The organism is Campylobacter sp. IFREMER_LSEM_CL908 (assembly GCF_025771545.1).
In the GTDB taxonomy this organism is placed as follows: Bacteria; Campylobacterota; Campylobacteria; order Campylobacterales; family Campylobacteraceae; genus Campylobacter_D; species Campylobacter_D lari_D.
In genome coordinates, this window is the sequence record NZ_JAKMQK010000004.1 from 1 (window position 1) to 57,671 (window position 57,671).

53 protein-coding genes and 1 tRNA gene are annotated in these 57,671 nt (G+C 30.0%); 41 read left to right on the forward strand and 13 right to left on the reverse strand.

Translation table 11 applies throughout. The annotated features are described in order from the left end of the window. Nucleotides 1-45: 45 nt before the first annotated feature. The gene (locus tag L8U04_RS02050; RefSeq protein ID WP_263709296.1) at nucleotides 46-2,073 is read left to right on the forward strand and encodes a capsular polysaccharide biosynthesis protein; all 2,028 of its coding nucleotides are present in this window, start codon (nucleotides 46-48) and stop codon (nucleotides 2,071-2,073) included. Further along, nucleotides 2,070-3,248, forward strand: a complete 1,179-nt coding sequence (locus tag L8U04_RS02055) for a capsule biosynthesis protein (protein ID WP_263709297.1) — start codon at nucleotides 2,070-2,072, stop codon at nucleotides 3,246-3,248. The genes L8U04_RS02050 and L8U04_RS02055 overlap by 4 nt, the downstream gene beginning before the upstream one ends. Here L8U04_RS02055 and L8U04_RS02060 read toward each other — a convergent pair. After that, nucleotides 3,245-4,753, reverse strand: coding sequence for an SGNH/GDSL hydrolase family protein (locus tag L8U04_RS02060; RefSeq protein WP_263709298.1), 1,509 nt, complete (start codon nucleotides 4,751-4,753; stop codon nucleotides 3,245-3,247). The two genes, L8U04_RS02055 and L8U04_RS02060, sit on opposite strands and share 4 nt — an antisense overlap. A gap of 164 nt (nucleotides 4,754-4,917) precedes the next feature. Between L8U04_RS02060 and L8U04_RS02065 the strand changes: the two genes are divergently transcribed. Genes L8U04_RS02065 through L8U04_RS02075 form a run of 3 tightly spaced genes read left to right on the forward strand, consistent with a single transcriptional unit; the run spans nucleotide 4,918 to nucleotide 7,781 of the window. After that, entirely contained in the window at nucleotides 4,918-6,048 is a 1,131-nt protein-coding gene (locus L8U04_RS02065; RefSeq protein ID WP_263709299.1) for a DUF829 domain-containing protein, read from the forward strand. A gap of 9 nt (nucleotides 6,049-6,057) precedes the next feature. Beyond that, the gene (locus tag L8U04_RS02070) at nucleotides 6,058-7,431 is read left to right on the forward strand and encodes a cytochrome P450 (RefSeq protein WP_263659465.1); all 1,374 of its coding nucleotides are present in this window, start codon (nucleotides 6,058-6,060) and stop codon (nucleotides 7,429-7,431) included. After that, entirely contained in the window at nucleotides 7,428-7,781 is a 354-nt protein-coding gene (locus L8U04_RS02075) for a membrane protein (protein ID WP_039627957.1), read from the forward strand. Before L8U04_RS02070 ends, L8U04_RS02075 begins: the two co-directional genes overlap by 4 nt. Here L8U04_RS02075 and nusA read toward each other — a convergent pair. Continuing rightward, on the reverse strand, nucleotides 7,778-8,869 hold the full coding sequence (gene nusA / locus L8U04_RS02080) for a transcription termination factor NusA (RefSeq protein WP_220566265.1): 1,092 nt from the start codon (nucleotides 8,867-8,869) through the stop codon (nucleotides 7,778-7,780). The genes L8U04_RS02075 and nusA overlap by 4 nt on opposite strands. 123 nt (nucleotides 8,870-8,992) lie before the next feature. Between nusA and L8U04_RS02085 the strand changes: the two genes are divergently transcribed. The 6 genes from L8U04_RS02085 to L8U04_RS02110 are packed head-to-tail and all read left to right on the forward strand — an operon-like array spanning nucleotide 8,993 to nucleotide 13,182. Continuing rightward, on the forward strand, nucleotides 8,993-9,235 hold the full coding sequence (locus tag L8U04_RS02085) for an HP0268 family nuclease (RefSeq protein ID WP_070255886.1): 243 nt from the start codon (nucleotides 8,993-8,995) through the stop codon (nucleotides 9,233-9,235). After that, on the forward strand, nucleotides 9,232-10,530 hold the full coding sequence (miaB, locus tag L8U04_RS02090; RefSeq protein WP_220566266.1) for a tRNA (N6-isopentenyl adenosine(37)-C2)-methylthiotransferase MiaB: 1,299 nt from the start codon (nucleotides 9,232-9,234) through the stop codon (nucleotides 10,528-10,530). The genes L8U04_RS02085 and miaB overlap by 4 nt, the downstream gene beginning before the upstream one ends. Further along, nucleotides 10,514-11,137 (forward strand): lysophospholipid acyltransferase family protein, encoded by a 624-nt coding sequence (locus tag L8U04_RS02095; protein ID WP_220566267.1) that lies wholly within the window; start codon nucleotides 10,514-10,516, stop codon nucleotides 11,135-11,137. Before miaB ends, L8U04_RS02095 begins: the two co-directional genes overlap by 17 nt. A gap of 5 nt (nucleotides 11,138-11,142) precedes the next feature. After that, on the forward strand, nucleotides 11,143-12,108 hold the full coding sequence (locus L8U04_RS02100) for a hypothetical protein (RefSeq protein WP_133319440.1): 966 nt from the start codon (nucleotides 11,143-11,145) through the stop codon (nucleotides 12,106-12,108). Beyond that, the gene (locus tag L8U04_RS02105) at nucleotides 12,105-12,659 is read left to right on the forward strand and encodes a hypothetical protein (RefSeq protein WP_220566268.1); all 555 of its coding nucleotides are present in this window, start codon (nucleotides 12,105-12,107) and stop codon (nucleotides 12,657-12,659) included. Before L8U04_RS02100 ends, L8U04_RS02105 begins: the two co-directional genes overlap by 4 nt. Continuing rightward, complete coding sequence (locus L8U04_RS02110) at nucleotides 12,643-13,182, forward strand: hypothetical protein (RefSeq protein WP_070255897.1); 540 nt, start codon at nucleotides 12,643-12,645, stop codon at nucleotides 13,180-13,182. Before L8U04_RS02105 ends, L8U04_RS02110 begins: the two co-directional genes overlap by 17 nt. Here L8U04_RS02110 and L8U04_RS02115 read toward each other — a convergent pair. Beyond that, complete coding sequence (locus tag L8U04_RS02115; RefSeq protein WP_263659466.1) at nucleotides 13,169-13,966, reverse strand: membrane lipoprotein lipid attachment site-containing protein; 798 nt, start codon at nucleotides 13,964-13,966, stop codon at nucleotides 13,169-13,171. The two genes, L8U04_RS02110 and L8U04_RS02115, sit on opposite strands and share 14 nt — an antisense overlap. Before the next feature lie 72 nt (nucleotides 13,967-14,038). Here L8U04_RS02115 and lgt point away from each other — a divergent pair, with 72 nt between their 5' ends. From lgt to L8U04_RS02145, 6 genes are all read left to right on the forward strand, one after another. Further along, on the forward strand, nucleotides 14,039-14,854 hold the full coding sequence (gene lgt, locus L8U04_RS02120) for a prolipoprotein diacylglyceryl transferase (RefSeq protein WP_263659467.1): 816 nt from the start codon (nucleotides 14,039-14,041) through the stop codon (nucleotides 14,852-14,854). A 77-nt stretch (nucleotides 14,855-14,931) separates the two neighbouring features. After that, nucleotides 14,932-15,711 carry a fumarate reductase cytochrome b subunit gene (locus L8U04_RS02125; protein ID WP_070255907.1) on the forward strand — a complete coding sequence of 260 codons (780 nt, stop codon included), beginning with the start codon at nucleotides 14,932-14,934 and terminating at the stop codon, nucleotides 15,709-15,711. Then, the gene (locus tag L8U04_RS02130) at nucleotides 15,695-17,686 is read left to right on the forward strand and encodes a fumarate reductase flavoprotein subunit (RefSeq protein WP_220566271.1); all 1,992 of its coding nucleotides are present in this window, start codon (nucleotides 15,695-15,697) and stop codon (nucleotides 17,684-17,686) included. Before L8U04_RS02125 ends, L8U04_RS02130 begins: the two co-directional genes overlap by 17 nt. Next, nucleotides 17,679-18,404, forward strand: coding sequence for a fumarate reductase iron-sulfur subunit (locus tag L8U04_RS02135; RefSeq protein WP_012661078.1), 726 nt, complete (start codon nucleotides 17,679-17,681; stop codon nucleotides 18,402-18,404). Before L8U04_RS02130 ends, L8U04_RS02135 begins: the two co-directional genes overlap by 8 nt. After that, nucleotides 18,382-20,607, forward strand: coding sequence for a dynamin family protein (locus tag L8U04_RS02140; RefSeq protein ID WP_263709300.1), 2,226 nt, complete (start codon nucleotides 18,382-18,384; stop codon nucleotides 20,605-20,607). The genes L8U04_RS02135 and L8U04_RS02140 overlap by 23 nt, the downstream gene beginning before the upstream one ends. Next, entirely contained in the window at nucleotides 20,597-22,414 is a 1,818-nt protein-coding gene (locus L8U04_RS02145; protein WP_263709301.1) for a dynamin family protein, read from the forward strand. Before L8U04_RS02140 ends, L8U04_RS02145 begins: the two co-directional genes overlap by 11 nt. On the opposite strand, the gene L8U04_RS02150 is transcribed toward L8U04_RS02145, so the two are convergent. Continuing rightward, nucleotides 22,404-22,988: an NAD(P)H-dependent oxidoreductase gene (locus tag L8U04_RS02150; RefSeq protein ID WP_220566274.1), complete on the reverse strand. Its 585-nt coding sequence runs from the start codon at nucleotides 22,986-22,988 to the stop codon at nucleotides 22,404-22,406. The genes L8U04_RS02145 and L8U04_RS02150 overlap by 11 nt on opposite strands. A gap of 93 nt (nucleotides 22,989-23,081) precedes the next feature. On the opposite strand from L8U04_RS02150, the gene rrpA reads away from it, so the two are divergent. Together rrpA and L8U04_RS02160 are read left to right on the forward strand one after the other, a co-directional pair. Next, the gene (rrpA, locus tag L8U04_RS02155) at nucleotides 23,082-23,411 is read left to right on the forward strand and encodes a MarR family transcription factor RrpA (RefSeq protein WP_263662095.1); all 330 of its coding nucleotides are present in this window, start codon (nucleotides 23,082-23,084) and stop codon (nucleotides 23,409-23,411) included. After that, nucleotides 23,408-23,860: a lipocalin family protein gene (locus tag L8U04_RS02160; protein WP_220566275.1), complete on the forward strand. Its 453-nt coding sequence runs from the start codon at nucleotides 23,408-23,410 to the stop codon at nucleotides 23,858-23,860. Before rrpA ends, L8U04_RS02160 begins: the two co-directional genes overlap by 4 nt. Here the strand turns inward: L8U04_RS02160 and L8U04_RS02165 are convergent. Continuing rightward, a complete protein-coding gene (locus L8U04_RS02165; protein ID WP_263664650.1) occupies nucleotides 23,857-24,939 on the reverse strand; it encodes an NAD(P)-dependent alcohol dehydrogenase in 1,083 nt (360 codons plus the stop codon). The genes L8U04_RS02160 and L8U04_RS02165 overlap by 4 nt on opposite strands. A gap of 254 nt (nucleotides 24,940-25,193) precedes the next feature. Here L8U04_RS02165 and L8U04_RS02170 point away from each other — a divergent pair, with 254 nt between their 5' ends. Beyond that, nucleotides 25,194-27,263 carry a class I SAM-dependent DNA methyltransferase gene (locus tag L8U04_RS02170; RefSeq protein WP_263709302.1) on the forward strand — a complete coding sequence of 690 codons (2,070 nt, stop codon included), beginning with the start codon at nucleotides 25,194-25,196 and terminating at the stop codon, nucleotides 27,261-27,263. Then, nucleotides 27,260-28,438 (forward strand): restriction endonuclease subunit S, encoded by a 1,179-nt coding sequence (locus L8U04_RS02175; RefSeq protein WP_263709341.1) that lies wholly within the window; start codon nucleotides 27,260-27,262, stop codon nucleotides 28,436-28,438. The genes L8U04_RS02170 and L8U04_RS02175 overlap by 4 nt, the downstream gene beginning before the upstream one ends. Before the next feature lie 62 nt (nucleotides 28,439-28,500). Here the strand turns inward: L8U04_RS02175 and L8U04_RS02180 are convergent, their stop codons facing one another. Genes L8U04_RS02180 through L8U04_RS02195 form a run of 4 tightly spaced genes read right to left on the reverse strand, consistent with a single transcriptional unit; the run spans nucleotide 28,501 to nucleotide 31,911 of the window. Beyond that, a complete protein-coding gene (locus tag L8U04_RS02180) occupies nucleotides 28,501-29,682 on the reverse strand; it encodes a molybdopterin molybdotransferase MoeA (RefSeq protein WP_263709303.1) in 1,182 nt (393 codons plus the stop codon). A gap of 1 nt (nucleotide 29,683) precedes the next feature. After that, on the reverse strand, nucleotides 29,684-30,130 hold the full coding sequence (locus L8U04_RS02185; protein WP_263660539.1) for a molybdopterin synthase catalytic subunit: 447 nt from the start codon (nucleotides 30,128-30,130) through the stop codon (nucleotides 29,684-29,686). Between the two features lie 3 nt (nucleotides 30,131-30,133). Further along, a complete protein-coding gene (locus L8U04_RS02190; RefSeq protein WP_039617593.1) occupies nucleotides 30,134-30,355 on the reverse strand; it encodes a molybdopterin synthase, small subunit in 222 nt (73 codons plus the stop codon). 11 nt (nucleotides 30,356-30,366) lie between these two features. After that, complete coding sequence (locus L8U04_RS02195; RefSeq protein ID WP_263709304.1) at nucleotides 30,367-31,911, reverse strand: multicopper oxidase family protein; 1,545 nt, start codon at nucleotides 31,909-31,911, stop codon at nucleotides 30,367-30,369. Nucleotides 31,912-32,056: 145 nt separating this feature from the next. Between L8U04_RS02195 and nspC the strand changes: the two genes are divergently transcribed. The 11 genes from nspC to putP all read left to right on the forward strand — a co-directional run bounded on the left by nspC (nucleotide 32,057) and on the right by putP (nucleotide 46,397). Further along, on the forward strand, nucleotides 32,057-33,220 hold the full coding sequence (nspC, locus tag L8U04_RS02200; protein ID WP_263709305.1) for a carboxynorspermidine decarboxylase: 1,164 nt from the start codon (nucleotides 32,057-32,059) through the stop codon (nucleotides 33,218-33,220). 136 nt (nucleotides 33,221-33,356) lie between these two features. Then, on the forward strand, nucleotides 33,357-34,286 hold the full coding sequence (locus L8U04_RS02205) for a formate dehydrogenase subunit gamma (RefSeq protein ID WP_263709306.1): 930 nt from the start codon (nucleotides 33,357-33,359) through the stop codon (nucleotides 34,284-34,286). A 63-nt stretch (nucleotides 34,287-34,349) separates the two neighbouring features. Beyond that, nucleotides 34,350-35,030, forward strand: coding sequence for a molecular chaperone (locus tag L8U04_RS02210; protein ID WP_263709307.1), 681 nt, complete (start codon nucleotides 34,350-34,352; stop codon nucleotides 35,028-35,030). A gap of 175 nt (nucleotides 35,031-35,205) precedes the next feature. Continuing rightward, nucleotides 35,206-35,409 (forward strand): twin-arginine translocation signal domain-containing protein, encoded by a 204-nt coding sequence (locus L8U04_RS02215; protein WP_012661099.1) that lies wholly within the window; start codon nucleotides 35,206-35,208, stop codon nucleotides 35,407-35,409. 16 nt (nucleotides 35,410-35,425) lie between these two features. Beyond that, entirely contained in the window at nucleotides 35,426-38,248 is a 2,823-nt protein-coding gene (locus L8U04_RS02220) for a formate dehydrogenase subunit alpha (RefSeq protein WP_263709308.1), read from the forward strand. A 10-nt stretch (nucleotides 38,249-38,258) separates the two neighbouring features. Then, nucleotides 38,259-38,828 carry a formate dehydrogenase FDH3 subunit beta gene (gene fdh3B, locus L8U04_RS02225; RefSeq protein WP_263709309.1) on the forward strand — a complete coding sequence of 190 codons (570 nt, stop codon included), beginning with the start codon at nucleotides 38,259-38,261 and terminating at the stop codon, nucleotides 38,826-38,828. Between the two features lie 55 nt (nucleotides 38,829-38,883). Beyond that, a complete protein-coding gene (locus L8U04_RS02230) occupies nucleotides 38,884-39,612 on the forward strand; it encodes a winged helix-turn-helix domain-containing protein (protein WP_263709310.1) in 729 nt (242 codons plus the stop codon). A 48-nt stretch (nucleotides 39,613-39,660) separates the two neighbouring features. Then, the gene (gene yedF, locus L8U04_RS02235; protein WP_263709311.1) at nucleotides 39,661-40,239 is read left to right on the forward strand and encodes a sulfurtransferase-like selenium metabolism protein YedF; all 579 of its coding nucleotides are present in this window, start codon (nucleotides 39,661-39,663) and stop codon (nucleotides 40,237-40,239) included. Continuing rightward, a complete protein-coding gene (selD, locus tag L8U04_RS02240) occupies nucleotides 40,236-41,267 on the forward strand; it encodes a selenide, water dikinase SelD (protein ID WP_263709313.1) in 1,032 nt (343 codons plus the stop codon). The genes yedF (L8U04_RS02235) and selD overlap by 4 nt, the downstream gene beginning before the upstream one ends. Before the next feature lie 138 nt (nucleotides 41,268-41,405). Continuing rightward, nucleotides 41,406-44,903, forward strand: a complete 3,498-nt coding sequence (locus L8U04_RS02245) for a bifunctional proline dehydrogenase/L-glutamate gamma-semialdehyde dehydrogenase (protein ID WP_263709314.1) — start codon at nucleotides 41,406-41,408, stop codon at nucleotides 44,901-44,903. Nucleotides 44,904-44,915: 12 nt separating this feature from the next. Further along, entirely contained in the window at nucleotides 44,916-46,397 is a 1,482-nt protein-coding gene (gene putP / locus L8U04_RS02250; RefSeq protein WP_220566430.1) for a sodium/proline symporter PutP, read from the forward strand. Between the two features lie 24 nt (nucleotides 46,398-46,421). On the opposite strand, the gene gltS is transcribed toward putP, so the two are convergent. Next, nucleotides 46,422-47,612, reverse strand: a complete 1,191-nt coding sequence (gene gltS, locus L8U04_RS02255) for a sodium/glutamate symporter (RefSeq protein ID WP_133319408.1) — start codon at nucleotides 47,610-47,612, stop codon at nucleotides 46,422-46,424. Beyond that, entirely contained in the window at nucleotides 47,609-48,481 is an 873-nt protein-coding gene (locus L8U04_RS02260; RefSeq protein ID WP_263661071.1) for a formimidoylglutamase, read from the reverse strand. Before L8U04_RS02260 ends, gltS begins: the two co-directional genes overlap by 4 nt. Before the next feature lie 255 nt (nucleotides 48,482-48,736). Here L8U04_RS02260 and L8U04_RS02265 point away from each other — a divergent pair, with 255 nt between their 5' ends. Next, nucleotides 48,737-50,248 carry a BCCT family transporter gene (locus tag L8U04_RS02265; RefSeq protein WP_263709315.1) on the forward strand — a complete coding sequence of 504 codons (1,512 nt, stop codon included), beginning with the start codon at nucleotides 48,737-48,739 and terminating at the stop codon, nucleotides 50,246-50,248. Next, entirely contained in the window at nucleotides 50,235-51,362 is a 1,128-nt protein-coding gene (locus L8U04_RS02270) for a mandelate racemase/muconate lactonizing enzyme family protein (RefSeq protein ID WP_133319405.1), read from the forward strand. Before L8U04_RS02265 ends, L8U04_RS02270 begins: the two co-directional genes overlap by 14 nt. 21 nt (nucleotides 51,363-51,383) lie before the next feature. Here L8U04_RS02270 and yedF (L8U04_RS02275) read toward each other — a convergent pair whose 3' ends face one another. After that, nucleotides 51,384-51,611 (reverse strand): sulfurtransferase-like selenium metabolism protein YedF, encoded by a 228-nt coding sequence (yedF, locus tag L8U04_RS02275; protein ID WP_133319404.1) that lies wholly within the window; start codon nucleotides 51,609-51,611, stop codon nucleotides 51,384-51,386. Next, nucleotides 51,608-52,816, reverse strand: coding sequence for a selenium metabolism membrane protein YedE/FdhT (yedE, locus tag L8U04_RS02280; RefSeq protein ID WP_263709316.1), 1,209 nt, complete (start codon nucleotides 52,814-52,816; stop codon nucleotides 51,608-51,610). Before yedE ends, yedF (L8U04_RS02275) begins: the two co-directional genes overlap by 4 nt. A gap of 155 nt (nucleotides 52,817-52,971) precedes the next feature. Here yedE and L8U04_RS02285 point away from each other — a divergent pair. The 7 genes from L8U04_RS02285 to L8U04_RS02315 all read left to right on the forward strand — a co-directional run bounded on the left by L8U04_RS02285 (nucleotide 52,972) and on the right by L8U04_RS02315 (nucleotide 57,666). Next, a tRNA-Sec gene (locus L8U04_RS02285) sits at nucleotides 52,972-53,069 on the forward strand. 26 nt (nucleotides 53,070-53,095) lie between these two features. After that, nucleotides 53,096-54,346: an adenylosuccinate synthase gene (locus L8U04_RS02290; RefSeq protein WP_133319402.1), complete on the forward strand. Its 1,251-nt coding sequence runs from the start codon at nucleotides 53,096-53,098 to the stop codon at nucleotides 54,344-54,346. Further along, nucleotides 54,343-54,762, forward strand: a complete 420-nt coding sequence (locus L8U04_RS02295; RefSeq protein ID WP_133319401.1) for a flagellar FliJ family protein — start codon at nucleotides 54,343-54,345, stop codon at nucleotides 54,760-54,762. The genes L8U04_RS02290 and L8U04_RS02295 overlap by 4 nt, the downstream gene beginning before the upstream one ends. After that, nucleotides 54,759-55,277, forward strand: a complete 519-nt coding sequence (locus L8U04_RS02300; RefSeq protein WP_165955271.1) for a MotE family protein — start codon at nucleotides 54,759-54,761, stop codon at nucleotides 55,275-55,277. Before L8U04_RS02295 ends, L8U04_RS02300 begins: the two co-directional genes overlap by 4 nt. Before the next feature lie 63 nt (nucleotides 55,278-55,340). Further along, nucleotides 55,341-55,892 carry a DUF507 family protein gene (locus L8U04_RS02305; protein WP_133319399.1) on the forward strand — a complete coding sequence of 184 codons (552 nt, stop codon included), beginning with the start codon at nucleotides 55,341-55,343 and terminating at the stop codon, nucleotides 55,890-55,892. Then, nucleotides 55,889-57,007 carry a glutamine-hydrolyzing carbamoyl-phosphate synthase small subunit gene (gene carA / locus L8U04_RS02310; RefSeq protein ID WP_263709317.1) on the forward strand — a complete coding sequence of 373 codons (1,119 nt, stop codon included), beginning with the start codon at nucleotides 55,889-55,891 and terminating at the stop codon, nucleotides 57,005-57,007. The genes L8U04_RS02305 and carA overlap by 4 nt, the downstream gene beginning before the upstream one ends. After that, on the forward strand, nucleotides 57,004-57,666 hold the full coding sequence (locus L8U04_RS02315) for a sulfite exporter TauE/SafE family protein (protein WP_133319397.1): 663 nt from the start codon (nucleotides 57,004-57,006) through the stop codon (nucleotides 57,664-57,666). Before carA ends, L8U04_RS02315 begins: the two co-directional genes overlap by 4 nt. The last annotated feature ends 5 nt before the right edge of the window (nucleotides 57,667-57,671 follow it).

Below are 57,671 nucleotides of genomic sequence, written 5' to 3' on the forward strand. Positions count from 1 at the left end.
AGGAAATTTAAATGAAAAAGTTAATATGATTGTAAAACAGTTATTATGAGATTCTATACCACATCTAAAAGATTAAAAGAAAATGTAAAAAATTTTTGCAAAATAACTTTATATAGTGCCTATAAAAACATCACAAAGGAAGATGTTTTTGTAGGTTGGGGTAGAAAAAAATCCGGTTTAAAAGCTATAGAACTAGCTAAAAAACATAATGCAAAATTTCTACTTTTAGAAGATGGTTTTTTGCGCTCATTGAATTTGGGTGTAGAAAATAGTCCAAGTTTTTCTATCGTCAAAGATGATATGGGAATTTACTATGATGCAACTGCACCATCTAAACTTGAAAATATTTTAAACACTTATGAGTTTAGCACCGAAGAACTAGAGCAAGCAAAAAAAGTTATAGAGCTTATAAAAAAAGAAAAACTTAGCAAGTATAATAATAATCTTTGCGTACCAAAAGAGCTTTTCGGTGGTAGCGAGGAACGTGTACTAATCATCACACAAGTAGCAAATGATACTTCTCTTAAATTTGGTTTAGCTGATAGTTTTTTAACTCAAGATATCATAAATGAAGCCATCATAGAAAATCCAAATGCTAAAATATACATTAAAATTCATCCCGATGTATTAAGTGGTAAAAAACAAAGTGATTTTAACGCACAAGATTTACTAAGTAAATGTGTAGTTATAAAAGAAAATTATAACCCTATGGAGTTATTAAGTTATTTTAAAAAAGTTTATACGAAAACTTCTGGAATGGGCTTTGAAGCTTTGATGTTGGGATGTGAATGTGTGTGTTATGGCGTGCCATTTTATGCAGGTTGGGGTTTAACTCAAGATAAGCAAGCGTGTAAAAGAAGGCTTAAAAAAAGAACTTTAGAAGAGGTTTTTTATGCTACTTATATTTTATATAGTGAGTATTTTAATCCTTACTTAAATCAAAAAAGTGATATTTTTGACACTATTCATACTTTAGCAAAGTACAAAAAGATAGAACAAGCTAATTCAAATACTTTGTATTTTTTGGGTTTTACTTTGTGGAAGCGTTGGTTTATGAAGCCATTTTTTAAAGCTAAGAATAATAAAATCATTTTTTTAAACTCATTAGATGAACTTTACAAAGCGAATTTAAATCTTGAAGATAAAATTTTCATTTGGGGTAAAAAATATGATAAATTTTTATTAGATAAAGATTTTAATAATGAAATTTTCTTAGTAGAAGATGGCTTTTTACGCTCAGTTTTTTTAGGTTCAGATCTCACACGTCCTTTTTCTTTGATAATAGATAGCAAAGGCCTATATGTTGATCCAAGTAAGTCAAGTGATTTAGAAGATATTTTGCAAAATCACATTTTTGATGAGAGTTTAAAACAAAGAGCTAAAAAGCTCATCATTACCATTACGCAAAATAAATTTTCAAAGTATAATGGCTTAAAACATGAAAAGCTAAATTTTAACACCAATAAAAAAATCATCTTAATCCCTGCTCAAGTAGAAGATGATGCTTCTATGATCTTAGGTGGTGCAGGTTATGATACCTTAAAACTTTTACAAAGTGTAAGAAAGGCCAATGAAAATGCCTTTATAATTTTTAAACCTCACCCTGATGTTTTAAGCGGTAACCGCAAAGGTTTAAAAGATAAAAGCATTATTTTAAAATACTGTGATGAGATTATAGAAAATATCAGCATAGATAGTGCTATAAATGCTTGTGATGAAGTGCATACTATAACCTCTACAAGTGGTTTTGACGCTCTTTTGCGTGGCAAAAAAGTAGTGGTGTATGGTAAGCCTTTTTATGCAGGTTGGGGTTTGACAAGCGATTTACATGAAATTCCAAGACGCACAAGAATGCTTAGTTTAGAAGAGTTAGTTGCGGGGGTTTTGATCCTTTATCCAAGATACATCCATCCAAAAAATAAAAATTTATGTGAAGTTGAGCTTGCATTAGATATAATGTTAAAAATGCAAAAAGATTATTTTTCTAAATTTTATTTGCGTTGGTTTATGGATATAAGAATTTATATATTAAGAAAAATAAGAAGATTAGTAGAATTTATTTTGATTAGATGAATTTAAGTAAGAAATTAAAAAAATTTTCTGGTAAAAATGTTTTATTACTCCAAGGACCTGTGGGAGGTTTTTTTCGTAAAATTGCTACAAAAATTCCAAAAGCTAAGGTTTATAAAGTAAATTTTAATGGTGGAGATTTTTTCTTTTATCCTTTTAAAAGCATTAATTACACTAAAAGTTTAGCTGATCTTGAAGACTTTTATAAAAAGCTTTTTGAAGAAAAACAAATTCAAGTTATCTTGATGTATAATGATTGTAGAAAAGTGCATGAGATAGCCATTAATGTTGCTAAGCAAATGGGTATTGAAGTATGGATTTTTGAAGAAGGTTATATAAGACCAAATTTTATTACTTTTGAAAAAGATGGAGTGAATGCAAACTCCACTTTACCAAGAGAAAAAGAATTTTATCTAAGTCAGAAAAAATTTGATAAAGATTTTAAATTTAAAACTTTCTCAAGTACTTTTAGAAATATGGCCTTTGCTTCGTTTTTATATTGGCTTTTTGCTTTTTTATTTTCTTGGTATTTTAATAATTCTTTACACCATAGAAGTTTAAAATTATTTGACTTTTTACCTTGGCTTTGCTCGGTATATAGAAAAAACAAATACAAAATCACAGAAAAAAGTTTAAATGAAAAAATTCTTTCTCTAAAACAAAAATATTTTTTAGCTATTTTGCAAGTGCATAATGACACTCAACTATCTCATCATTATAAAAAAACTACAGAAAAATTTATAGAAGAGGTGATCATCTCTTTTGCTAATCATGCCAAAGCAAAGTCTTATCTAGTTTTTAAGCATCATCCTATGGATCGTGGCTATAGGGACTATACTAAACTTATAGAAGATTTGAGCTTAAAATACAATGTCGAGGGTAGAATTTTATATGTGCACGATTTGCATTTACCTACACTTTTAATCAATACAAGAGGTACTATAGTCATAAATAGTACAGTAGGACTTTCTGCTTTATATCACAATAGTCCTTTAAAGGTTATGGGTAAAGCTTTTTATGATATTGAAGGTTTGACTTATCAAAAAAGCTTGCATACTTTTTGGAAAGAATGTAGAGCATATAAACCTGATGTGGTTTTGCATGCTAAATTTAGAAATTATGTGATATATAAAACCCAAGTCAATGGAAATTTTTTCAAAAATACTAGTTTAGATTAAATTTTCTTTTTGTAGTTTTTTGCAATCTTTTTTAGTTTAAAAGGTAAACTTAAATAGCCTATTTTAAAAGGAGTTCTTGAAGCTTGTAAAAGTGCATTACCTAAAAGATAAGGCAAGTGTGTTTTGGCTATTTGAGCGTGTTTATAGTCAGCATAAGCTTTTAGTGGTGGTAGGTTTTTTTGATCTTTTTGATTTTTAAAATGATCTTTTTTGACTTTTCTTAGTTCAAAGGGTATTTTAAAATACCCTAGATAACTTTTGCTATTTTTCATGATAGCTTCTCCAAGCTTATAGCTTAATCTTTCTTTTATCCTTAAACTAGCTCCATAAAGTTTATTGTTTTGGTGGATAAATATCTCATATTCATTTTTTAAGCCTTTGTGATTTAAAAAACGCAAAAGATTATGATTTTGACTTTGTAAAAATGTTTGCATATCAAGTTTTTTTAGTTCATGGTATTCTAGCACTAATTCTTTGTAAAATGCTATAGGTGGTATCAAAAGCTCATAAGCATTTGTAAGTTGAATTTTACATTCAATTTTTTTATCATCATCTTTTTCTAAAAGTAAAATTCCTATTAAGTCCACATAATCAAGTCTTGGTGTTTTTTCATTTGCTATGCTTAAGCCCGAACTTTCCTCACTTTGCTTGATAATTTGTGTATTAACATACAAAAAGGTTTGCTCATCACAAATTGCTTTTTCATTTTGTATATCTTGAAAAGTATTGATAAGTCCAAAATTTTTTACTAATTTAAAAGATGAGTTTTCAATGCTTATAGATGATATAGCATGGGTTAATGAACTGGCGTGATTCCAAGTGTGTATGCCTAAGATTTGATAATTTTTGAACTCTTTTGGAAAAATGATTTTTTCATTAGCTTTAATCTTTGTAGTTTTTTCGCAAAAAAATGAGTTTTTATGCTCTATTTTAGTTGAATTTGAGGGCGTAAAGATATGAAATTTTCTTTTTGAGCAAATGATATTTTCTTTAGATTTTTTAAAGCTGTGTAAATTTTTAATGATGTTTTTACCAAGCTCTTGCATAGCTAGTGGCATAGGGTGGAATTTATAGTTTTGATCAAAATCATAAAGATTATTTTTTTGGTAGTAAAGATCTACATCGATTAGATTAAAACCATAATGAGCACAATTTTTCCTATGAGCTTCATTGATAGCTTTTGATTTATCATTACAAGCTGGTATGGGGAGTATAAGCACTATAGTAATTTTGTTTGCTTTGTAAAGTTCTTCATAAAAATAATCAATATTTCTAAGTATAATATTTAAACTCATAGGGCTTAAATAATCATTGATATTTGATTCACTGATGAGAAAATTACTTTTATTTATAGTATTTTCATGGCGTATTAACTCATAAAGATTTTGCAAAGAAGTACTAAGCCCTAAAGCGTAATTATGTAATGTAATGTCTTTATTTTCAAGACCTATCCTAAGACCATTTTTAACTACACTATTACTACCACCTAGTAAGATTACATCCATAAGTTCTTTCTTGATTTTTTTAATTTTTATTTATTTTATAAAATATTTTTTAATGAATAATTTCAGAGTAAAAACCCCTCATTTTATCTTTAAATAGGTATTTGACAAAGATAACAACTTTAGCTATATTTTTAAATTCAGTATTAAATTTATTTAGGATGTTGATGAAAAAAATATGCCAAAAAAGAGATGTTTTTTATATAGCTGGTTATGATCCTAGAGGATATAGGCATTATTATGCTGTGTTTAAAAAAAATTTAGCTGAGCAGAATATACTTTTAAATTATGATTATACTTTATCAAAAGCTCAAGTTAATATTTATCCTTTTTGGCAAATTCAAACTCCATACACAAACACTACTTATACTTTTTTAGGTTGGAATGATATAGTCAAAAAAAACTGGTCAGAGGGTATAAAAGATGCTTTGAGTGATTGCTATAGTTTTTTTAGAATTTATACTATTACAGGACTTTTTTTAAAATTTGGTAAAGAATCCCCACATCAACTTATCACAGGTTATTATCCATTTTTTTATGTGCTTTTGAGTTTGATTTTTACTTTATTTTGTGCTTTTGGAAGCTTATTTTATTTGCAAAATTTTCATATTGTTTTGGGAATTTTAGCCTTTATTTTATCATTAGTGTTTTTACCAAAAATGCTTTATAAATTAGGCAAGAAATTAGCTGTTTTTTGGATAGCTAGAATTTGTTCTTTTTGTGCAAATTGGGAGAAAAATTCTCAAGGTGAACTTGAGTTAAGAATGGATGATTTTGCTAGAGTTATTTTTGAAAAACTAAAAGAAAATGCAAATGATAAAAACTATGAGTTCATCTTAAGCGCACATAGCGTAGGAACTGTGCTTTGCATAAATGTTTTAGCAAAAGTGCTTAGAAAATGTGAAAAAGAAAATGTTTCTTTTGAAAATTTAAAAGTTTTAACTTTGGGTGAGTGTATACCTTTGGTAAGCTATCAAAAAAAATCTTTTGAGTTTAGAAAAGACTTAGAGTATTTGGGAAGTAAGAATTTAGTATGGTATGATTTTACTTCTATTATTGATGGGGCTTGTTTTGCACAAGTTGATTTTATACGCACAAGCGGAGTGAAAACACAATTTAGTCCAAAATACCTTTCGGCTAAATTTCATACCTTATATAAAAACAAAGATTATAAAAAAATCAAAAAAGACAAATATAAAGCACATTTTTTATATTTATTTGCCACACAAATTCAAGGAGTATATAACTTTTTTGAATTTATTATAGGTAAAAATAAATTAGAAGAAAAAATCAAATAGGAGGAAAACATGGGTCAGTGTCCTTTTCATCCAAAGCCTTATAAAAATAAAGCTTCTACATTAACTACTTTTTTACTAAAAAGAAGATCTTGGCTTGATGGGCTTTATGAGCGAAGCTATAAAATGATGATGGGTAGAGTAAAAATGCCTGGATTTGATCTATATGTAGTAAATGATCCAAAAGAAGTTAGACGCATTATGGTAGATGAGGTTAGAGAATATCCAAAAAGCCAACTTTTACATGAGCTTTTAGAACCACTTTTGGGTATAAGTATTTTTACAACTAATGATAGAGTATGGGAAAAGCAAAGAGAACTTTTAAGACCTTCTTTTGAAATGACAAGGATTTCTAAGGTTTTTAATTTGATGAGTGAAGCAGCTTCTGATATGATGGCAAGATTTGCAAAGTATGAAGATAAAGCGATTGTAGAAGTAGATGAAGCTATGACTTTTGTGACTGCAGATGTGATTTTTAGAACTATTATGTCATCAAAACTTGATGAGCAAAAAGGTAAACTTGTTTTAGATGCTTTTGTAACTGTGCAAGAAGAAACAGTTAAAACAGCTATGCGAAGAATGTTTCGCTTTCCAACTTGGCTTTCAAATCTTTTGGGCGAGAAAAAAAGACTTAAAGCAGGTGGAGTTATACGCAAGGTTTTATCAGATATTATAAAGCCAAGATATGATAATGCCCTAAATGATCAAGGAAAATATGAAGATATTTTATCATCATTGCTTATGGTGGTAGATGCAGATACTAGTGAGAGATTTTCTTTTAATGAAATTTTAGACCAAGTTGCCATGCTTTTCTTAGCAGGCCATGAAACCACTGCAAGCTCGCTAACTTGGACGCTATATATTTTAAGTATTTCTCCAAATGAGCAACAAAAAGCTTATGAAGAAATCATGCAAGTTGCGGGTGATGAGGAGTTTAAGATAGAGCACATTAGAGCGATGAAATATCTTACAAATGTGTTTAAAGAAAGTTTAAGACTTTATCCACCAGTTGGCTTTTTCGCTAGAGAAGCAAGAAATGATAACAAAATGAGAGATAAGCTCATCAAAAAAGGCTCAGGTGTAGTGGTAGCTCCATGGCTTATTCATAGACATGATAGTTTTTGGGAAAATCCACATGAGTTTGATCCAAGTCGCCATGAAGATAAAAGCAAGATTAAAAAAGACACTTATATGCCTTTTGGTATGGGAGAGCGTGTGTGTATAGGGCAGGGTTTTGCTATGCAAGAGGCTGTTTTGATTTTAGCTAATATTTTAAGGACTTATAAGTTAGAATTAGAAGAAAATTTTGTACCTGATATAGTAGGAAGACTTACTATAAGATCGGCAAATGGTATGAATATAAGATTTATAAAAAGGCAAAAATGAAAGAAAAATTAGCAGGAACTATACTACTTTGCGCTATCGTTCCTTTAGCGGTGATTAGTTATCTTTTTATTGTTATAGTGGGTACTTTTGGTAATCCTGCTAGGGTTAGACAAGGTGTGAGAGCGCTTGATCATTTTGTCAATGCTACTTTGTTTAATGGTTATGCTTGGGAGTCTTTATCGTCTCATGCTTGGAGAGAGCGTGATAAAAGATGGGCTAAAATAGTTATTAAAATCACAGATTTTTTTGATAAAAATCACTGCCAAAAGGCAAATAAAAGAGAGCAACCTATAGTGGATTTAGTTTTAGAAAGAAAGCTTACCGAACAAACTGTCGGTAAGCAGCTTTAGTTTTCTCCAAATAAAGCTTTAAGGTTTTTAAACGCTTCTTCTTGGTTGTTAGTTTTATCTTCATTATTTACTTCATTAAGTTCTATCTCATATCCAAGAAGCATGCTAGCTAGGCGTATATTGATACCACTTTTTCCTATGGCTTTGCTTTTTTGTTCGCTATTTAGCGTTACAATAGCCTTTTTATCTTCAATACTAACTGAGTTTATAATGGCTGGAGCTAAGCTTCTTGTGATTAAAATTGCCATTTCATTAGAATACTCAATGCAGTCAATATTTTCATTTTTTAATTCTTTGCTTACAGCATTGATTCTAACTCCTTTTATACCCACAGTTGCTCCTACTGCATCAACACTCGGGCTATTAGCTTGCAAGATGATTTTTGCTCTCTCGCCTGGAATTCTTGCACTTGCATAAATATTTATAAGACCATCTTTGATTTCAGGAACTTCAGCTTTTAATAAAGCTTCTAAAAATTTAGGGCTAGTTCTACTAAGCTCCATTCTCATACCCGATTTATCAATATATACATGTCTAATAACAGCTTTAATCACATCGCCTACTTTAAATTTTTCACCTTTGATACGATTTTTTCTAGGCAAATATGCACGAAACTCATCAATTTCTACATAGGTATTTTCTTCACTATCTACTCTTACTACGCTACCAAAAACCATATGTCCTACCATTTTTTGGTATTTTTCATAGATTTTTTCTTCTAAGAGTTTTTGAATGTTATATTCTAATTCTTTATGTAAGATATTTACAGCAGTACGGCCTAAATTTTCCAAAGAACATTCATAAGTTAGCTCATCGCCAATTTCTACATCTTTAGCTTCAGCCCTTGCTTTACTTAAAGCGATAAAATGCTCATTTTTATTTTCTAATCTTTCATCATTATCAGCTACTACGATGATTTTTTGATAAAGTTGCAAATTTTTACCTGAATCAACAAAAAATTCATATTTATCGCCATAAATTTTCTTAGCAGTATTAATAAGTGCTTTTTTAACTCTTTCTCTTACATCTTCTATTTGTAAATTTTTCTCATTAGCAATGGATTCAATTATATCTGTGATTTTTTCCATAATGACAATACAACCTTAATTTTGGATTTTAAAAGTTTGAAGAATAAAATTATATCTTTAATAAGTTTAATTAAAAGTAAAATTTGCTATAATTTCAGATTAAAAAAACTTGAGGATGATGATATGGACTTAAAAATAGCAAGAACCTCTGTTGATGAAAAGCCAAAAAGTATAAGTTTAGAAAGTATTGAAAAGGCTGTAGATAAAGAAGGTCAAAAATTTTTCTATTTTGATAAAGATAATGCCCATAAGCAATTAATCGCTTTAGTAGAGCATTTTGAAAAAAAGGGAAAATGTGTTTATCATAGAACAATCAAATATGGTTTAGATGATGCAGATTTTATGTATGAGGTACATATTCTTTGAGTAAAAAACTTTTTATACAAACTTTAGGTTGTGCTATGAATGTGCGTGATTCAGAGCATATGATAGCTGAACTTAAAGAAAAAGAAAATTATGAATTAACTCAAGATGCAAAAGAAGCAGATTTGATTTTAATCAATACTTGCTCGGTGCGTGAAAAGCCTGTACATAAGCTTTTTTCAGAAGTTGGAAGTTTTGAAAAAATCAAAAAAAATGGAGCTAAAATAGGAGTTTGTGGTTGCACTGCTTCACATTTGGGAGATGAGATTTTTAAGCGTGCTCCTAGTGTGGATTTTGTTTTGGGTGCTAGAAATGTTTCCAAAATCACAAAGGCCGTAAATACTCCAAAATTTTTAGGTAATGATATAGATTTTGATGAGAGTAATTATGCTTTTGCAGATTTTAGAAATAGCCTTTATAAGACCTATATTAATATCTCCATAGGTTGTGATAAGCATTGTACTTATTGTATAGTGCCTCACACAAGAGGAGATGAGATTTCTATACCTTTTGAGATTATTAAAAATGAAGCATTGAAAGCTGTTTCTAAGGGTGCTAAAGAGATTTTTTTACTAGGACAAAATGTTAACAATTATGGCAAAAGATTTTCTAATGCTCATGAAAAGATTAATTTTTCAGATCTTTTGGAAAAGCTAAGCGAAATTGAAGGTTTGGAGCGTATCCGCTTTACAAGCCCACATCCATTGCATATGGATGATAGATTTTTAGAGGTTTTTTCTAAAAATCCTAAAGTTTGTAAGTCTATGCATATGCCTTTGCAAAGTGGTTCAAGTGAAATTTTAAAGGCTATGAAACGCGGTTATACTAAAGAGTGGTATTTAGATAGAGCATTGAAACTTCGTTCTATGTGTAAAGATGTGAGTATTTCTACTGATGTGATTGTGGCTTTTCCAGGTGAGAGTGATAAAGACTTTGAAGATACCATGGATGTACTTGAAAAAGTGCGATTTGAGCAAATGTTTTCTTTTAAATACTCTAAAAGACCGCTAACTAAAGCTGCAACTATGCCAAATCAAATTCCTGATGATATAGCTTCAAAACGCTTGAGTGTTTTGCAAGCAAGACATACAGAAATTTTAGATGAAATTGTTGTAAAACAAAAAGATAAAGAATTTGAAGTTTTATTTGAAGAATTAAGAAGTGAAGGTTTTGTAGCAGGTAGAAGTGATAATAATTTTTTGATTCAAGTTAAAGGCAGTGAAGAGTTATTAGGACAAATGAAAAAAGTAAAAATCACCAATCCTAGGCGTATGGTGTTAAATGGCGAAATCCTTTAAGATTAATCTTTTAGCTTTTGGAATTTTTTTATTACAATGGCTAATTTTTTTAACTTGTAGAAAGGTTTATTTAGGGCAAAAGCTTCCAAAAAGATCATGTGTGATACTTTTTTGGCATGGGCGTCTTGCTCTAATGCCTTTTGCTTATCGTAAAATGGGTATTAAAGGAAAAAAAGCTTATGTGATGATTTCACACCATAAAGATGGGGAGATCATTGCTAGAAATATTGCTTTTTTTGGTTTGGATACTTTAAGAGGTAGCACAAGCAAAGGTGCTTTGGCTTTATTGAAACAATCTTTTAAAATTTTAGATCAAGGCGATGATGTGATTATCACTCCAGATGGGCCAAGAGGACCTTATCATAGTGTTTCAGATGGTTCTGTGATGATAGCTTTAAAAAAAAATGCTCCACTTTTTTTGCTAAATTATGAAGCAAGTTCTTTTTGGGAATTTAAAAGTTGGGATAAAATGATCTTACCTAAGCCTTTTTCTAAGATTACTTATAGATTAAGTGAAGAAATCAAAATACAAAATTTGAATTTAGAAGAAGCTAAAGTATTGATAAAAGAAAAATTTGATATGATAAATCAAATAGATAAAGGATAAACACCATGTTATCTTTTTTTAGAAAGTATATTTTACAGCTTTTAATTTGTATTTGTTATGATGAAAAACAATACATTATAAGATGTCATACTTGGAAAAAATCTCAACCAGTTGATACTTTTGAAAAAAGTTTTGAAGATAAAGAAAAAGCAATAGAATATGTTAAAAATTTAAGTAAAGACTTTCAAATTTATTATATTTGTACTTTTTTTACACCTATTGCTCAAGGTGTAGTGCCAAGTTCAAATTTTAAAGAGCTTTCTAATTTTGGAGTAGAAGCAAATAATGTTAAATGTATTCCTTTTAATAATGCTTTGTTGTATGTTTCCAATCAATCTTTGAGTTCTTATAAAGAAGATTATGAGGCTTTTGGTGGTTTAGATTTGCTTTACTCGCCTTTTTCTTTGCTTTATCATTGTATAGCAAATAGAGGTTTTGAAGAAAAAATAGGCCTTTATGTGTATAGATATCATGATTTTGTTGCGATGTTAATTTGTAAAAATGAGATTATATTATTTGGAAGTTATTTTAATATAGCTAGTCAAAATTATGACGAAGTTGATTTTTTTGATGACATTAAAGAAGAATTTGATTTGCAAATTGATGATGAAAGCCAAGAAGAAGAAAATGAACAAAATTATGATTTAAAAAGTTTAGAAGAGATGAGTAAAGAACTTGATAAGCTTGAAGATTTAGATGAGAATGAAGAACAGCTTCCTATGGAATCTTTAGAAAATTTTAGTTCAGATATGAAAATGATAGAATACATCATTTCAAGTGTAAAAGAATTTTATCATAATCCTTTGTATGATAATAGTTTTTTAGAAGAAATTGTAATTTTTGATGAGGAAAGTTTTAGTGCAACCTCGCTAGATTATTTAGAAAATGAGCTTTTTATAAAGCCAAAAGTAGAGCTTATAGATACTTTAAATTTGATGAATGAGCTTGTAGTTAAGGATTTGAAGCTATGAGATATAGTTTAATAAAGCCGAAGATAAAACCAGTTTTTAATCTTTTTACTAGAATTTGGATTTATTTTACTAGTATTAGTGTGTCTTTGATTTTTGTGGTGTTTATTGTTGTTGTTTTTAAAAGCTACTACGCATCTGTGCAACTTGATGATAAGAAAAAAGAATTGGCTCAAATCATAGCTCAAATTAATTCCAATAAACTTAAATATCAAGAATTAGTAAGACAAAATAATAAAGCAGAAATGATTTTAGGGGATTTAGAACAAGAACGAGAGAATGGTAAAAATAAAGTTTTATTAAAAAGTATTCAAAACCTTTTTACTTTAGTGCCTAAAAATATATCTTTAGATGAGGTTTTAATGGAAGATAGGTCGCTTATTTTAAGAGGTATTACACCTACTAAAGAAATGTTTGCTTTGTTGTTAGAAGCCCCATTAAGAAGTATTTTTTCAAATTCTCAAACAAGCTATTATCAATTAGAAAATGGGTGGTATCGCTTTGTTAGTGTAAATATTACTATACCAGAGGAAATGTATGAACAAAAAAGATAAGAGCTTAGAAGAAGCTGATATATTAAAGATATTGATTTACTCTTTTTCATTTGTTGCACTTTGTGCAATATTGATTTTATTCTTAATTGTACCCTTTTTGAAGGATTATAAAATCGAACATTCCAGATTAGCCGCTCAACAAATTCAAAACACCAAAGCATTAAATGAATTACAAGCTTTGGAAAAGGTTATTAGAGATTTTCAAAGTACAAACGCGCAAAATTTAGCTCAAATCAATGCGGAATTTTCTCAAAAAGAATTAATGGATTTTATGAAAAATTATTTTGATGATGTTAAAATAAATCTTATTCCTATTAAAAAAAGACAAGAATATTTAAAATATCAATTTGGAGTTAGCGTAAAGATGAAAAATCCACAAGCTTTTTATTCTTTTTTAAATGATTTACAAAGATATAAAAATTTAATAGAAATAAGTACGCCTGTTGAATTTAAATCAGAAGAAAAACACATTGATCTTAAATTTAGAATCAAAGTGTTTCATGCTTTAGCTATTCAAAAATAATTACTTCATTATTTTGATAAGGAGAGATTTTTTCTTCCTTTTTACTATCTTGTTTTATATCTTGAGCTTCTAAATTTTCTTGTACTTTTGATTCTTCCTTAATTTCTTTTATATTGGTTTTTAAACTAGAAGTGATTTCTTTGTAAAAAGCAATAAAAACTTTATCAATTTCCAAAGCACTAGCTGCAAGACTTTCATTTACTTGGGTTGGGACAGCACTATAAACTTGTCTAAAACTTTCTATACTTGCTTGACCTTTTATAGGATAGTTTAAAATAATAGGATCATTTAATTTTGCAGAGCTTGTTGTGCTTTGGAAAGTATCTTCTTGATGCAAATTATTTAAATGACTTTGAGCTTCTAAAATAATCATAAAAGAAGATTCTACACTATCGCCTCCAAGACTTGAATTTCTTGTAACTTTATCCTCATATAAGTTAGCACTGATGGTAATATTAAAAACATAATCAGGATTTTCATTATCTATAGTATATCCTTTACTTTCTAATAGTGCTTTACTATCTTTAAATAGCTGTTTTTTTAGTAATTCTAGGCTTTTATTGATTCTTTGATTTAGGGTGGATTGTTCAAAATAAGAACTATAAAAAGTATTTTTAATAATTTCTATTTCATTGATTTTAACTTTTGGGCTATTTTCTTTTGTATTGTTATGTTCTTCAAAAGAACTTTTAAAACTTGGCATAGAAATATAATAAGTTTTTTGATTACCAGTGCAAGCACTTAAAAATAAAATTATGCTAAAAAATAATAATATTTTTTTCATTTTCTCTCCTTGTTATTTTTATAATTATACAATTTTTTGCTATATTATGTGTTTTATTATAAAGGCTTTTTTATGGAATTTTGGCAAAATATTTATGCAAATTTTGATGTAGTGGCTTTTGAAATTTTTGGTTTAAAAGTGCATTGGTATGGTATTATGTATGTATTAGCCTTACTTGTTGCTTTAATGGTTGCAAAATACTATGCTATTAAAGACAATATGGGAATTTCAAAAGCTATGCTTGATAGTTATTTTATATGGGTGGAAATTGGTGTAATTTTAGGTGCAAGATTGGGTTATATTTTAATTTATGATGCAAATACTTTATGGTATCTTACGCATCCTTGGCAAATTTTTAATCCTTTTTATAATGGAGAATTTGTAGGAATTAGAGGTATGAGTTACCATGGTGCTGTTATAGGATTTTTAATAGCAACTTATGCTTTTTGTAAAAAAAATAAACAAAATTTATGGAAATATTTAGATTTGGTTGCTATTAGTGTGCCATGTGGTTATATTTTTGGGCGTATTGGAAATTTTTTAAATCAAGAGCTATTTGGTAGAACTACGGATGTACCTTGGGGTATTTATGTAGATGGGGTATTGCGTCATCCTTCGCAACTTTATGAAGCATTTTTAGAAGGTTTTATAGTTTTTATCATTTTATTATTGATAAAAAAATATAAAAAATACAATGGAGAGCTTATTGCTTATTATACAATTTTTTATGCTTTAGCACGTTTTGTTTGTGAGTTTTATAGAGAGCCTGACTTTGGTATAGGCTTTGTTGTTTTTGGTATGAGTATGGGTCAAATTTTAAGTATTATAATGTTTTTATTAGGACTAATTTTATCTTTTTATTTAAGAAATATTAAAAAAAATTTATAAATTTTTATTTTTTTTAAGAATAAAAGTTCTATAATTGCTCCGATATTATAAATTATCAACTTTTTAAAGGAGTAAATATGAGCCAACTCATTGAAGGTTTTTTAGGCAAGAGTGTTGATGGCAAAAAAAGTAAAATGCCAGCAAAACTTGACTATATTCAAAGTGCAACAGGCTTGATTTTAGGCTTGTTTATGTGGGCACATATGTTTTTCGTTTCTACCATTTTGGTTAGTGATGATTTTTTTGATTCAGTAGTTCACTTTTTGGAACTAAAATTTATCATTGATAGCCCTATGATGAGCTACATCACTTCTTTTTTAGCCGCCTGTGTTTTAGTGATTTTCTTTGTGCATGCAGGTCTTGCAATGAGAAAATTTCCTATCAATTTTAGACAATATCAACTTTGTAGAACACATTTAAAATATATGAATCATGGTGATTCTTCTTTATGGTGGGTTCAAGCTGCAACTGGTTTTGTAATGTTTTTCCTAGGTTCAGCGCATTTGATTTTTGTTATAACTAATGCAGATAAAATCAGTGCTGATATGTCAGGCGATAGAGTGGTAAGTCATTTTATGTGGTTATTTTATATTGCCTTATTAATCTGTGTTGAGTTGCATGGAAGTATTGGTTTATATAGATTATGTGTAAAATGGGGTTGGTTTGAAGGTAAAGATGCAAAAGAAAGTCGTAAAAAACTTAAAAAAGCAAAATGGTTTATTAGTATTTTCTTCTTAGTTTTAGGTGTGTTAAGCTTAGCTGCTTTTGCAAAAATAGGTCTTAATAATTACCAAAACAACTCTGTAGCGCAAATAGTAAAAACTTATGATGGAGCTAAATATGAACATACAATATAGTGATGCTTTAGTTATTGGTGGTGGTCTTGCAGGTTTAAGAGCTGCTATTGAAGTTGCAAAAAGTGGTCAGAGTGTAACTTTATTAAGTATTTGTCCGGTTAAAAGATCTCACTCAGCTGCTGTGCAAGGTGGTATGCAAGCAAGTTTAGGAAATAGTGTAAAAGGCGAAGGTGATAATGAAGATGTGCATTTTGCTGACACAGTAAAAGGATCTGACTGGGGCTGTGATCAAGAAGTAGCTAGAATGTTTGCACAAACTGCTCCAAAAGCGGTTCGTGAGCTTGCTGCTTGGGGTGTGCCTTGGACTAGAGTTACAAAAGGACCTAGAACTGTTGTTATAAACGCTCAAAAAACTACTATCGAAGAAAAAGAAGAAGCACATGGTCTTATAAATGCAAGAGACTTTGGTGGTACTAAAAAATGGAGAACTTGTTATATAGCTGATGCAACAGGGCATTGTATGTTATATGGTGTGGCAAATGAAGCGATTAAACATCAAGTTAAAATCATCGATAGAATGGAAGCAGTAAGATTAATTCATGATGGTAAAAAATGTTTAGGAGCTATTGCTAGAGATTTAACTAATGGAGAATTAATTGCTTATGTTGCTAGAGGAACTATGATTGCAACAGGTGGTTATGGTAGAATTTATAAACAAACTACAAATGCTGTTATTTGTGAAGGTACAGGAGCTGCTATTGCACTTGAAACTGGACTTTGTAGACTTTCAAATATGGAAGCAGTGCAATTTCATCCAACTCCAATCGTGCCAAGCGGTATCTTACTAACTGAAGGTTGTAGAGGTGATGGTGGTATCTTAAGAGATGTTGATGGTTACCGCTTTATGCCTGATTATGAACCTGAGAAAAAAGAACTTGCAAGTAGGGATGTTGTAAGTCGTAGAATGATGGAGCATATTAGAAAAGGAAAAGGAGTAAAAAGCCCTTATGGAGATCATTTATGGCTTGATATTTCTATCCTTGGTCGTGCTCATGTTGAAAAAAATCTTCGTGATGTTCAAGATATTTGTAAAACATTTAATGGTATTGATCCTGCTGATGAGGGTCCAAAAGGCTGGGCGCCAGTTTTACCTATGCAACATTACTCAATGGGTGGTATTAGAACAAAACCAACCGGTGAAAGTCAATGGCTGAATGGTCTTTTTGCATGTGGTGAAGCAGCTTGTTGGGACATGCACGGATTTAACCGCTTGGGTGGAAATTCATGTTCAGAAACTGTTGTTGCAGGTATGATCGTGGGAGATTATTTTGCACAATATTGTAAAGAAAATGGTTCAGAAATTGATACAAATATCGTTAAATCTTTCCTTTCTAAAGAGTATGATTACTTAAAATCTCTTGTTAGCAAAGAAGGAAAACATGATGTATTTGAAATCAAAAACAGAATGAAAGATATTATGTGGGAAAAAGTAGCTATCTTTAGAACAGGTCAAGGTCTTGAAGAAGCGGTTAAAGAACTTGAAGAGTTATATCATAAATCACTTGATCTAAAAGTGCATGATAAAGAATTAAAATGTGCAAATCCAGAGCTTGAAGAAGCTTACAGGGTTCCAAGAATGCTAAAAATTGCTTTATGTGTTGCTTATGGTGCGCTTTTAAGAACAGAAAGCCGTGGGGCTCATTATAGAGAAGATTATCCAAAAAGAGATGACTTAAATTGGATGAAAAGAACAAATACTTACTGGGTAGAAGGTGAAAGTATGCCTAGAGTTGAGTATGAAGATCTTGACATTATGAAAATGGAAATCCCACCTGCATTTAGAGGTTATGGTGCTAAAGGAAATATCATTGAAAACCCATTAAGTGAAAAACGCCAAGCTGAAGTTGATGCGATCCGTGAAAAAATGGAAGCAGAAGGCAAAGGTAGATATGAAATTCAACATGCTTTAATGCCTTATGAATTACAAGCTAAATTTAAAGCGCCAAATCAAAGAATAGGAGTTGATTATGAGTAGAAAATTAACAATAAGAGCATTTAAATATAATCCATTAAGTAAAATTTCTAAGCCTCATTTTGTTACTTATGAGCTTGAAGAAACTCCATTTATGACGATTTTTGTGTGCTTAACTCAAATCAGAGAAAAAATGGATGCGGATTTGAGTTTTGACTTTGTATGTAGAGCAGGGATTTGCGGAAGCTGTGCTATGATGATTAATGGTAAGCCAAAACTTGCTTGTAAAACATTGACAAAAGATTATCCAGATGGCGTTATAGAGCTTATGCCTTTACCTGCTTTTAGACATATCAAAGATTTGAGTGTTAATACAGGTGAGTGGTTTGATGGTATGTGTAAACGCGTTGAAAGCTGGGTACATAATGAAAAAGAAACAGATATTTCTAAACTTGAAGAGCGCATTGAACCAGAAGTTGCTGATGAGACTTTTGAACTTGATCGTTGTATAGAGTGTGGAATTTGTGTTGCTTCTTGTGCGACTAAGTTAATGAGACCTGACTTTATCGCAGCTACTGGGCTTTTAAGAACAGCTAGATATTTACAAGATCCACATGATCACAGAACCATAGAAGATTTTTATGAATTAGTGGGTGATGATGATGGTGTGTTTGGATGTATGTCTTTACTTGCATGTGAAGATAATTGTCCAAAAGAACTACCTTTACAAAGCAAAATCGCTTATATGAGAAGACAGCTTGTCGCTCAAAGAAACAAATAATCCTAGCCCCCAAGAAAAGGGGGTTCTTAAAACCTTACTAAAACAAATTTGGCAAAATCATAGCGTTTATCTTGATACAAATACACTTTTTGATGAAAGTTTAATTGATGCTCAAAAAGCAGCAATTATTTTAAGTACTAATCTTGATAATTATGAAAGATTTAGCGCTTTAAATGAATTTAAAAATTTGATGAAAAGTTTAAATTTACGCTTAGATCTTTATGGTATACAGTATGCACAGGTTTGTTTTGTTAATGCTTTAAATTTGGGAATTTTAGACAAAAACGAGCTTTTAAAAGCCTTGGAAAAACTTCAAAAAATCACCGATAATACTTTAATATGTGCTTTTGTATCTAGGCAAAAAGTTATTCAAAAAGATTACAAGCAAGAAGTTAAAAACTCACATCAAACACTAGATCTCATTAATCAAAACTTACAAGAGCTTTGCGAGGATGAAAAAGCTCAAAAACTCTTACAAGAAGCTTTGGTTAAATTTGGTAATATTGATTTTTCTATCGCAGTAACGGGTGTGGTAAATGCAGGTAAATCAAGTATGCTAAATGCACTTTTAAAAAAAGATTTTTTAGGTGTATCTAATGTGCCTGAAACTGCAAATTTGAGTGTTTTAAAATACGGCAAAGACCAAAAAGCTAAGATATATTTTTGGAATGATGAAGAATGGCAAGATATTTTAAAAAGCTCTAAAGATAATCAAGATATGCAAGAGCTTATAAAACAATTAGAGCAAAATTTTAATCTAAATGAATATATTGAAAAAGAAAATAAAAATATAGAAATAAAAATTGAAGAATTAAAAAATTATACTAGTGCAAAAAACAAAATCTCAGCACTTATTAAAAAAATAGAGCTTTTTTCATCGCTTGATTTTTTAAAAGATAATGTTTGTATAGTTGATACTCCAGGACTTGATGATGTTATTATCCAAAGAGAGCTTTTAACAAAAGCGTATATAAGCAAGGCTGACTTTTTAATCCACCTTATGAATGCTTCTCAAAGTCTTAGTCAAAAAGATTGTGATTTTATTATAGAATGTTTGCTAACTTCAAGGGTAAGTAAGCTTTTAATTGTGCTTACTAAGGCTGACTTGCTTAATCAAAAAGACTTGCAAGAAGTAATTAACTATACTAAAAATAAACTCAAAGAAAATTTAGCACAAAAGCAGCTTAGCCAAGAATTATTAGATAATTTAGATTTTGTGTGTATTTCTTCAAAATTAGCTAATGATTTTTATCAAAAAAAAGGTGGAAATTTAGAACAAAGTAATATTTTAACGCTAGAAGAACTTATAGCTAAAAGCTTATATGATAAAAACAAAATTGCTCTAAGTGCTTATAAAAAAGAATTATTATTACATTTAGAAAAAATAGAAGAAAAAATTAAATTTTCTAATAAAATGCTAAATTATGAAAACTTTGAGCTTGATAAGCAAAATCAAGCTATTGTTAATGATTTTAAAGCAAAAAAAGAAAAATTAATGCAAGTAAAAGCAGAACTAAGTGCTATTTTTAACACAAAAGATGAAAATACTCAAGAAATTTTAACACTTTTGCATTTACTAGCTAAGAAATTAAAAGAAAAACTTATAGATGAGCTAAAATATAATCAAAATAATAAAATCAAAAACAACACTCAAAGACTAAATATTATCATTGATACGACTTTAAAAGATGGAATTTTTGATCTTTTAAGAGAGCTAAAACAGCAAAGTGAGTATAAAATTAATGAGCTTAAAAACACTCTAAGTGTGAAATATGATTTTTTAAAAGCTATTTTAGAGCAAAATTGTGATGATTTTAAAAGTAAGGTTGAAACAAAAATAGAAAGCATTTTTACCAATGATCTTTTTATGACATTAAAAGCAGGACTTTTAAAAAATTTAGAATCCACGCAAGATATTTATAAACTAGAAAGCTCTTTAGAAAATCAAATTTTAGAAAAATTACAAACATTTAATATAGAAAAAATCGCCCTAGATTTAAAAAATAATCAAGAATTTTTTACTAATTTAGAATTTAGTTTAAATTTATACGAAAAAGAGCAAGAAGAACAAATCAAAGACTTAAAAGACTTGATTTTACAAATAGAACAAAACGAGCAAAACTCCAAAGAACTTTTAGAAAAAAATAATACAAAATTACAAAGTTTAAAGACTTTAAAAACGGAGCTTTTAAATGCAAAATGATTTGATTAATGATTTTTTAAAAGCTTATGAAAATGCTTATTGTAAAAGCTTTGATGATAGTTTTGAAGGAAAAATCTTAGCAATCAAAAATGCATTTTTAGAACCAAGCTTGCATTTAAATGATGTGTTTTTAAAAGATCTTGAAATGATTATAGCTAGCTATAAAAGAGCCATTAATGTGGCTATCATAGGGCAATTTTCCAGCGGTAAATCCACGCTTTTAAATTTGATTTTACAAAAAGAATGCCTGCCAACAGGTGTGGTGCCAGTGACTTTTAAGCCCACTTTTTTACGCTATGCTAAGGAATATTTTTTAAGAGTTGAATATGAAGATGGTAGCGATGAGATTGTTGATATAGATGAGCTTTCTAAATTTAGCGATCAAAGAAATGAGCTAAAAGAAACTAAAAGTCTGCACCTTTTTGCACCTATTGAGCTTTTAAAAGATATCACACTTATAGATACCCCGGGTTTAAATGCAAACACCACCGATACGCTAACTACTTTTAAAGAGCTTTCTTTTATGCATAGTGCTATTTGGCTTAGTTTGATTGATAATGCAGGTAAAAAAAGTGAAGAAGATGCCATAAAGGCAAATGCTAAGCTTTTAGAGCGTGGTGGAATTTGCGTGCTTAATCAAAAAGACAAGTTAAGTCAAGATGAGCTAGAAAATGTTTTAAATTACGCTCATTTAGTTTTTGATAAGTATTTTGAAAAAATCATCGCAATTTCATGCAAAGAAGCAAAATTTGATTTGCAAAAGTCAAATTTACCTTTGCTTTATGAGTATTTAAAAGAACTTGATTATGAGTGCATTAAAAAAGATTTTATTAAAGAAAAACTTAGTAATTTATGCGAGCTTTTGTCAAATCAATATGATTTGTTTCAAAATGCGCTAGAGCAATTAGAGCTTAAATTTAATACTATTTTGCAAACTTTCAAAGTAAGTAAGCTAGAGCAAAAAATCAAAATTTTAAATCATAATTGTTTAGATAAATTAAAACTTGTTGGAGAAAAAATTGCTCAAGAAATTTTAAAATTTATCAAAGAAAAAGATAGTAGTTATTATAAAGAAGCTAAGGGTTTATTTAAGAAAAATCTTTATGAAAAAGTTGCTTATAAAGCACCATATCTTTCAAGTGATGATGCGTTTTTGGCTATGTTTTATAACTCTGAAGCAATGAATAAGGAATTTAAAAGATTAAAAAATGAAATCGCTTTAGAATTTAGTCAAATTAAAGATGATTTTTCCTTATTTTTTACTCATTTAGAAGAGCAAATTTTGCTTTTTAAGGCTCAATTTTCAAATTTACAAAAAGAAAATGCCTTAGAAAGTGAAAAAGAATTTGCTAGTTTTAGAAGCTTTGCTAGTGCTAGTGAAGAACTTTTTTTAAAAGATTTTAAACAATTATTGTTTAAAAGCCAACTTGAACTTGATCTATTTTTAGAAAAACTTAATCTAAAGGCTTTGGCAAATTATGAAAGTGCTACTAAGCTTACTTTGGGATTTTTTAGCACTAAAATGAATGCAAGTAAAGAATTTTACGAGCTTGATAGTACCGAGTTTAGCTTGTATCATCCAAAAGCAAGTGAAGTACATCAAAGAGTATTAACTGAGCTTAATGTATATGAATTTGAAGATTTACTTTTAAATAAGCCTGTAGTTTTAAAAATTTATAAAAATTATATGCAAAGTTTTGTTGATTTTATTGAGACTAAAAGACAGATTATTTTGAATTTAAAAAGTGAATTTGAGGCTAAAAAATCAATGATTTCTAGCATCAAATCCCAAATTTCTAAGCTTTAAAAATTTTTTCTAAGTGCGCTTTATAATTTGTGAAATATTCTTGTACTTGAGGATTTTTGATTACATCATTTGCTATGAAAGTAGGCAAAGCACTCATTCCTAAAAACTCATGTGCTTTGTGAAAGTGTAAATACACTCCATCAACTCCGGCTCCATTAAAGAATTCATTCTCATCATCAAAAGCTTGCATTGGAGCATTCCAAGTTAGCGAAAGCATGTATTTTTTATTTTTTAAAAGCCCACCTGTGCCATAATTCTTAGTAGGTTCATTATGACTTCTACCATCGTTTTTATAAAATACTCCATGTCCTGCTGTGAAAACATCGTCAATGTATTTTTTCACTATCCAAGGCTCTCCCATCCACCAACCAGGCATTTGCCAAATCAAAACATCAGCATTTAGAATTTTTTCTACCTCATCGTTTGTGTTATAGCCTTGATCTATGTGTGTTTGTTGAGTTTGTAAATCAAGCTCTTGTAAAGTCTTAAGTGCAAGCTCATGCAAGCTTGTGTTTAGTCTTCCTTTGGAGTGTCCAAATTCTTTTGCACCATTTAATAACAATGCTTTTTGCATATTTTATCCTTTTATGTTTTTAAAATTATAATTTAACTATAATTTTATTTCAATACTGAAATTTATGTAAGATACTATATAAAAGGAAAGTATATGGAAGAAAAGTGCGATTTTACGGAATGCGGATTTAATTATACTTTATCTTTGATTTCGGGGAAGTATAAGATGAGTGTTTTATATTGTTTATTTCGTTATGAAGTTGTAAGATATAATGAACTTAAAAGATATCTTGGTAATATTTCTTTTAAGACCTTAACACATACTTTAAGAGAGCTTGAAAATGATGATTTAATCACGCGTAAAGAATACCCACAAATCCCTCCAAAAGTAGAATACTGCCTTGCTAAAAAAGGTCAAAGTTTAATTCCTATTTTACAAGCGATGTGTGATTGGGGCGAGGCAAATCAAAAGGAAGAAAAATGATAGAATTATTAGATGGTATAAATTTAGAAAAATACATGGGTACATGGTTAGAAATGGCTAGAAAACCTGCGTTTTTTCAAAAAACTTGCAAAAGTGCTAAGGCAGAATATGAGCTAGAGTATGAAGGCTCTACGCCTATAATCAAAGTCAAAAATATATGCACTAAAGAAAATGGAGAAATCTCTCAGGCAAATGGCAAAGCTAGGGTAAAATCTCCAAGATCTTTGGCAGTTAAATTTAGTATTTTTATGAATGTTTTTAACAAGCCAAATTATGAGATTGTTTACATTGACACAAATTATCAAGTTTCTATTGTAGGTAGTCCTGATAAAAAATATCTTTGGATTTTATCAAGAGAGATTTTAGCAAAAGAGCAAATAAACTCTTTGCTTGAAATAGCCAAGCAAAGAGGTTTTGATACTAGCGATGTGATTTTTGATGAGTATTAATCCTGCTCACTCATATCGATTACATAGCGGAATTTGGCTTTTCCTGAAGTGAGATTTTCATAAGCTTTGTCAATCTCGCTTGGTTTGATGAGTTCAATTTCAGGATAAATTCCATGTTCTAAAGAAAAGTCAAGCATTTCTTGAGTTTCTTTAATGCCCCCAATAAGCGAGCCATATACTTTTTTACCGGCTTTATGTACAAAATGAATGATGTTAATGCTAGGACTTACTTCATGTGGAGGTAATCCTACTATAGCCATCTCACCACCAAATTTTAATAAATCCATATAAGCTAGCGGATCATAAGGGGTTGGTATGGTGGAAATGATGAGGTCAAATCTTTCTTTTACCGCACTTTTATCTGTACTAGTATAAAAATTACTCACACCCATAGCTAGAGCTTGTGCTTTTTTGTTTTCATTTCTTGCAAAAACACTTACTTTTGCACCCATTTTCACAGCATATTTTACTGCCATCATACCAAGCCCACCAAATCCTGCTACGGCTACGCTTGAGCCTTCTTTAATATTTGAAAATTTAAGCGGTGAGTAGGTAGTAATACCTGCACACAGCAAAGGCGCTATCTTTTCAAGTGGTGCATTTTTTGGTACATTGATAGCAAATTTTTCACTTACTACGATGTTGTTTGAGTAACCTCCATAGGTGTTTTCATTATCATGAAATACATCTTTGCAGTTATAAGTGTAGATGGTTTTACCATTTTCGCAAAATTGCTCTTGAGATTTTTTGCATGCTTCGCACTCTCCACATGAGTTTACCATGCACCCAACCCCAGCATAATCGCCTACTTTAAATTTACTCACATTTTCACCCACTGCGATGACTTCTCCTGCTATTTCATGGCCAGGTACGCAAGGGTAGGTTGCTTCGCCCCATTCACTTCTTGCAGTGTGTATGTCGCTATGGCAAATTCCTGCGTATTTGATAGCGATTAGAATGTCGTTTTTGCCTACTTTATGGCGTGTAAATTCAAAAGGTGTAAATTTAGAATCCTTACTAAGCATAGCATAACCTTTACTTTTAACACGACCATTTTCTAAAAAGATTTTTGAGTCCATTTTCTCTCCTTTGTGGTTTTTGAAATTATATTAAAGCTAGGTTTTTATTGCAATAGGGAAAATAAAGTAAGATACTATACTAAAGGTGTGTTTGTGGGTTTTGTAAAAAATATATAATTTAACTACCGAGTTTTTCTCGGTAGTTGTGAATATTTTTTAATAAAAAGTCAGTGTAAAAATTAATAATTAAGTAATTATATAGTTTGATATTGTTTTTTGTTATAATTTTTAATCGAAATTTTTTAAGGGGTATTATGAAATCTATAGAGGAAAAAGTAGAAGATTATATTAAAAGTCATCTAAATGAGTTAAAAATTAATTATTTTACCAAAACGGAATTTATAAATGATGAGATAAAAAATGCTTTGGAAAAAGCTCCAAGCAAAAGTGGTGGTGATGGTGTAAATTATCCAGATATAAAGCTTTTCTTACATACAAAAGATTGTAGAAAAATTCCAGTAGTAATAGAAATAAAAGGCATAAAGGGAAGACTTGCCAAATTTAAAGATGGTTTTATAGAAAATACAACAAAAGATAATAATCCTAATTATAAAAATATAAAAGAATATGCTTTAAATGGTGCGATTCACTATGCAAATGCGATTTTGGACTATACCTATAGTTACAACGAGGTTATTGCTATAGGGGTTAATGGTTATTATGAATTTAAAAGTGATAAGAAACCAAAAATAGAATATGCATTTTATTATTTAAATCGTAATAATCTTTCTTTACCTAAAAAGATAGGAGATTTTAATGATTTTACTTATTTAAGTAATGAATATTTAGATGATTTTATTTTAAAAATAGATTCTATAAATTTGAGTGAAGCTGAAAGAATACAGGCTATAGAAAATCTTGAAAACGATACAGAACAAAAATTAAATTCTTTAAATCAGTTTATGCATGATGATTTGTTGAATATAACTCCAAATGATAGAGTGGCTTTGTTAGTTGGTATGATTATGGCAGCACAAGGTGTAGAAAATTTAATTTCCCCTTTAAAAGTGGAAGATTTAAAAGGAGAGCAAACTCAAAATTCAAATGATGGACAAGTTTTTTTAAATAAAATAAAATCTTTTTTAGAATGTAAAAAATTACCACAAGAAAAAATAGGTTTAGTTATAAATGATTTGGAAAAAGCTTTTATATATTCAAAGCTTTATAGTGTGGAATCATATACCAATAAAGATCTCATTAGTGGACAAGAAAGTCCATTAAAAAAGATATATATACAAGTCCTCGATAATATTTTACCACTTGTAAAAAAATTAAAAACAGCTGATATAGCTGGTAGACTTTTTAACTCTATTACAAAGTGGTTAGAGGTTCCAGATAATGAAAAAAATGATGTTGTTTTAACCCCAAGATATGTTGTTGATTTAATGGTTGCTTTAGCAAAAGTAGATAAAGATTCTTATGTTTGGGACTATGCTACAGGTTCAGGAGCTTTTCTTATTTCTTCTATGAATGCTATGATTAAAGATTGCGAAGAAAATATACAAAATCCAAAAGAAAAAGAATTAAAAATAGCTCATATAAAAGCTTACCAATTACTAGGTATAGAAAAACGAACTGATATTTATTTGCTTGGAATTTTAAATATGATTCTACTTGATGATGGTAGTGCTAATTTACTGCATAAAAATAGTTTGGAATTTGAAGGAAAATATGAGCAAGGAGATAGAAAAGGAAAAGATTTTCCAGCTAATGTATTTTTATTGAATCCACCATATTCGGCAAATGGTAAAGGTTTTATTTTTGTTGATAAGGCATTGAGAAAAATGAAAAATGGCAAAGCTGTGGTGATTATTCAAGAAAATGCAGGTAGTGGAAATGGACTTCCATATACTAAAAACATTTTATCCCATAACACACTTTTAGCCAGTATTAAGATGCCGAATGATTTATTTGCAGGAAAATCAAATGTTCAAACTGCAATATATGTTTTTGAAGTTGGTGTAAAGCATGATGAAAAAAAAGTAGTTAAATTTATAGATTTTAGCAATGATGGCTATATAAGATCGGCTAGAAAAAAATCAAGAGCAAGTGTAAATTTGAAAAATACTGATAATGCTAAAGAAAGATATCAAGAATTAAAAGATGTTGTATTGTATGGTTCAAAATATTTAAATTATTATAAAGATTTTTATATAGAAGATTGTATAAATTTAGAAGGTAAAGATTGGACTTATATACAGCATAAAAAAATAGATATTAAACCAAAATTAGAAGATTTTAAAAAGTCAATTAGTGAATATTTATCATGGGAAATAAGTAATATTTTAAAAAATCAATCAAAGGATAATTTGGGAAAGCTATAAACCCTGCTTTAGAAAAATTAGAAAATGATTTTGAAAAGGCAGGGGGAAAATGGAAAGAATTTAAAATAAAAGATTTGTTTGAAAGAATAAAAACTAAAAAGTTAAAATTTTCAGCAAATAGCTTAAAAGGCAGATATGATGAAAAATTTAATCTTCCAGCATTAACAGCAGGTGTTAATAATCAGGGGTTAGCCTTTTATGTTCCAAGAGATGAAGCTACAATTTTAAAGAATGTTATTAGTGTTTCAGCGAATGGTGCAAATACCGGTGTAATGTTTTACCAACCATATGATTTTACAGTGTTGCAAGATAGTTACGCTATAAAATTTAAAGACAAGAAATTAACAGATAACCAATATTTATTTTTTGTTTCTTGTTTGCAAAAAAGAGTTAGATATAATTTTGATTATTCCAATAAAGCAGGGTGGGAAAAAATAAAAAATGAAATTATTGTAATTCCTGTATATCATAATGAAGATATCGCTTTTGATTTTATGGAAGATTATATATTACAACTGAAAATTGAAAATTTTCATAAACTAAAATTGCACTTAGAAGTTTGTGGATTACTTGATTGCAAATTAACAGAAAAAGAAAAAAAATATTTTGATATTATAAGTAATGATAATAGGGGGGGGGTAGAATCACAAAAAAGTTTTAATTGTATATTATGGAAAGAATTTAAAATAGAAGATTTGTTTGTTATAAAATCAAATCCGCAACTTAATAAAGATAGTTTTGTGTTTAAATACAATGCTCCTTATCCATACTTTACTAGAACATGTTTAAATAATGGTGTAGCAGGGTATGTGGAGTTTGTGGATAACGAGCATAAAATACTTGGAAATTCTATAGCCGTGGGAATGTTAGGTATGCAGTTTTTTTATATGGAAAAAGATTTTTATGCAGGACAATTCACAAAAACAATTTATTCAAAGAATTTTATATTAAATTCTGAATTAGCTCTTTATTTTTGTGTTTTATTTAATAAATATTCTGAAATATTCAAAGGTGTGCTAGTTCGTGATTTTGAAAAAATATTTTATAATTCTATAATTACATTACCTGTGAATTCGAACGGAGATATAAATTTTGATTTTATGGAAACTTTTATAAAAGCTATCCAAAAAGAAGCGGTAAAAGATGTTATTTTATACAATGAAGAGAGAATTTAAGCTGCTAAAAAAATAATTATACAACAGTAGGTGCTTTTTGAAAAAATTCAAAAAGCACTTGTTTAAGGCATTAAAACAATATCTACCAAATCATTTTCTTTTATATCATCATTTGCTATCATTAATGTAGCTTTGTGGTTAAGGTTGTTGATGATGGCACTTGAGCCTTGTTTTTTGCCTTTTAAATTGGCATAAATTTTTCCATCTTTAAATTCTACATTACAAGCTACAAATTCTAAATGCGAACTTTTTTTCTTATAGTCAGTATTTGCAAATGCTTTAAATATATAGTCTTTTTCTTGTAAAAGCCAAGCATTTAAAAGTTCTCTTACATATAAATTAAACATCACCATAGCCGAGTATGGAAAACCCGGTAGAGCAAAGATGAATTTATCTTCAAATTTGGCTATTTTGATGTGTTTGCCAGGTTTTACATCGACTTTATCTAAGATGATTTCATACTCTTTAACAGCTTGCTTTAAAAAGTCAAAATCCCCCATGGAAACTCCACCGGTGGTAACTAAAATATCACACGCATTAAGTGCTTGTTTTAAAACACTTGGGGTTTTTTGCATATCATCTTTTAAAAGTGGAAAAATTCTAGCTTCAGCACCAAGTTTTTTTGCCATATTAGCTATGGCTACATGGTTTGATGAGCGAATTTGTGCAGAGTGCTCTAAGCTTTCGCCTAAGTCTTTGATTTCACTTCCACTACTTAGCACGCCTATGATAGGTTTAGCAAATACACTAATGTGAAAATATCCAAGCTCAGCTAAAAGTGCTATCTCGCTATAACCTAGTTTTGTGCCTTTAGTGAGTAAAATTTCGCCCTTGGTGTAGCTCTCACCCACCTTTCTCACAGCAAAGCCTTGTGGAACTTTTTCTTTTATATAAACTACACTGTTTTTAACTTCGACTTTTTCCACAGGTACTAAGGTATCACAACCCTCACTCATTAAAGAGCCTGTAAAGGTTTTAACACATTCTTTATTTTGTATTTTAAAGCTTGGAAAAACTCCCGCAGGTACTTCACCTATGATAGATAAAGGCTCATCTTGCTCACTAAATTTAATCGCATAGCCATCCATAGAAGCAGTGGGAAATTGAGGGTTGTTAGTAGAAGCTTTGATATCTATGGCTAAAATTCTATCTAAGCACTGTGTTAAAGCGATGTTTTCTATCTTTTCATATGTTTGTATGTGTGAATGAAGTATGTCTAAACTTTGGCTATAAGAAGTTAGCATTTTAGTCCTTAGTACTTAAAATTCCTGCTCCTTGAAGTTTCAAAGAGCGTTCTTTGGCATAAATTTTTTCGCCATTAATGATATCATATTTCCATATAGGCGCACTTGCTTTAAAATCTTCTACAAAATCATTAATTAACTTAAGTCCTAATTTTCTTTGCTTGCTTAAAACCCCAGCAAAATAAGAACTCTCATGCACCTTAACTTTACCGATAGAGTGAGCAAACATCAAGCTTACATTTTCATTTACAAGTTTTTGGCACCATTTTTCAAACCAAGTTTTTAATAAAGGCTCATATATATCAAAACTTAAAGCCTCAATCTCATCTTCAGCCCTCACTATACCGCAAAATGTGATTAAAGCTCCGCAGTTTTTATCTTTAGCATATTCATACCATCTAGCATAAATGCTAGGAATTTCTAAGGCTCCTTGATGTAATTCAAACATAACTCATCCTCCACAAACCGGTGGTAATAAACAAATTTTATCCCCATCTTTTAAGGTAGTTTCATCATCAAAAACCATTTCATCATTTAAAGCAACTGCACAAAGCTCAAGCCATTCTTTTAAGCTTTCATCTTGCCCTAAAATTGCTTTTAATTCTTTAAGATTGCTTACATTTAGTTCTAAGCTTTCTTTGTTAATTGGCCCTAGAAATTCAACTTTTACCATTTTTTTTACCTTTATTCTTTTATTTCTAAAATTCCCATCATTCCAAGATCTTCATGCTCTAAAATATGGCAGTGAAACATTCTAATACCGGTAAATTTTTGACTCATTCTAAGTCTTAATTCTTCTCCAGGTCTTACATTAATCGTATCTTGCAATGCTCTGAATTTTGCTTTTGTTATTTTACCCTTAAATTTAGAAGATATGAGTTCAAATTGTGTTCCATGTATATGGAAAGGATGATCCATATGCGATTTGTTTTTTATTACCCATTCTTCTACTTCATTTAATTTTGAGGTTAAATCCGTTCTATTCATATCAAATGTTTTACCATTGATTAAAAACATAGAAGCAAGGCTTTTTTTGATTTCTTCTTCACTTTTTTTGCTAATACCATGCATTTGCATATGATCTTCACTCATAATCACTTCTTTAAAGCTTGTAGCTTCTTTTAAAGGTGGAAATTCGCGTAATTTCTCTGGTATGTTTTCTATAGTTTTTTCTACTTTAAGATCAGCTAACATAAGAGTGTAAGGTTCTTCTTTAACAAGCATTTTATCGCGGTCATAATAAGTACTTTCAAGTTTAAAATCACCCTTACTTGCTTTGATTAATACTTCTACTCTTGAAGCAGGACTTAAAAATAACTCATCTAATTCAACACCTTTTTCTATAAGCCCTCCATCAGTTCCTACTAAAATAAATTTAGCACCTTTAATGCGTAAATTTAAATATCTTGCCGCACAAAAATTATAAATACGAATTCTTTGAGCTTTGTCAAGTGTTATTTTTGGTTTTAATTGTCCATTGATAAGAACTAAATTTCCTTCTCTACCATTTAGCCAATCAAATAAATTATTATCAGGAATTTGTGCATTTTCATCTAAACGCAAATCACTAATCACCCAATCTTGTTCTTGTAAATGCGACAACGCGTCTTTTTTGGCTTTTACTACAAATACCCCTGCTAAGCCTTTATAAACTTGCTTTGCTGTGGTGTAGTGTGGGTGTGGATGATACCAGTAGGTTCCTGCTGAATTTTCTCCAAGTTTAAAGCGATAAATTCTTTCTCTACCAGGCATGATAGGATCGTGTGGGTTGCCATCTTGTTCAGGTGGTATGTCAAGTCCATGCCAGTGGATTGTAGTTGGTTCTTTTAAACTATTTTTTACCAAAATTTCTACAGTGTCACCTTCATAAACTTCTATTTTAGGTCCAGGTATAGAGCCATTATAAGTAAAGCATTTTGTTTTTTTACCTTTAACAAGCTCTATTTGACTTTCTTTGATTTCTATACTTGATCTAAAGAAATTTTTCTTTGTATTTGTGTTTTTTAGAAGTTTTAAATTTGCTAATGTTTGTCCGCTAGGAAAGTCTTTTTCATCTAATAATTTAATGTTTGGATTTTCTAGTTTTATAAAAGAAGTATTGATTTCTTTTGCGTCTTTTTGTGTATGTTTTGAGTGCATATTATGATGAGAATGATCCCCCATTGCATAAGCGCTGCTAATACTTGCTAAGCCTAAAGCATTAAATTTTAAAAATAACCTTCTATCCATTAAATTTTTACTCCTAAATTAATTTTGATTTGGATTTTGATTATAGCTATTGTTTGATTAATGATTGTAAATTATAAAAACAAGATATAATTTTAATATGATTTGTTATACAAGTGGTTTTAAATCAAAAAATTAAGGACAAATAATGCTAATTAAAAATCATTTAGATAAAGACTTTCAAACTCCTGCTTATATTTTAGAAGAAGACAAGCTTAGAAAAAATTGTGAGCTTTTGGCTAAAGTGAGTGAGCAAAGTGGAGTAAAAGTCTTGCTTGCTCTAAAGGGTTTTGCTTTTTCAGGTGCTATGGATATAGTCGGTGAGTATCTATCAGGTTGTACTTGCAGTGGGCTTTGGGAAGCTAAATTTGCAAAAGAATATATGAACAAAGAAATTCATACTTTTTCACCTGCTTTTAAAGATGATGAAATAGATGAAATCATAGATCTTTCACACCATATAGTATTTAATTCTTTTAATCAGTTTAAAAAATTTAAAGACAAAGCGAGTAAAAAGTCTCTTGGTTTGCGTTGTAATCCAGAGCTATCAGTGGCTCCAAAAGAACTTTATAATCCTTGTGGTAGATTTTCAAGATTAGGAATTCGTGCGATTGATTTTGAAAATGAAGATTTAAGTGCTTTAAGTGGGCTTCATTTTCATGCTTTGTGTGAAGAAAGTGCGTATTCTTTAGAGCTTGTGTTAAATGCTTTTGAGGCTAAATTTTCAAAATTTATTAAAAATATGAAATGGGTTAATTTTGGTGGAGGTCATCATATTACTAAAGAAGGTTATGACACGCAAAAACTAATTGATCTTTGTAAAAAATTTAGCGATAAATATGGAGTGCAAGTGTATCTTGAGCCAGGTGAGGCTGTGGGTTGGCAGTGTGGGACTTTAGTTGCAAGTGTGATAGATATAGTAGAAAATGAGAAAAAAATAGCTATTTTAGATACTTCAAGCGAAGCTCATATGCCAGATACTATCATTATGCCTTATACAAGCGAGGTTTTAAATGCTAGAATTTTATCAAGTCGTGATGGACAAAATTACAGCGAGTTAAAAGAAAATGAATTTGCTTATTTACTTGGTGGCAATACTTGCTTAGCAGGGGATATCATGGGTGAGTATGCTTTTAATCAAGAGTTAAAAATAGGACAAAAAATAGTATTTTTAGATCAAATTCATTATTCCATAGTCAAAAACACTACTTTTAATGGAGTAAGACTTCCAAATTTAATGTTCTTAGATAAAAATGAAAATTTATCTATGGTAAGAGAATTTGGCTATGAAAATTATTCAAAAAGAAACTAAAAATTGAGTTTTTTTGTAGTTTTTTACAAATTTATGTTTTTTAAATAAAACTTTTTTTAAAATAAAAATGGAAACTGAAAATTAACAAAACTATAACGCTAAGCTTTTTCTAGCGTGTAATGTTTAGGAGTAATTTATGCATAGAGTTATACTAGCTCTTTTAGCCTGTTTTAACTTTCTATTTGCTCAAGAAAATTTTGAAGTTAAAAATACTCAAATTTGGGATGTGCAAAGAGTGATGAATATAGAAAGTTATCAAAATTTTGGTGCTTTGTGGACTAAACTGCAAGGTGAGTATATTGCAAGTGCTGTTTTGATTATACTTATAGTCGTAATTTCAGCTTTTGCTTTGCATTATATGGTCATAGGTCCAAAGAAATTTTCTCATGATGGTAAGAAAATTTACGCTTTTTCAGTATTTGAAAGATTGTTTCATTTTATAGCAGCAATCTCTTGGATTATCCTTGTACCAACCGGACTTATTATGATTTTTGGATCGTATTTTGGCGGTGGATTTTTTGTAAGAATGTGTAAAAACTTACATGGTATTGCTACTATTTTATTTATCATTTCCATCATTCCTATGCTTTTGTGTTGGATTAAAAGAATGCTTCCTGCAAGTTATGATTTAAGATGGATGATGATAGTAGGTGGATATTTAAGCAAAGAGAAAAAACCTGTGCCTGCGGGTAAGTTTAACTTTGGTCAAAAATCTTGGTATTATATAGCTGTTTTTGGTGGCTTTTTGATGATAATCACTGGTGCGTTTATGTTTTTCCTTGATTTTAATTCTACTTCTTTGCAATCTATTTTTGGAATTTCTCATATAGATATTTTAAGAGCTTCAGCTATCATCCATAATATTTTGGGTATTTTATGTGCGGTATTTTTTGCTATTCATATTTATATGGCCGTATTTGCTATTAAAGGAAGTATCCACTCTATGATTAGTGGCTATAAAGAAGAAGAGGAAGTTTATATTTTACATTCTTATTGGTATAAAGAACTAAGCGATAAAAAACAAATCAATCCATCGTTTACTTACGATTCTAAAACAAAATTTTAAAATCTCACTTGATTTTTTTAAATTTTCCTTGTTATAATCAAATAAAAATAACAAGGAAAATTAATGATACAAGATATTGATCTTTCGCGTAAATATTTTTATGAATTTTTTTCAAAAGCTTTTAATTTTATCGATGAAAATGAGTTTAAAATTTGGCATGAGCAAGTTTTAGTTTTAGCTCAAAGTCCTTTAGATGATAGTTTAAAATTTGATTTTGAAAAACTTAGTGTATGTGATTTTGCAAGTTTTAAAGAAGAACAAAATGGAGTGTTTTTTGATTTTTCTTATGTGAATGTGCCTATTAGTGCTTCTTTTTATGATGAGGGTAGAGATGATGGCAAAATGAAGCTTCAAGCCTGTGAAATCATTAGAAAAACCAAATTTAGAAAAAAAGAAGATTGTAGGCAAAGTGAAGATGAATTTGGCTTTTTGTTTGCTTTTATGGCAAGTATTATTGAGCATGATTTAAAAGTTGCACAGCAATTATTTCGTTTTGTGATAAACCCTGTAATAGATGAGTTTATAGAAAAATTACAAATCCACAAAAACTCAAATTTTTACATTGCTATTGCCAATATTATGAAAGTCTTTTTTGCAAATGAAAGAGATTATTTGGAAGTACAAGCACCTATAAAAAAAGAAGGTAAAAGTATAGCAGATGAGGCTTTACAAAGACTTCCTTATGAGCCAAGACTTCCTACTAAATTTAGCAAAACAAATATAGAAGAACTTAGTAAATTATAGAAATTAATATGTATTTTGTTACCAAAATACATATTATCAAAATCATCTTTTTATGAAAATAGAAATTAAATAAAATCTTAAGTGAAAATATGCAAAATTTATTTTGTTAAGTGTATAAATACTTTGAAAATAAGTATTTATAGTTATTCTTTACTTTTATTTCAAAGGAGAGAACATGGAGGCCAATCAAAGAAGGGATTTTTTAAAAAAATCTTTGAAAATTGGTGCTTTAGGGGTAGTAGCTGGGGCAAGCGTGAATGCTTTAGCTAAAGATGATTACCAAGAGCAAAATACCGTAGTTTTAGGAAAAAGTACTAAAAAAGAAGTGCTTTATAAAAAAACTATGCATTGGGAAAAATACTACAAAATAGCTTATTAATTAAGAAAGGAAGAAGATGGCATTAGCAAGAAGAAATTTTCTTAAGCTTGCTGGTATTGCTGGTCTTGGAAGTGCGGCTTTTGGTAGTGAAAACAAAGCTATTAGAGCTGCAAGTGAACAAGAAGTAGCAAATCCTTATCCAGATTCTAAGATTGTTAGAACAATCTGTAGTATCTGTAGTGCAGGCTGTGGAATTAAAGCAGAAGTACAAGATGGAGTTTGGATGCGTCAAGAAAACGCTATAGAACATCCTATTTCTCAAGGATCACACTGCTGTAAAGGGATAGATCAAATCGATCTTACTAAATCAAAGCAGCGTATTAAATATCCTATGAAAAAAGAAAATGGCAAATGGGTACGTTTAACTTGGGAGCAAGCTATCAATGAAATTGGCGATAAAATGCTTGAAATCCGTAAAGAAAATGGACCTGATAGTGTTATGTTTTTAGGTTCGGCTAAATTTAATAACCAACAAGCTTATTATTTTAGAAAATTTGCAGCATTTTGGGGTACTAACAATATAGACCACGTTGCTAGAATTTGACACAGCGCAACAGTCGCCGGTGTGGCGAATACATGGGGTTATGGCGCTATGACAAATCATTTTGGTGATGTGACTAAACACTCAAAAATGATGATTATTTTTGGTGCAAATACTGCTGTGGCAAATCCTATCGGATTTAAACACTTATTACAAGCAAAAGATCGTAATAATGCTAAATTGGTAGTTGTAGATCCTGTATTTACAAAAACTGCAGTACATGCTGATGAATATGTAAGAATTCGTCCAGGTACAGATATAGCTTTAGTTTATGGTATGCTTCATTTGATCTTCAAAAACGGTTGGGAAGATAAAGAATTAATCAAAACTAGAACTTATGGGGTTGAAGAAATAAAAGCGGAGGCTGTTAAATGGACTCCTGAAGTTGTAGAAGATGTAACAGGTGTTCCAGCTGCTCAACTTGAAAAAATCACAAGAATGTTAGCTACAATCAAACCTGCTACGCTATTTTGGGCTTTAGGTATTACTCAACACTCGGTAGGTAGCTCCAACACAAGAATTCTAGCTATCTTACAACTCGTTCTTGGTAATATAGGCAAACCAGGTGCAGGAACAAACATCATTAGAGGTCATGATAATGTTCAAGGTGCTACTGATATGGGCTGTTTGGCTGATACTTTACCAGCTTATTATGGGCTTGATGATAATGCGTGGAATCATTTTGCTAATTTTTGGAATGTAGATAGAGAATATTTAAATTCAAGATTTTATTCTAAAGAATGGATGCATGAAAAAGGTTTTTCACTAGCAAAATGGTGGCAAGGCGTTTTACATGAAGAAAAAACTTATTCTAACTCACCTATCCGTGTGCTTTGGGTGCAAGGAACGGGTATTACTTCTATGGCGCATACGGTAAAAATTCAAGAAGCGCTTAAAAAACTTGATATGATTGTAATCGCTGAACCTTTTGTAAATGAAGTAGCAGTTTTAGCAGATCGTTCTGATGGTATTTATATTATCCCTGCTTGTACTCAATTTGAAACAGAAGGTTATGTCACTGCGACTAATCGTGCTATGCAATGGCGTTCTCAAGTAGTAAAACCAATTTATGAAAGCAAAGAAGATCAAGAGATTATGTTTGCTTTTGCTAAAAAATTCGGTTTTTATAAAGAATACACTCGTGGTATGAAAATGGAATTGAAAGATCATAAGCTTGTACAAACAAGAGATGACAATGATGATAATTTTATATGGCCTGATGATGCTACAAGAGAAATGAGTAATGGTCTTTTAAGTATAGGTTTAAGAGGTATTTCGGCTGAACGCTTAAGAAAACACCAACAAAATTGGGAACATTTTGATCCTGATACTCAAAGAGGTCTTGGTGGTGAAGTTAAAGGCGAATACTATGGCTTACCTTGGCCTTGTTGGGATGAACAACATCCGGGAACTTCTATATTATGGAATACTGATGTGCCTTATGAAGAAGGCGGTATGGGCTTTAGAAACCGCTTTGGTTTGGAGCATGAAGGACATTCTCAATTAGCAGATGATGCCTTTACTCCAAAAGGATGTAAAGTTAAAGGTGGTTACCCACAAATCACTAAGGCAAATATTGAAAAAGTATTTAATATCAAACTAAGTGATAGCGAAAAAGAATTAATGGGCGCTAGCTGGAGTACAGATATTTCAGGTATTATTTTAGAAAAATGTAGAGAAAAGAGTGCTTGCTGTTTAGGTAATGCAAGAGCTAGAATGAAAGTTTGGGAATTTGCAGATCCTATTCCGTTACATAGAGAGCCTATTCACTCACCTCGTTGGGATTTGGTTAAAAAATATCCTACTTGGGGCGATCAAGAGAAAAACTTCAGAGTTGAGAGTAAATTTATCAGCGAGCAACAAAAGAAAGATTGGAGCAAAGAGTTTCCAACTATCATTTCAAGTATGCGTTTAGTAAATTTAAGTGGTGCAGGTATGCTTGAGAGAACTAGTAAATATCTTGCTGCAATCACACCTGAAATGTTTGCTAATGTTCACCCTGAACTTGCCTTAAAATATGGTATAAATGATGGAGATATGATGTGGATTCATTCACCGCAAGGCACTAAGATTAAAGTAAAATGTGTGCATAATCATTCTGTTACACCGGATAGAATTTGCTTGCCTTATAACTTTGCGGGTATTATGCAAGGAGTGGATTTAAGTTATAATTATCCTGAAGGCACTAGACCTTATACTATAGGTGAAAGTTCTAACACGGTTACTAACTATGGTTTTGATATAAATACGCAAATTTCTGAATTTAATGCAGGACTTTGCAGACTTGAAAAGGCTTAAGGGGTAAGTTATGGCTAGAATGAAATTTTATGTAGATAATAATCGCTGTATTTCTTGCTTTGCTTGTCAAGTGGCTTGTTCAAGTGCGCACGAAGTGCCAGTGGGGATTAATAGAAGAAAGGTAATCACTTTAAATGAAGGCATAGAAGGAAAAGAGTTTTCAACAACTCTTGCCTGCCAACACTGCACAGATGCTCCATGTGAGCAAGTTTGTCCTGTAAAATGCTTTTATATTAGAGCTGATGGTATTGTTTTACATGATAAAAAAACTTGTATAGGTTGTGGGTATTGTCTTTATGCATGTCCTTTTGGTGCTCCACAATTTCCAAGAGATGGTGCTTTTGGTATTAAAGGTCAAATGGATAAATGTACTATGTGTGCAGGTGGTCCTGAGCCTACTAACTCTCATGAAGAAAGAGAACTTTATGGACAAAATCGTATCGCAGAAGGTAAAGTACCTATGTGTGCTGCGGTTTGTTCTACAAATGCACTTTTGGTTGGTGATGCAGCTGAAGTTAGTGTAATGTATAGAAAAAGAGTTTTGCTTAAGGGCCAAAATTTAGGACTTGATGCAAAATAACCCAAAGGGTGTTTACAGGCACCCTTTTTTACTACTTATAATCCAAGGTTAATTCATGGAAGAATTAAATTTACAAATTCAAAAAAATCTTGATGAAAATAATAAACTTACTTGTAAAAAAGCACTAGAGCTTTTAAAACAATACTCCAAAGAAGATTTTCAAGCTAGTATAAAAAAAATGGATGTAAAAATTTCAGATTGCGAGTTAGGTCAATTTGGAAAGTTAAATAAAAATATAGCAAAAAGTGAAATTTTAGAAAAATTAGAAACAAAACTAGATTCTAAGCGTCGCATATCATGTAAAGATGCTTTAGAATGTGCTAAAAACTTTAATATGGCTGATATGAGAGCTACGCTTAAAACTTATAAAATTGATGTTAAATACTGCGAACTTGGTTGTTTTGAAGAAAAAAAAGGTAAAAAATTTCATATAAAAAGCAAAATTTGGGTAGAAAATCCTGATGGAGAATTACTTTTTGGTAAAGGGAAAACAGATATTTTAGAATTAGTTGGAGAATGTGGAAGTATTTCCCAAGCGGCTAAACAATTAGGGATTAATTATAAAAAAGCTTGGCTTTATATACAGGATTTAGAAAAAAATATGAAAGAAGAATTACTCATTGCTAAAAAAGGAAGAGGAAGTGAAGCTGGTAGTAAGCTTACTCCAAGAGCTTATGAGTTAATTCAAAATTTTAAAATTTTACAACAAGATGTAGAAGAATACACTAATAAACGCTTTAAAGAATTATTTTTCAAGAAAAATCAAGAAAAAGATAAAACTTAATTTGAATACAAGTTATAAAAATATATCATTAAGTAAAAAAGGTAAAAAATGAAAATTGATTGTAGAGATTTAGCTTGTCCGCGTCCTGTGATAGAGACAAAAAAGGCTTTAGAAGAGTTAAAAGAAAATGAAAATTTAGAAATTCTTTTAAATTCTCAAGCTTCTAAAGAAAATGTAATGAGGTTTTTAAAATCTTTAAATTTGAACTTTAGTGTGAAAGATGTAAATGATGAAAGTATTATTAGCATTATAAAAGATGGTGGTATAGTTCAAATTCAAGAACAAAATTTACAAGAATATAATGTGTTGTTTTTAAAAAGCGATAAAGTAGGTGAAGGGGAGCTTGGGAAAAATCTAATGCTAGGTTTTTTAAAAACCTTAAAAGATTTACCTAATAAACCTGTAAAAATCCTTTGCGTTAATGATAGTGTTTTAATGAATACTGATTGTTCTCATATGGCTTTTGAAGCTATGAAAGAGCTTGAAAATTTAGGGGTTGAAATTTATAGTTGTGGGGCATGTTTGGAATTTTTTGGTAAAACTAAAGAGCTTAAAATAGGCAAAATAGGTAATGCTTATGAAATTTTAAATGAACTTTTTGGAAAGGCAAAGATTATTTCTTTATGATATATAAAGACCAAAAACTAACTCAATATGTAAAAGCTGCGGGTTGAGCTGCCAAACTAGACTCGGTGGGTCTTGACAAAATTCTTGGCATTTTAAAACCGCATGAAAACATTTTAAGTGGTATTGATAATAACGAAGATGCAAGTGTTTATAAGCTAAATGAAGATTTAGCTTTAGTGCAAACACTTGATTTTATCACACCTGTGGTTGATAGTGCGTATCATTTTGGTGTTATAGCTGCTGCCAATGCTTTAAGTGATGTATTTGCTATGGGTGCTGAGGTGATTAATGCCTTAAATATTGTAGGCTTTGATACTTGTCATTTTAACAATGAAATTTTACTTGAAGTTTTAGAAGGTGCTAGAGCTAAGGTTGAAGAAGCTGGTGCTGTGCTAGTAGGTGGCCATACTATAGAAAATGATGAATTCATTTTTGGTCTTAGTGTGACAGGTGTAGTTCATCCTAAGAAATTTATAGCTAATAATAGTGCAAAAGATGGTGATGTTATTTTACTTACTAAGCCTATAGGTAGTGGCATTATTAGCACTGCTATCAAGGCTGGTTTGCTAGAAAAAGCAAAGATTTTAAAAGCAATAAAGCAAATGAGTTTTTTAAATCTTTACGCAAGTCGTATTTTAAAGGGGTTTAAAAGTCTTAGTGCTTTAAGTGATGTTACTGGTTTTGGCCTTTTGGGACATTTAAAAGAAATGTTAAATGAAGAGATTATGATAGAAGTGTATAAAAATGAAATTCCTTTAATGGATGGAGTTTTGCCAATGGCTAATATGGGGATAATCCCAGCAGGAGCTTATAAAAATAAAGATAGCCTAAAAATTTGGGTTGATAATTTAAATGAAAAAGATGAGGATATAGTGTATTTTGATCCTCAAACTTCAGGTGGACTTTTAGCTGCAATGAGTGAAAAAGATGCAAATGAGGCTTTGAAAATTTTGAAAGATTACAATATAGAGGCAAAGATTATTGCTAGATGTGTAAGAAATACTCATAATTATTTATTATTACGCTAATATTTTATTTACAATTAAAAATATATGTTTATATTTGTTACTTTTTTACATAAAAAAATAAATTATAAATAAATATATGTTGATTTTTGTGGCTATTTTTGTATCATAAAAGATATTAATTACTAAATGGAGGAAGAAATGATACAAAAAGCTTTGCAATTAGCTGAAGAATTACAAAGAAAAATAGAAAGTAATATCTCTCAAAGTGAAAAAGAATTTCACGCCAAAATGCAAAAACTTTTAAACAATCCTAAAAATAAAGTGATGTTGATTGAACTTTTAGATCGCTCTTTTAGATGTAAAGATAAAAGTGCGAGTTTTGAGCTTATAGAGCATACTTTAAACAAATATGGTATAGCAGATTTTTTTAGTGCTTTTGAAAAATTTTTGCTTTTTTCATTTTTAAATTTTGGAAAATTTGCACCAACTCTTAGTGTGCCATTTTTCATTAAGCATTTAAGAGAAGATACTAAAGCTATGGTTTTAGATGCAAACCCTAGTGTTTTAGAGCCTCATATGCGTAAAAGAAAAGATGAAGATAAAATTACCTTAAATGTAAATTTAATTGGTGAAGAGGTTTTGGGTGAGGCTGAGAGTGCTTATAGAGTAAAAAAATATGAAGAAGCATTAAAAACAAGCTATATTACTTATATTTCAATTAAAATCACTACCATTTTTTCTCAAATTAATATCATTGATTTTGAATACTCTAAAGATGAAGTGGTAAAAAGATTGGATAAATTATATGCTCTTGCTTTAGAAGAAGAAAAAAAGCAAGGTGTGTCTAAATTTATCAATCTTGATATGGAGGAATTTAGAGATTTAGAATTAACCGTTGAAGCTTTTATGGAAAGTATTGCAAAGTATAATATTAAAGCAGGTATCGTTTTACAAGCTTATCTTCCTGATTCTTATGAATATTTGAAAAAACTTTTTGCTTTTTCAAAAGAAAGAGTTTTAAAAGGTATGAAGCCTATAAAAATTCGCTTTGTTAAAGGAGCGAATATGGAAAGTGAAGAAACTATAGCTTCGCAAAAAGGTTGGGCTCTACCTACTTTTTATAAAAAAATTGACACAGATAGTAATTATAAGAAAATGCTTGATTTTGTCTTAGAAGGCGATAATTATAAATATATTAATGTAGGTATTGCGAGTCACAATTTATTTGAAATTGCTTATGCTTATACTAGAATTTCACAAGCAGGAGCTTTATCATCTTTTACTTTTGAAATGCTTGAAGGTATGAGTTTGCAATGCTCTTATGAGCTTTCTAAAATGCATGATCTTATACTTTATGCACCGGTGTGTGATGAAGCGCATTTTAATAATGCCATTGCTTACTTAGTAAGAAGACTTGATGAAAATACTAGTGAAGATAATTTCATGAGATATTTTTTCAACCTTAAAATCAATGATAAAAATTGGCAAATGCAAAAAGAATTATTTATAAAATCTTTAGAAGGCGTTGCTAGTTTGGATAATTCTACTCATAGAACTCAAGATAGAAATAATGAGACAAAGGCTATTAGTTCTTATGAGAGTAAAGAATTTAAAAACGAACCTGACACAGATTTTATCTTAAAAGCAAATAGAGAATGGGCTAAAAATATAAGAACTAAATATGAAAATTTAGAAAATTACGATGTATATCCGGTTGTAAAAGAGGAAATTAAAAACGAAAATTTACAAGTGGTAGAAGTTAAGGATAAAATCAAAAATCGCACTATAGGTAAAGCACATTTAGCAGGCCAAAAAGAGATTAAATATGCTTTAGATGTAGCTAAGAGCTCAAATTTTAGTGATTTAAGTCATGATGAAATTTATAAGATTTTAGCAAAAACTGCTCAACTTGTTAGAGATCGTAGAGGAGATTTAATAGGTATAGCAGCTTTAGAGGTAGGAAAAACTTTCTTAGAGATTGATCCTGAAGTTAGTGAGGCTATAGACTTTTTAGAATTTTATCCACATTCTTTGGAAAAACTAAAAGAGCAAAATCCAAATACTACTTTTAAAGCAAAAGGCATAGGTGTGGTAATTGCACCATGGAATTTTCCAGTAGGTATTTCAGTAGGAACCATAGCAGCACCTTTGGCTGCAGGTAATAAAGTGATATATAAACCATCATCTTTATCCATGCTAACAGGTTATATGCTTTGTAAATGCTTTTGGGATGCGGGAATTCCAAAAGATGCTTTGATTTTCTTACCTGCTAAAGGTAGTGATATATCAAAATACTTGCTTGTTGATCAAAGTGTGAAATTTTCAGTATTAACCGGTGGAGAAGAAACTGCTTATGCAATGCTCAAAGCTAATCCAACCTTACTTTTAAGTGCTGAAACAGGCGGTAAAAATGCAACTATTGTTTCTAAATTTGCCGATCGTGATAGTGCGATTAAAAATATCATTCATTCAGCTTTTTCAAATTCAGGTCAAAAATGCTCTGCTACTTCTTTGCTTGTTTTGGAAGAAGAAGTTTATGAAGATGAGGAATTTAAAAAGACCTTAGTAGATGCTGCTAGTTCTATGGGGGTTGGAAATCCATTTGTATTTAAAAATAAACTTGGAGCTTTAGCAGATAAACCAGATGTAAAACTGCAAAAAGCATTAGATGAGCTAGCTCCATATGAAAGTTGGGCTTTAAAACCTAAATTTGTAGATGATAATCCTTATCTTTTAACTCCAGGGATTAAATATGGTACTAAAAAAGGTGATTTTACGCACATGAATGAGCTTTTTGCACCAATCTTAACTGTAATGAAAGCAAAAGATTTAAAAGAAGCTATTGATATAGTAAATTCTACAGGTTATGGACTTACAGCAGGATTTGAAAGTTTAGATGAGAGAGAATGGGAATACTTCCACACTCACATAGAGGCAGGAAATATTTACATCAATAAACCAACAACAGGAGCTATAGTTCTTAGACAACCTTTTGGTGGTATTAAAAAATCAGCCATTGGTTTTGGTAGAAAAGTTGGAATTTATAATTACATCACTCAATTTTTAGATATAGAGCAAAGTCAAGCTGATCAAAATGTTTTAGATAATGAATTAGTATCAAATTTAAATGCTTTAAGCTTGGATTTAAATGAAAAAGATAAAGCCGATTTTGAAGTCATTAAAGCTATGGCAAGAAGCTATGCTTATCATGCAAAACATGAATTTGCAAGTGCAAAAGATTATGTCAATATAAGAGGCGAGGATAATATTTTCTCTTATACAAAGGTTAAAAATATTGCTTATAGAGTACATAAAGATGATAGTTTAAAAGATATTTTAGGAGTTATTTTAGCAGCTAGTGTGCTAAATATTGATCTTATTTTAAGTTATGATGAGCATGAAAAAATAGATCTTGTGCAAAAGATTAATCAAAAAATTAGTTCAAAAACTTTATTCCTTAAAGAAAGTAAAGAAAATTTCATTAGCAAAATAGCTGATTATGAAAGAATTCGTTATTTTGCTCCATTAGATATTAATGATGAAATTTTCATAAAAGCAGCAAGTTGTGCAAAAATCATTGCCAATGCTAAGCCTTTAATGAACGGACGTTTTGAGTTGCTTTTATATCATAATGAAAAAGCTTTAAGTATATCTTTCCACCGTTATGGAAATTTAGGCATTCGTGCTTTAAAATAAAAAGGAGAAAAAATGGAGGTTGTGCACATTAATACTCAAATTGCGATAATGTTTGTCGCATATTCAGCATTAATGCTTTTTATTGGATTTTATTTTTATAAACAAAATAAAAATTCAGAGGATTATTTTTTAGGTGGTCGTTCTATGGGGCCGGTAGTTTCAGCACTTAGTGCTGGAGCTTCTGATATGAGCGGTTGGCTTTTAATGGGTTTACCGGGAGCTTTATATGTAAGTGGTTTAGCTGAAAGCTATATTGCAATAGGTCTTAGTATAGGAGCATTTTTAAACTGGGCTTTTGTAGCAAAAAGACTTAGAATTTATACTAGTGTGATTGCAAATTCTATTACAATTCCAGATTATTTTGAAACAAGATTTGATGATGATAAGCATATATTAAGAGTGGTTTGTGCTATTGTTATTTTGATATTCTTTACTTTTTATGTTTCTTCAGGACTTGTAGGTGGAGCAAAGCTTTTTGAAGCAACTTTTGGAATCCAATATGATTATGCGCTTACTACAGGAACTGTGATTATAGTTGCTTATACATTTTTGGGTGGATATAAGGCAGTTTGTTGGACGGATTTGATTCAGGGTTTATTAATGATGAGTGCCTTGATTATCGTACCTATAGTGATGATTTATCATTTGGGTGGCTTTAGTGAAGCTGTTAATATAGTCAAAGAAATTAAGCCAAATACTTTTTCTATGGGGGAAGGATTAAGCTTTTTGGGTATAGTTTCAGCGCTTTCTTGGGGGCTTGGGTATTTTGGTCAGCCACATATTTTGGTGCGTTTTATGTCTATAAGATCAACTAAAGATATTCCAACTGCTACTTTTGTAGGAATTTCTTGGATGGTTATATCTTTAATTGGAGCTTGTTTGATAGGTATTTTAGGTATAGCTTATGTGAGTAAATTTGAGCTTAGTTTGCAAGATCCTGAAAAGATTTTTATCGTAATGTCGCAATTGCTTTTCAATCCTTGGATAGCAGGTGTTTTATTAAGTGCTATTTTGGCAGCCATTATGAGCACAGCAAGTTCGCAATTGCTTGTTTCAAGTTCAACTATAGCAGAGGATTTTTATAAAAGAATTTTTAACAAAGAAGCGTCCAATAAAACAGTGATGACTTTGGGTAGATTTGGTGTTTTAGCAGTAGCTGTGATAGCTTTTATTATTTCTACTGATAAAAACTCAAGCGTATTAAGTATAGTAGCTTATGCTTGGGCAGGGTTTGGAGCAAGTTTTGGTTCTGTAATGCTCTTTTCGTTATTTTGGTCAAAAATGACTAGATATGCTGCTATTGCAGGTATGATTACCGGTGCAGTTGTAGTTGTAGTATATAAAAATTTCTTAGCAGAGTGGCTTGATTTTCCTATTTATGAAATCATTCCAGGATTTTTAGCTGCTTCTGTTGTGATTATTTTAGTGAGCATGGTAACTAAAGTTCGCCCAGGAACTAAAGCAGCTTATGAAACAATGCTAAAACATCTCTAATACTCTCGCAATATGCGAGAGTAACTATGAAAAAATATTAATCAAATAAGTATTTAAAGGTATTGCAACAATATCAATTAAAACAGCACCGCATAAAGGTACTATTAAAAAAGCTTGTCTTGAAGTTAAATTATATCTAGAACAAACTGCATTCATATTTGCTACTGCATTTGGTGTTGCACCTAGACCATGTCCCATAAGTCCGGCACACATAATCGCACTATCATAATTTTTTCCGCACAATCTAAAAACTATAAAAATTGTAAAGAATAGTAAAGCTAAAACTTGCACAATCAAAGTAATAAAAAGAGGTGTAGCAACAGCACTTAGTTCGTTTATTTTTAAATTTATCATAGCCATAGTTAAAAAAATACCAAGGCTTAATTCACTTATAGTATCTATTGTATATTGATTTAGCTTGAAAATATTAAAAGAATCATTAATATTTCTTACAACAATAGCAACAAGCATAGCACCAACATAACTAGGCAAAGAATAGCCGCTATATTGTGTAAATTTGGAACTTAAAAAAAATCCAATACACATAATACATAATATTAAAAATAAAGATTTTAAAAAATCTTTATAATTTGCATTGTGAATTTCATGCTTTAGAGGATCTATATCTTTAATATCTTGATTAGTTGTGATTTTTAATTTGTGTTTATTTATAAGATATTTTGCTACAGGACCTCCGAGCAAAGACCCTGAAATCAGTCCAAAGGTTGCCGCTGCCACTGCTAAAACTTTAGCGTTATTTAAGCCACTTAACTCTTCAACCATGCCTCCAAAAGCTATAGCATTTCCATGTCCTCCTTCCAAAGAAACAGCACCACATAAAATTCCATATAGTTTATTTAAATCAAATAAACTCATCATGGAAATGCCGATAAAATTTTGCATTAAAGCCATAAACCAGCAACAACCTAGATAGATTAAAAGTACTTTTCCTCCTACTTTTAAGAGTTTAAAACTTCCACTTAATCCTATTACGGTAAAAAAAGCCACCATTAAAGGAGTTTGTAAACTTGTATCAAAATCAACTTTAATCTCAATAAAACTTAAAATCCAAATGATTATACTGATTAAAAATCCACCTATAACTGGCGCGGGAATGCAAAATTTTTCTAAGATTAAAAAGCGTTTTTTCAAAAACATACCAAACAATAAAACCCCGATACTAATAGCCAATACACTTAAACTATCAAATTTCATATCATTCCTTTACTTAATAAAAAATATGCTAGATAAGCAGCGATTTTTGCAGTGTGATTGTCTATATCAAATTTAGGATTAAATTCACAAATATCTGCTAAAGCAACTTTTTTGCTTTCAAAAATAATTTTTATCGGAGTTAAAATTTCTTTTAAATTGATACCAAAAACAGCAGGGGCGCTTACAGCAGGAGCTATGCTTTGTGAAAATACATCCATATCAATACTTAAATAAACAACTTCATTTTGTTTTAAGAAGTTTTTAATGACTTCTATACATTTTTCAAATTCAGTATCTAAAACATAACTTGCTTTCATATTATCCATAGTTTGAAAAAGTGCTTTTGTGTTAGATAATTTACTTGCACCCAAGCAAAGATAAGAAAAATTATAATTATTTTCTTTTGCATATTCATAAGCTTTGTAAAAAGAATTTCCAGAAGTATGTAACTCCTGAATTCTTACATCAAAATGTGCATCAAAATTTATAACTCCTACACTTTTTTTGTAATCTAAAAGCGCTTTGATACAAGCTAAAGATGTTTCGTGTCCACCTCCTAAAATTACACCATAATGATTATTATGTAAAATTTCTAAGCACTTGTGATAAAGTAGTTCATCGCCTAATTCTAGGGTATCAAAATTTTCAATATCTCCTAAATCATCAAAATCAAAATCATCATGTATAGCAAAATTTGCCATATTCTTTCTTATAATTTTTGGTGCTAATTCACTTCCAATTCTACCATTATTTCTCTGCACACCCAATGATGAACAAAAGCCTAATAATTTATTATTTGAAGAGTGATTTAAACATTTAAATAATCGTTTATGGATAATTTCATCACCATCATTTCTCCCTTGCCACATGTATTCCTCCTTTTTTGTGTTTAATTTCAATGTAAGATATTTTTTTAAATATTTTTGTATTTTGAGAAATAACATTATTTATTTGTGTATTTTAGTAGCAATAATTTATTGATTAAATAATTTTTTATTATAGTAAAAAATATTTGAAAATACTAAGGTATGGCTTTTAATGCATTTATGATAAAAGTTTCTTTAAGTTTTATTTTAAAATAAGAAAATACTATATATTTACTACTTGAAACAAAAAGGAGATTTATGCAAAAAAATAATCAAAAAACTTATGATTTATTTTTGATAGTGACATCTATCTTGGCGGTTTTTATGGTGATTGTAATTTTACTTATAAATCCTAGTAAAGCTTTAGAAGTAGCAAATTTTCTTTTTAGTAAGCTTACACATATGTTTGGCTCATTTGTTCAACTTTTTGAGTTTATTTGTGTAGTTTTTATTTTCTACTTGGCTTTTTCTAAAATAGGTAATATTAAATTAGGCGATGGGATAAATCCTTATTCAAATACTGCTTGGATTTTTATGTTTATTTGTGCAGGACTTGGATCTGCTACTATGTATTGGGCATTTATGGAATGGGCATATTATTATTTAGCACCTGGATTAAATATTACTCCAAAATCTGCAGAAGCTTTAAGAAGTGCAACTTCTTTTGTGTATTTGCATTGGGGTATTACGCCTTGGGCTGTATATGCTTTAAGTTCTATTGCAATGTGTTTTCATTTTTATATTTTTAAAAATAAAAATTTAAAAATTTCAAGTTTAATAGCAAATATCTTGCATATTAATCAAAATATAGTGCTTGATAAAATCATCGATGTTGTGTTTTTATTTAGTACTTTTGGTGGACTTGTGCTTACTACAACCCTTTCTATAATTACAATTAGTGCTGGACTTTCTGGAATTTTTGATATTAATGATGGTTTTTATTTAAAATTTATTCTTTTAGCTATTGTTACAGCTGTTTTTACCTTTTCTAGTTTTGTTGGATTATCAAGTGGTATGGCAAAACTTGCTAAAATATCTTGTATCTTGTGTTTTGTGTTTGCAATATTGGTATTTATTTTAGGAGATAGTGTATTTATATTAAATAATATAATAAATAGTATAGGGGTATTTTTTAGTAATTATATTTCAATGAGCTTATATAATGATATTACTGGTGTAAGTAGCTTTAATTCTGATTGGACAGTTTTTTATTGGCTTTATTGGATTACTTACACTCCTGCTGTTAGTATTTTTGTGACAAAAATTTCTAAAGGAAGGACCATTCGTCAAGTAATTTTTGGTCTTATTGTGGGTGGATGTATTGGGACTTGGTTTTTCTTTGGAGTTTTGAGTTCATATGCAATAGATATTTTTCAAAGTGGAGTCTTAGATGTTCCAAATTTTATTAGTTCAAATGCTGGAGAAGCTGGAGTGGTAGCATTGATAAAAACACTACCATTTGGTACTATTTTTGCTCTTTTTTATTTCCTGCTTATGATGGTATTTTTGGCTTCTCATATGGATGCTACTGCATTTACTATTTCTTGTGTAAGCACAAAAATAGATAGTGAAAATCCTAGTAAATATTTAAAAGTTTTTTGGTGTATTATGCTTGGATTAATTCCTTTAGCAATGCTTTATATAAATGCAGATTTAAATACCTTAAAAGTTGCAGTTGTTTTGAGTGCTGCTCCTTTTTTGGTAATACTTGCTATTAGCTTTTATGGGCTTATTAAATGGATAAAAAGGATGGATAATGAAAATTACTAAGGTTGAACCTATATGGTTAAGGACAAAAACTTTTGATGAGTCTTGTGAGTGGGGTGAAGATGCCTTTATATTAAGAATTTATACAGATAATAATCTTTATGGAATAGGAGAAAGTGATAGTGCTGCAGCAGTTTTAAAGATAATGTTTGAGCAGCCTAGTACTCATGGATCTTGTAGAAATTTAAGTGAAATTTTAATAGGACAAGATCCAAGAAATATTAAGAAGATTATGGATGATTTGATTGAGGGAAGTGCGTATTATGGACTTAGCGGAGCATTAATTTGTGCTTTAAGTGCAATAAATATTGCTTTATATGATTTACTTGGAAAAATTTATGGTGTAAGTGTAGCTACCATACTTGGTGGAAAAAGAAAAGACTTTTTAAATGCATACGCTACTTTTATTCCGAGTGAAAATATGGAAGAAAATATTTCTAGAGTAAAATACTTAAAAGAAGAAGGTTTTAAACTATTAAAATTTGGTGGTGCAGGCTTTGGTAATAATGCATTAGCTGATAAAGAGATTATCAAGAATATTAGAGGTGCAGTGGGTGATGATATTAAACTTAGTATTGACTTAGTAGGACTTTGGAAAAATTTTTCTTATGCAAGAGAAAGATTTTTGGAAATTGAAGAATATAACTTAGAGTGGATAGAAGAACCAGTTAGTGCAAATAATTTTTATGATTATGCAAGACTTAGCGAACACTTACCTTGTAAGATTACGGGTGGAGAGAGTTTTTACACGCTAAATGAGTTTGAAAATTTTATTAAAAAGTCAAAAGTTTCTATTGTGCAACCTGATATTACTAGATGCGGTGGTTTTGACACTATGTTAGAAATTGAAAAAATATCTTTAAAATATGGTTGTGATTTAGTCCCGCATGGTTTTTCTACAGGAATTTTACTTGCTGCTACGGTGCAGTTTCTAGCAAGTACTAAATATTGTAATTTGATAGAGTATTCTCAATCAACAAGTGTGCTTTTTACTCATTTGGTGAAAAATTTAATCCCTTGCAAAGATGGTATAGTTGAAGTCAATGATGCTGTGGGTATAGGAGTGATATTGGATGAAAATTTAATAGAAAAATATCGTATAAATATAAAGATTTGAGTAAATACTCAAATCTAATTTTTAAGGTTTTTGAATTAAAAATCTAAGCGTTGGTCCATCTTGATCTATCTCTAAAATTTCAAATCCGCGATTTTTCGCATCTTGAGGTATAGAATTAATACTTTGTGGGCAATCACATAAAATTTCTAAGACTTCACCTGATTTTAATTCTTTTAATGCATCAATGGTAGCTATAGCAGGATATGGGCATGCCTCACCTTCTAAATTTAAACTATAATGAATAATCATAATTTTCCTTTGTTGTGTTGGAAGAATAATCTTTTAAATTTTAAAACAAACAAAAATAAAATAGCAAACAAAGCTAAATTGATTAATAAGCCATTAAAATAACCAAAATCATTTAAAAGATGAATTTTTATACCATTTGTTAGTATTTTTGGGAAATGATCATAATTTAAAGCTAAGATCATAGTACCGATGATATTGGCAATACCCACTATAATAAAATGACTTTGTCCCTCGCAAGCTCTATACATCCAACCACACTCGCATCCTCCGGCAAAAACTATTCCAAATCCAAATAAAAAAGCACCTATAGCAAGGTTTGGTGATATTTCTATTACTTTACTAGTATGCCCTTGTAATATAAAAGCAAAAGCTATTAAACAAGCTATGATCATACCTATTAAAGCGCCTTTTATAGCATTGTCTCTACCAAATAAAAATAAATCTCTAAAGCAAGAAGTGAAGCAAATTTGAGCCCTAGAAATGATAAAACCAAAAACAAAACCAAATATTAACGCTAAAGAAAAAAAACTTTCTTTGTTTTTAATATCAATATTTTGTTTTTGTAGTATAAATACAACATAAGTTATAAAAATTATAAATACACCAAGTCCTATGTAAAAATATATTTTTGAAATTTTATTTTGTGTTTTTAATTTTTGATTTTCTTTGCAAACGCGTTGTAACTTTGCTTTTGGCTTAAATAAGGCAAGATTACAAACCTTAACACCTAGATAAATTCCTAAAATCATAAATAAAGTAAAAACCCAAGTATGTAAAGAAAAATAAGGTAAACCTGTAAAGAAATTTGCTAAATTACAACCAAAAGCAAGTCTTGCACCAAAGCCTGATAAAATTCCTCCTATAATAGCTTGAAAAATTCGAATTTTGCTAGCAGGCAAACGCCATTTAAATTTATTTGCTAAAAATGCAGCTATTAAGCATCCTATAAACATACCTATGAGCATGATACCATCAATTCTTGTTAAGGGACTGCCACTTAAATTTTGCTTTTGGTAGTAAGTGTAGGAGCTTAAATCCATACCAAAAAATTCTAAAATTTCTCCACCCCAGCGTGTCATTTCACCTGTAACAGCCCAAACACTACCAAAAATTCCAAAATAAATAGCACTTAAAATTCCAAGTATAATCATGCCTTTGGAATTATCCCAAAAATTTATAAAAAAAGATTGTTTGAAAGAATGCATTGATATATCCAAAAATTGTAATTGTCAAAACTTGACACTGAAAAACAAACATTATAACTAAAAAATATAATATTTCAAAGTATTTTTACACGCTTATAATTTCATATGTTTAATTTTTGTTTCAATTAAAAATATTAAGATATAATATCATTTTTGGAAGGTTAGCTTATCTGGTGATGGCCACTGACTTCAAATCAGATGAAAGGGTAGTTGACTACTTTTTGGGGAGTTCGATTCTCTCACCTTCTCGCCAAATTTAAGTCAAAATGGAGTTTTTTTATGAGTAAAGCAGATATTGTCGTTGGTATCCAATGGGGTGATGAGGGTAAAGGTAAGATAGTTGATAAGCTATGTGAAAATTATGATTATGTTTGCAGAAGTGCAGGTGGACATAATGCAGGTCACACTATATGGGTTGATGGTATAAGATATGCTTTACATTTAATGCCATCAGGTGTTTTAAATAAGCAATGTATTAATGTTATAGGTAATGGAGTTGTAGTTAATCCTGATGTATTAATTAGTGAAATGGCTCAATTTGAAAATTTAGAAGGAAGATTATTTATAAGCGATAGAGCTCATTTAAATTTAAATCATCATGCTTTGATTGATCAAGCAAGAGAAAGACTTAAAGGTGATAAAGCTATAGGAACAACAGGCAAAGGTATAGGGCCAAGCTATGAAGATAAAATAAGTCGTAATGGACATAGAGTAGGGGAATTGCTAGAGCCTGAAAAGCTTTGTGAAAATTTAATGAAAGATTTTGAACTTAAAAAAACTTATTTTGATGTTTTAGGTATTGCAATGCCTAGTTATGATGAAATTTTAAAAGATTTAAAACGCTTTAAAGAAGTGCTAGCGCCATATATTACAGATACTACAAGAATGCTTTGGAAAGCTTTAGATGAGGATAAAAAAGTATTGTTAGAAGGCGCGCAAGGTTCTATGCTTGATATTGATCATGGAACTTATCCTTATGTAACTAGTTCAACGACTATTTCAGCTGGAGCTTTAAGTGGTTTGGGATTAAATCCAAAAGAAATTGGAAAAGTTATAGGCATAGTAAAAGCTTACACAACAAGAGTGGGAAATGGAGCTTTTCCAAGTGAGGATTTAGGCGAAGATGGTGAAAAAATAGGACTTATTGGTAAAGAAATTGGAGTAAGCACAGGTAGAAAAAGAAGATGTGGTTGGTTTGATGCGGTTGCGGTAAGATATACTGCAAGATTAAATGGCTTAGATACTTTATCATTAATGAAACTTGATGTATTAGATGGTTTTGAAAGTGTTAAAATTTGTAAAGCATATGAATATAAAGGACAAGAAATAGACTATGTACCTTGTGATTTAGAAAACGCTAAGCCTATTTATGAAGTAATGGAAGGTTGGGATAAAGTTGCAGGGATTAGAGATTATGATTTGCTACCTGAAAATGCTAAAAAATACATTAAGCGTTTGGAAGAATTAAGTGGCGTTAGAGTAGGTTATATCTCCACAAGTCCTGAAAGAGAAGATACTATCATTTTATGAAAAGCAAATATTCTTCTGTGATTAAGCTTAGAAAACAACAGCTTGATAAAGCAGAGGCAAATTTGACTAGAACAAGACAAAAGCTTTTGTTGTGTGAAGAAGAATTTAAAGAAGCTTTAAAAACATGCGAAAGCTTGACTTTGGCTGATAAAGGTTCGGTGGCTTTGTTAAGATCGTCTTTAAAAATGCAAGAAATTGCAAGAGAGGGTAAGCAAAGAATTAAACAAAAATTAGACCTAACTAAAAAAGAACTTGCACATCATCAACATTTATACAAAAAGGCTCATTTGGAATTTGAAAAAATTAAGGTTTTAGAAAATGAAGAATTAAAAAAAATCCAAAAAGCTTTACAAAAAGAAGAAGAAAAATTTATAGATGAACTTGCTATAACAAGACATTTTAATAAGGATAAATGATGAAAAAAATAATATTTTTATTGATTTTCTTAAATTTTGTAAATGCACAGCAAAATTGCGAGCAGTATTTTGAAGCAAGAAAAGAGCAAATGCAAGAGCAAATTAGAGAATATGATGAAGCAAGACAAAGTTTAGAGGCTTATAGAGCTTCTTTTGAAGCTTTGCAAAAAGAAAAAATGCAAGCTTTGGAGCAAAAAGAAGCTGATGTTAATGCAAGTTTAGAGCAAATAAAAAGTTTAAAAGAGCAAAATGAGCGTATATTAGAAGCGACTAAACAAAATCTTCAAGTTATTAATGATAAAACCATGGGGCGTATCACAGAAATTTATGCTAAAATGAAAGATGTGGCCGTGGCAGGTATATTAAGCGAAATGGAACCGGATGAGGCTTCAAAAATTCTACTTTCGCTAGATCCTAGAAAAATTTCATCCATTATGGCCAAGATGGATCCAAAAAAAGCTTCCGATTTAACACTACTTTTGAAAAATTTAGATCAAAATGCAAGTTCGCAGTAAGTTTTAAGCAGTTTTTACCTTTTTTTTAGTATTATTTCAAAATAAAAATAAAAAGGTGAATAAATGCGTATCAAACCAGCTCATATACCTTATATAGCAAATAAAATAATACTTGATTTAATGCATTCTTCTTTTGTTAAAATTAAAGATGATAGTCAAAAACTTTTAAAAACAGCAAAAGAAATTATAGAAATAGATGTTTTAAATGAGCGTAAACTTGATGAAAAAGCAAAAGAAATTTTAGAAAGCCAAGAAGATGAAATTGAGTTTATGCAAATAGATAGAAAAAGTATGTTTTGGATGATTAAGAAAAAACTAGCAAATGAGTTTAAATTTATGCTCGATAGTGAAGATAGATACAATAATCTTTCTCATAAAATTTTAGAAAATTTAGTGGAAGAAGATTTGATAAACTACAATGTGTCAGAAAATCGCGTGAAAAATCTCATTTTTTCAAGTATTATGTCTTATTTAAAAGAGTATGAAAATTTAGAAGATTTAGTCTATGAAAAAATTTCAAATTATAAAAGAAAACTTATTCCAGGTTCTGAAGAATATGAATTGGTATTTGAAAAGCTATATCAAGAAGAGCTTAGAAAAAAAGGACTTTTATGAAAGCATATATTTATATAGAGAATGATGTTTTTTTAAGCGCAAAGGCTTTTGGACAAAGTGGAACTTTTTTTGGAGAGCTTGTTTTTAATACTTCTTTAACGGGGTATCAAGAAATTATTTCTGATCCATCATATGCAGGTCAGTTTGTAGTATTTTCAATGCCAGAAATTGGTATAGTTGGTATTAATGATGAAGATAATGAAAGTAAAGATGTATTTGCTAGCGGAATGATTATAAGAGAATTAAATGAAGATTATTCTAATTTTAGAGCCAATGATTCTTTAAGTGCTTATTTGAAAAAGCATGAAAAAATAGGGCTTTGTGAAATTGATACTAGATTTTTAGTTAAAATGATCAGAGATCAAGGAAATTTGAGAGCGGTAATATCTACTGAAATTAAGGACAAAGAAGAGCTTAAAAAAATGCTTCTTTCTAGTGCTAAAATTGATGAAGTAAATTATGTAGCACAGGTTAGCACTAAAAGCTCTTATAAACATGGTAAAGGTGCTTGGGATCATAGCAACAAAGCTTATGAGAATGTAAAAGCAAATGGTAAAAAAGTAGCTGTGATTGATTATGGTGTAAAAGAAAATATTTTAAATGAGCTTGTAAGTGTTGGACTTGAGGTGGAGGTTTTTCCTTATAATACCAAGGCAAAAGATTTGATTGATTTATATCAAAAAGGTAAAATTCATGGTGTATTTTTATCCAATGGACCAGGTGAGCCAAAAATTTTAAAAGATGAAATCGCAGAGATTAAAAAACTAGCAGAAGCTAAAATTCCTATGCTTGGTATTTGTTTGGGACATCAACTTTTAAGTAATGCTTTTGGTTATGAAACTTATAAAATGAAATTCGGCCAACATGGAGCAAATCATCCTGTTATTAACCTTACTAATAACACAGTAGAAATTACAGCACAAAATCATAATTATAATATTCCTGAAGAAATAGCAGAGGTTGCAACTATTACTCATAGAAATTTGTTTGGTGATAATGTAGAGGGTGTGAGATATAAAAATTATCCTATTATATCGGTGCAACATCACCCAGAAAGTTCTTCAGGACCACATGAGAGCAAGTATATTTTTAAAGAATTTTTAGAGCTTTTGTGAGTTTAGATTTTATTGCTTTAGCAAGTATAGCTTTTCTTTCTAGTTTTGGGCATTGTTATGGAATGTGTGGAGGTTTTGTTTTAGCTTATACTCAGCTTTCAAAGCAAATTAAACTCCCTTTTTTTCTTTTAATTTTCTCATATCATCTATCTCGAATTTTTGCTTATGTTTGCTTGGGCATATTTTTTGGAGTTTTTGGAAGCTTGCTTTCATTTAGTGAATTTTCAAAAGGCATAATGTTTTTTATAATTGGAATTTTTATGATAACATTAGCACTTGCTTTGATTTTTAAAGGAAAATTTCTAAGTTTTTTTGAAAATTCTTTATTTTTTGAATGCGTAATTAAAAAAAACATCTCTAGATTGATTCAACAAAAATCTTTCAAGAGTACTCTTTTTTTAGGATTTTTAAATGGCTTTGTGCCTTGTGGTTTGGTGTATTTTTATATAGCCTTTGGAATGAGTGTGCAAAGTGTGTATTTATCGGCTTTAATTATGCTTGTTTTTGGTTTTTCAACTTTACCAGCATTGATATTTCTTGCGTATTTTTCTAAAACATTAAATGAAAAATTTCAAAAAATAGCTAGTTTAATTTCCTATATTTTAATTTTTTGTTATGGTGTGTATTTTTCTTATATAGGCTTTGTTTTTACGCGATAATTTAT

Coding starts and splice junctions, on each gene's coding strand:
- L8U04_RS02050 (WP_263709296.1), top strand. CDS start 46: ATGAGATTCTATACCACATCTAAAAGATTAAAAGAAAATGTAAAAAAT.
- L8U04_RS02055 (WP_263709297.1), top strand. CDS start 2,070: ATGAATTTAAGTAAGAAATTAAAAAAATTTTCTGGTAAAAATGTTTTA.
- L8U04_RS02060 (WP_263709298.1), bottom strand. CDS start 4,753: ATGGATGTAATCTTACTAGGTGGTAGTAATAGTGTAGTTAAAAATGGT.
- L8U04_RS02065 (WP_263709299.1), top strand. CDS start 4,918: ATGAAAAAAATATGCCAAAAAAGAGATGTTTTTTATATAGCTGGTTAT.
- L8U04_RS02070 (WP_263659465.1), top strand. CDS start 6,058: ATGGGTCAGTGTCCTTTTCATCCAAAGCCTTATAAAAATAAAGCTTCT.
- L8U04_RS02075 (WP_039627957.1), top strand. CDS start 7,428: ATGAAAGAAAAATTAGCAGGAACTATACTACTTTGCGCTATCGTTCCT.
- nusA (WP_220566265.1), bottom strand. CDS start 8,869: ATGGAAAAAATCACAGATATAATTGAATCCATTGCTAATGAGAAAAAT.
- L8U04_RS02085 (WP_070255886.1), top strand. CDS start 8,993: ATGGACTTAAAAATAGCAAGAACCTCTGTTGATGAAAAGCCAAAAAGT.
- L8U04_RS02095 (WP_220566267.1), top strand. CDS start 10,514: ATGGCGAAATCCTTTAAGATTAATCTTTTAGCTTTTGGAATTTTTTTA.
- L8U04_RS02100 (WP_133319440.1), top strand. CDS start 11,143: ATGTTATCTTTTTTTAGAAAGTATATTTTACAGCTTTTAATTTGTATT.
- L8U04_RS02105 (WP_220566268.1), top strand. CDS start 12,105: ATGAGATATAGTTTAATAAAGCCGAAGATAAAACCAGTTTTTAATCTT.
- L8U04_RS02110 (WP_070255897.1), top strand. CDS start 12,643: ATGAACAAAAAAGATAAGAGCTTAGAAGAAGCTGATATATTAAAGATA.
- L8U04_RS02115 (WP_263659466.1), bottom strand. CDS start 13,966: ATGAAAAAAATATTATTATTTTTTAGCATAATTTTATTTTTAAGTGCT.
- lgt (WP_263659467.1), top strand. CDS start 14,039: ATGGAATTTTGGCAAAATATTTATGCAAATTTTGATGTAGTGGCTTTT.
- L8U04_RS02125 (WP_070255907.1), top strand. CDS start 14,932: ATGAGCCAACTCATTGAAGGTTTTTTAGGCAAGAGTGTTGATGGCAAA.
- L8U04_RS02130 (WP_220566271.1), top strand. CDS start 15,695: ATGAACATACAATATAGTGATGCTTTAGTTATTGGTGGTGGTCTTGCA.
- L8U04_RS02135 (WP_012661078.1), top strand. CDS start 17,679: ATGAGTAGAAAATTAACAATAAGAGCATTTAAATATAATCCATTAAGT.
- L8U04_RS02145 (WP_263709301.1), top strand. CDS start 20,597: ATGCAAAATGATTTGATTAATGATTTTTTAAAAGCTTATGAAAATGCT.
- L8U04_RS02150 (WP_220566274.1), bottom strand. CDS start 22,988: ATGCAAAAAGCATTGTTATTAAATGGTGCAAAAGAATTTGGACACTCC.
- rrpA (WP_263662095.1), top strand. CDS start 23,082: ATGGAAGAAAAGTGCGATTTTACGGAATGCGGATTTAATTATACTTTA.
- L8U04_RS02160 (WP_220566275.1), top strand. CDS start 23,408: ATGATAGAATTATTAGATGGTATAAATTTAGAAAAATACATGGGTACA.
- L8U04_RS02165 (WP_263664650.1), bottom strand. CDS start 24,939: ATGGACTCAAAAATCTTTTTAGAAAATGGTCGTGTTAAAAGTAAAGGT.
- L8U04_RS02170 (WP_263709302.1), top strand. CDS start 25,194: ATGAAATCTATAGAGGAAAAAGTAGAAGATTATATTAAAAGTCATCTA.
- L8U04_RS02180 (WP_263709303.1), bottom strand. CDS start 29,682: ATGCTAACTTCTTATAGCCAAAGTTTAGACATACTTCATTCACACATA.
- L8U04_RS02185 (WP_263660539.1), bottom strand. CDS start 30,130: ATGTTTGAATTACATCAAGGAGCCTTAGAAATTCCTAGCATTTATGCT.
- L8U04_RS02190 (WP_039617593.1), bottom strand. CDS start 30,355: ATGGTAAAAGTTGAATTTCTAGGGCCAATTAACAAAGAAAGCTTAGAA.
- L8U04_RS02195 (WP_263709304.1), bottom strand. CDS start 31,911: ATGGATAGAAGGTTATTTTTAAAATTTAATGCTTTAGGCTTAGCAAGT.
- nspC (WP_263709305.1), top strand. CDS start 32,057: ATGCTAATTAAAAATCATTTAGATAAAGACTTTCAAACTCCTGCTTAT.
- L8U04_RS02205 (WP_263709306.1), top strand. CDS start 33,357: ATGCATAGAGTTATACTAGCTCTTTTAGCCTGTTTTAACTTTCTATTT.
- L8U04_RS02210 (WP_263709307.1), top strand. CDS start 34,350: ATGATACAAGATATTGATCTTTCGCGTAAATATTTTTATGAATTTTTT.
- L8U04_RS02215 (WP_012661099.1), top strand. CDS start 35,206: ATGGAGGCCAATCAAAGAAGGGATTTTTTAAAAAAATCTTTGAAAATT.
- fdh3B (WP_263709309.1), top strand. CDS start 38,259: ATGGCTAGAATGAAATTTTATGTAGATAATAATCGCTGTATTTCTTGC.
- L8U04_RS02230 (WP_263709310.1), top strand. CDS start 38,884: ATGGAAGAATTAAATTTACAAATTCAAAAAAATCTTGATGAAAATAAT.
- yedF (WP_263709311.1), top strand. CDS start 39,661: ATGAAAATTGATTGTAGAGATTTAGCTTGTCCGCGTCCTGTGATAGAG.
- L8U04_RS02245 (WP_263709314.1), top strand. CDS start 41,406: ATGATACAAAAAGCTTTGCAATTAGCTGAAGAATTACAAAGAAAAATA.
- putP (WP_220566430.1), top strand. CDS start 44,916: ATGGAGGTTGTGCACATTAATACTCAAATTGCGATAATGTTTGTCGCA.
- gltS (WP_133319408.1), bottom strand. CDS start 47,612: ATGAAATTTGATAGTTTAAGTGTATTGGCTATTAGTATCGGGGTTTTA.
- L8U04_RS02260 (WP_263661071.1), bottom strand. CDS start 48,481: ATGTGGCAAGGGAGAAATGATGGTGATGAAATTATCCATAAACGATTA.
- L8U04_RS02265 (WP_263709315.1), top strand. CDS start 48,737: ATGCAAAAAAATAATCAAAAAACTTATGATTTATTTTTGATAGTGACA.
- L8U04_RS02270 (WP_133319405.1), top strand. CDS start 50,235: ATGAAAATTACTAAGGTTGAACCTATATGGTTAAGGACAAAAACTTTT.
- yedF (WP_133319404.1), bottom strand. CDS start 51,611: ATGATTATTCATTATAGTTTAAATTTAGAAGGTGAGGCATGCCCATAT.
- yedE (WP_263709316.1), bottom strand. CDS start 52,816: ATGCATTCTTTCAAACAATCTTTTTTTATAAATTTTTGGGATAATTCC.
- L8U04_RS02290 (WP_133319402.1), top strand. CDS start 53,096: ATGAGTAAAGCAGATATTGTCGTTGGTATCCAATGGGGTGATGAGGGT.
- L8U04_RS02295 (WP_133319401.1), top strand. CDS start 54,343: ATGAAAAGCAAATATTCTTCTGTGATTAAGCTTAGAAAACAACAGCTT.
- L8U04_RS02300 (WP_165955271.1), top strand. CDS start 54,759: ATGATGAAAAAAATAATATTTTTATTGATTTTCTTAAATTTTGTAAAT.
- L8U04_RS02305 (WP_133319399.1), top strand. CDS start 55,341: ATGCGTATCAAACCAGCTCATATACCTTATATAGCAAATAAAATAATA.
- carA (WP_263709317.1), top strand. CDS start 55,889: ATGAAAGCATATATTTATATAGAGAATGATGTTTTTTTAAGCGCAAAG.